Below are 57,177 nucleotides of genomic sequence, written 5' to 3'. Positions count from 1 at the left end.
CGGTGAGTTGTTCGGCGAAGTACTGCACCATGTCGTTGCGTTCCGGCTCACCGTGGACGAGGACGTCGATGCCGCTCCGCTCCTGGAAGGCGACGACCTCACGGATCTCGGTCGCGACGCACTCCTCGTACGCCGCCCGGTCGATGCGTCCGGCCCGCAGGTCGGCCCGTGCGGTGCGCAGGGCCGTGGTCTGCGGGAAGGAGCCGATGGTCGTGGTCGGCAGCATCGGCAGTCCCAGGCGGGCCCGTTGGGCGGCGGTCCGCTCGGCGTACGGTTCCGCACGGCGACCGTCGGCCTCGGTGACGGCGCCGGTGCGGGCCCGTACCGCCGTGTCGTGCACCAGCGCGGATGCCGCGCGGGACGCCAGGTCGGCCCGGTTCGCGGCCGACTCGGCGGCGATCGCGTCCGTACCGCTGGTCAGGCCACGGGCCAGGGTGACGATCTCGTCGCACTTCTGGCGGGCGAAGCTGAGCCACCGCGCGACCTGCGGGTCGATCTCGCGTTCCGCGCGGACGTCCTGTGGGACGTGCAGCAGCGAGCAGGAGGCGGCCACATCGACCCGCCCCGCGAGTCCGAGCAGTGTCCCCAGCAGCGAGAGGGACTTCTCGAAGTCGTTGATCCAGACGTTCCGCCCGTCGACCACCCCGGCGACCAGCCGCTTGCCGGGGATTCCGCCGACCGCCGCCAGCCCGTCGAGGTTGGCCGCAGCCCGACCGGTGAAGTCGAGGGCCAAGCCCTCGACCGGCGCCTTGGCCAGCACGGGCAGGGCCTCGCCCAGGCGGTCGAAGTACGACGCGACCAGCAGTTTCGGCCGGTCGGTGAGCGCGCCCAGCGTCCGGTAGGCGCGGGCCGCGGCCCCGGACTCGGCGGGGGAGCGGTCCTGCACCAGAGCGGGTTCGTCGAGCTGGACCCAGTCGGCGCCCGCTGCCCGCAGATCGGCCAGTACCTCGGCGTAGACCGGCAGCAACCGGTCCAGCAGGGTCAGGGGCTCGAAGTCCGCCGCGGCTCCGGGGGCGGGCTTCGCCAGCAGCAGGTAGGTGAGCGGGCCGAGCAGGACGGGGCGGGCGCGGTGGCCGAGGGAGAGGGCCTCGGTGAGCCCGGTGACCTGAGCGGCGGAGTCAGCGGTGAAGACGGTGTCGGGGCCCAACTCCGGCACGAGATAGTGGTAGTTCGTGTCGAACCACTTGGTCATCTCCAGTGGGGCGGACTCGGCGGTGCCGCGCGCCATCGCGAAGTAGCCGTCCAGCGGGTCGGCCTCGACGGCCGCCCGGTGGCGGTCGGGGATCGCGCCGACCATGACGCTGGTGTCCAGCACGTGGTCGTAGTACGAGAAGTCACCGGTCGGGACCTCGCCGATGCCGGCGTCGGCGAGGGCGCGCCAGTTGGCACGGCGCAGCGCGGCGGCGGTGGTCCGGAGCTCACCGGCTCCGACCCGACCCTGCCAGTAGCCCTCGACCGCCTTCTTCAGCTCCCGGTGCGGACCTTGCCGCGGGTAGCCGTGCACGGTGGATCCGGTGGCCGCTGCTGCGGACTCGACTGTCACGGAACTCTCCTTCGCGAGTGTGTCTCCGTAGAACCCGGACGACGACGGGAGGCGCGAAGGGAGCGCGCAATCGGCGGACGGCTGCGCGAGGTCACCGCGGCCGACCGCTGCTGCTCACCCGACCCGCCCACGAGGTCACCGGGATCACCGTGCGCGGCGCTCGCGCACGGGCAGCGGCAGGTCTTCGGACTCGCGGGCAGGTCTGCCGGAGGCAGACACCTAGTGGCCGTCGCTTCCCAGACCCCGGAAGGGGTCAAGTGCTCATGACGGCGGTCGTTCCCGCTCACCGCTGCGGGGCAGTCCCGGAATCCCACCGGGTTCCCTCTTGCGACGCTCCCGCCTGGCGGACGGGGCGAACCAGCTGCGCGGCCAGCCTACGCGAGCCCGGGGCGCGCCGGGGGTGCACGGGGCAGGTTCCCGGGGCGCGGGACGCCGCAGCCGGTGCCGACGGGCGCGACGCCGGGCCGTCCGCTCACCGCCGGGCGGCCTTGAGCGCCTGGCTCACAGCCGGGCTGCCTTGAGGGCCAGGTGCAGGAGCAGCCGGTCGCCGCCGCTGCCGAGGTCGAGCCCGGTGAGCTGCTCGACCCGGGACAGCCGGTAGTACAGCGTCTGACGGTGGATGCCCAGGGCGGCCGCCGTGCGTCCCGCCTGTCCGGCGCAGTCCAGGAACACCTCCGCGGTACGCGCCGTCTCCCGGTGGGCGGGTTTCAGCAGCGTCCCCACCACCGGGTCGCTGCGCGACGCGGCGGGCAGCGCGGTCAGCATCCGGTACGCGCCGATCTCCGACCAGAGCGCCACCGGCCCCAGCCCCTCCTCCGCGTGCGCGGCCGCCGCGGCGGCCAGCGCCTGCTGCCAGGCCTCCGCCAGCTCGGCCGTCCCCTGCCGGACCGCGCTGACCCCGGCCGTCCCGCCGGCGGCCCGGGGGGACCGCAGCAGCCGGTCCGCGGCGGTGCGCGCGGCGGCTCCGGCCGCCGTGTCCGCCGCCGAGCGCAGCCGCACCACGGCGGCCAGGACGGCGCCGCGCTGGCCGCTCGTCGCCCCCGCGCGCAGCACGGTGCGCACCGGTACCTGCGGCAGCCCGGCGGACGGCGGTTCCGGTCCGGGCTCGGCGTCCTCGGCGGTGTGCTCCTGCCAGGGGGAGACCGCCAGCAGTGCCAGTGGCCCGTCCGCCGCGGGCCCGAGGGCCTCGGCCAGTTCCTCGGTGGCGCTCCGACGGGCACCGGGAGTGCTCCCGGCGAGGGAACCGTGCAGCAGCTCGCCGAGCCGGGCTCCCGCCCTGGCCTCCGCGGCCAGCAGCGAGCCGATCCGGCCCGCCGTGGCGAGGGCCTCCGCCAGCCGCGGATCGGCCAGGGAGAGCGCGCCGTCGTCGAGCAGCCAGATGTAGCCATGCACCACGCCGTGGTGCCGGACGGGCAGGCACACACGGCCCTTGACCACGCCTGCGGCGGGCTCCGGAGGGATTCGCACCGGACCGGTGGCACGGGTGATCCCGAAGCCCTCGAACCAGGCGCGCACCGCCGTGCTGGACCGCCGCTGCATGATCGAGCGGGTCCGTACCGGATCCATCAGCAGTTCGGCGTCGTCGCTCTCGTGCGCGCCGAACGCGATCAGTCCGAAGTCCCGGTTCTCCAGGGTGGCCGGGGTGCCCAGCAGGGCCGACACCTCGTCGATCAGCGCCTGGTAGTCCTCCCGCATCGGTGTCCGCCGCCTTCGTGCTCCCGGGCCCGCGGCCGAACGGTTCCGGCCGCGCTGCTTGCCGAAACCATTCTCATACAGATGTCTGAGATCCGGGACACGGACCCGTGACACGTGTCCATGGCTGTCCCGCGGCGCGATCCTTAGGTTTCACGGTGGCTCATCTTGCCGTTCAACAGCCCGCCACAGTGGAGGTGCCCGTGCTGGGTCCCGTGCTTCGCGCTGCCGCCGGCAGCGACGGCATTCGCCGTATCGTCTCGGCCGCGCCGCTCACCCGTCCGGTGGTGAACCGCTTCGTCGCGGGGGAGCGGCTGGACGCCTCCGTGGCGGTCGTCCGCTCGCTCGCCGCCCGGGGGTTGTACGTGACCCTGGACCACCTCGGTGAGGACGTCACCGACCCCGCCGAGGCGCTCGCCGCCCGTGACGCCTACCTGGCCCTGACCGAGCGGCTCGCCGCCGAGGGACTCGGACCGCGTGCGGAGATGTCGGTCAAGCTCTCCGCCTTCGGCCAGGCGCTGCCCGGTGGCCACGAGCTGGCCCACCGGAACGTGCTGCCGGTGGTCGAGGCGGCGGCCGAGGCGGGCACCACCGTCACCCTGGACATGGAGGACCACACCACGGTCGACTCCACTCTGGCCATCCTCACTGACCTGCGGGCACGCTTTCCGCGGACCGGCGCCGTCGTCCAGTCCTACCTGTTCCGCACCGAGGACGACTGCCGGGCGCTGGCCTCCGAGGGGTCCCGCGTACGCTTGGTCAAGGGCGCCTACAAGGAGCCGGCCGCCGTCGCGTACCAGGACAAGCGCGAGGTCGACCGCGCGTACGTACGGTGTCTGAAGATCCTGCTCGCCGGTGACGGCTACCCGATGGTCGGCTCGCACGACCCGCGGATGGTCGCCATCACCCAGGAGCTGGCCCGCCGCTACGGCCGCAAGCCGGACGAGTACGAGTTCCAGATGCTCTACGGCATCCGCGAGGCCGAGCAGCAGCGGCTGGTCGCCGACGGGCAGCGGATGCGGGTGTACGTCCCGTACGGCACCGACTGGTACGGCTACTTCATGCGCCGGCTCGCCGAGCGTCCGGCCAACCTCGCCTTCTTCCTGCGCTCGCTCGCCACCCGCGGCTGACCGCCGTCCGGGACGCCCGCCGCGCCCCCGGGGCGCGCCCCGCCACCCACCCGATCGACAGCCCGCACCCCTCCAACCGAAGGAGACACGGCAGCCATGGACGCTGTGACCCAGGTCCCCGCCCCGTACAACGAGCCGGTCCACGGCTACGCCCCCGGTAGCCCGGAGCGCGCCCGGCTGGAGACCAGGCTCAAGGAGCTGGCCGAGAACCCGATCGACCTGCCCATGACGATCAACGGGCAGAAGCGGATGGGCGGCGGCGAGCGTTTCACCGTGGTCCAGCCCCACCACCACGCCGCGGTGCTCGGCACCTCCGCGCACGCCACCCGGGACGACGCCCAGGAGGCCGTCGACGCCGCGCTGGCGGCGGCCCCGGCGTGGCGTGCGATGTCCTTCGACGACCGTGCGGCGATCATCCTGAAGGCCGCCGAGCTGCTCTCGGGCCCGTGGCGCGAGACCATCGCGGCCTCGACCATGCTCGGGCAGTCGAAGACGGCACAGCAGGCCGAGATCGACGCGCCCTGCGAGCTGATCGACTTCTGGCGCTTCAACGTGCACTTCGCCCGTGAGCTGCTCACCGAGCAGCCGCCCATGCAGCCCAAGGGCGTGTGGAACCGGTTGGACCACCGGCCGCTGGAGGGCTTCGTCTACGCGGTCACCCCGTTCAACTTCACCGCCATCGCCGGCAACCTGCCGACCGCTCCGGCGCTGATGGGCAACGTCGTGGTGTGGAAGCCCTCGCCCACCCAGACCCACTCCGCGGTCCTGCTCATGGAGCTGCTCGAAGAGGCGGGCCTGCCCAAGGGCGTCATCAACCTCGTCACCGGGGACGGCAAGGCGGTGTCCGAGGTGGCGCTGCCGCACCCGGAGCTCGCCGGTGTCCACTTCACCGGGTCCACCGCCACCTTCCAGTACCTGTGGCAGCAGGTCGGCACCCACATCGAGCGCTACCGCTCCTACCCGCGGATCGTCGGCGAGACCGGCGGCAAGGACTTCATCGTCGCCCACCCCACGGCCGACCCGGCGATCCTGAAGACCGCCGTTGTCAGGGGCGCCTTCGAGTACCAGGGCCAGAAGTGCTCGGCCGCCTCTCGCGCCTACGTGCCGCGCTCCCTCTGGGAGGGCGGCTTCAAGGACGACCTGGTCGCCGAGGTCGAGGGCCTCACGACGGGTGACGTCAGCGATCTGTCGCACTTCATGGGCGCGGTGATCGACGACCGCGCGTTCGCCAAGAGCAAAGCCGCCATCGCGCGGGCCGCGGCGGACCCGACCTGCGAGATCGTGGCCGGTGGCACGTGCGACGACTCGGTGGGCTGGTTCGTCCGGCCGACCGTCATCACCTGCACCGACCCGGAGAACGAGGTCTTCAAGACGGAGTACTTCGGGCCGATCATCGCCGTCCACGTCTACGAGGACGCCGGGTTCGACGCGATGCTGGACCAGATGGAGTCGGCGTCGGCCTACGCGCTGACCGGCGCGGTGTTGGCCAAGGACCGGCAGGTGCTCGCCGCGGCCTCCGACAAGCTCCGGTTCGCGGCCGGCAACTTCTACCTCAACGACCGCCCCACCGGGTCGATCGTGGGCCAGCAGCCGTTCGGCGGCGGTCGGGCGTCCGGCACCAACGACAAGGCGGGGTCGAAGTTCAACCTGCTGCGCTGGATGTCCCCGCGGGCCATCAAGGAGACGCAGGTCGCCCCGACGGACTACCGCTACCCCCACATGGGCTGACTCCCACCGGCAGCCCTCGTGCTGCCCGCCGGGTGCGTGCCGCGGCGCCGTGTCCCCCTCCCCGGGGCGCGGCGCCGCTCCCGTGTGCGGGGCGCGTCCCACGCTTGCGGGGGTGAAGCCCGCCCGCCGCCCGGGGCGCACGCCCCGGTGACTCTCGGTGAGGGCCGTCTCGGATAGTAGGAAGACCGAGTAATCGGCGAGACACCACAGCGCTCGGCTCGTACCGTGGAGGAAGCCCAACGTCTCGCTCCATCCAGCGAACGGCGGACGAGGCGCGGTGCCCCTCGCAGGCGATCCCTGCCGCGCCGTGCGCCCCCGCCTCTTTGCGGCACGCAAGGATTGCGCCCTCGGGGACCCGCTGCCCGGAACCCCTCTGCTGAAGGAGCTCCGTCATGGACCAGACCGCTCGCCGCCGTGCCCGTCGCACGGTCGCCACCACCGACACGGACCGCAAGAAGGCCGCCGCCGCCCTTCAGCGCGCCCTGGACCGCCGGGACAACGGCGGCTCCACCGGCCACTGAGCCGCCGCTTCCGGGTCCGCCGGGACGACGTCCGGATCGTGGACCGCGCGTGTCACAGCATGGGACGCGGGAGTACTGTCCCCGCATGGCGCGCACCATCGATCTCGCAGTGATCCCCGGCGACGGCATCGGCCGGGAAGTCGTTTCCCAAGGACTCAAGGTCCTGTCCGCGGTCCTTCCGCCGGACGTCAAGCTGGAGACGAAGGAGTACCGGCTCGGAGCCGAACGGTGGCACGCCACCGGGGAGGCGCTCACCGACGCCGAGCTGGAACAGCTCGCGGAGCACGACGCGATCCTGCTCGGGGCCATCGGCGACCCCTCCGTCCCCTCCGGGGTGCTGGAGCGAGGGTTGCTGCTCAGACTGCGCTTCGCCTTCGATCACTATGTGAACCTCCGGCCGTCGAAGCTGTTCCCGCAGACGGAGACCCCGCTGGCGGGCCGTCCCGAGATCGACTTCGTCGTCGTGCGGGAGGGCACCGAGGGCCCCTACGTGGGCAACGGCGGCAGCCTGCGCGCCGGGACCCCGGCCGAGGTGGCGACGGAGGTCAGCCTGAATACCGCCCACGGGGTGGAGCGGGTGGTCCGGGACGCGTACGAGCGGGCCGCGGCCCGCCCGCGCAGGAAGCTCACCCTGGTGCACAAGAACAACGTGCTGGTCTACGCCGGGCACCTGTGGAAGAACATCTTCGACCGGGTGGGCCAGGAGTACCCCCGGGTCACCACGGACTACCTGCACGTGGACGCGGCGACGATCTTCCTGGTCAACGACCCGGCACGCTTCGACGTGATCGTCACCGACAACCTCTTCGGCGACATCCTCACCGACCTCGCCGCCGCGATCAGCGGCGGCATCGGGCTGGCCGCCTCCGGCAACATCAATCCCAGCGGCGCGTTCCCGTCCATGTTCGAGCCGGTGCACGGCTCGGCGCCGGACATCGCAGGCACCGGGCGGGCCGACCCGACGGCGACCGTGCTCTCGGTGGCGCTGCTGCTGCGCCACCTCGGGCTGGAGGACGCTGCGGAGCGGGTCGAGAACGCCGTGTCGGCGGACCTCGTCGAGCGCGACGCCGCCACCCCGCGGAGCACCGACGTCATCGGCGACGCCCTCGCCGCCCGGGTGGCCGGCTGACGGTCCCCGCTCCGAGGTGTCCGGCTCCCGGCCTTCCGCGGGGAGCCGGACACGGCGCACTCGCGGCGGGCCGGCCCCGGACGGGCGCGGTTTCGCAGGGCGTCACGACGCTTACTGCCCGTTTAGGCAGCACCAGTAGAGTGACCGCCCATGACTACCAAGAGCAACCGCGACGCCGAGACCACCGACACCACGCCCGAGCCCGCACGGGACGGCGGTTCCGCGCCGGCGAAGGCCGACGCGAGCCCTTTGAACAAGGCCACCACCACTCCGGAGCGTGACGAGACGACTGCCGCCGACACTGCCGGGACCGGGAAGGACGCGGGCCCCTCGGCCGGGGCCGAGAAGGACGGCGACCACGCCGGCGCCACCGACCACGCGAACGACGAGGCCGACACCACCGACGGGGCCCGCGCGGCCGGTACCGACGACGCGGACGCCGACGGCACCGACGCCGATGACGCCGATGACGCCGATGACGCCGACATCACCGACGACGCGGCCGCGCACGGTGCTGCGGCGGGTGTCCGGACGGGCGGCGGCTTCGTCGGCGGTGCCGCCGCCGTGGTCAGCGGCGGCCTCGGCCTCGTCTCGCTGACCGGAACCGGTCTCAGCGACATGCTGCGCTCCCGCCAGGAGATCATCGGGCAGATCGAGACCAGCAGCGGCGGCAGCAGCGACCAGGTGGACGCCTTCTACGGCGCGCCCTGGCACACCGCGGCGCTGGTCAACGGCATCTTCGCACTCCTCGCCATCCTGATCGGCGTGGTGCTGCTGGCGCTTCTCGCTCAGCGGGCCGAGGCGCGCTCCTGGGTGAAGGCCGTGGCGCTGGGCGGGCTGATCCTCGGCCTCGTCGGTCTGCTGGTCTCGGTGGGCATGTACTTCGACCTGTTCGCCGGGCAGCCGGAACTTCCCGCGGCGCCGCAGGCGCCCTGAGCCGGTGCCGCTGCGGCGGGTGGTACCGGACTCCGGTTCCGCCTGCCGCGCGTCATCCGTCCGTGCGACTGCTGGGCAGCGGCACGCGGAGATGCGACCATTGACCAGGGCCGCAGCCGGGCCTCCCGGCTGCCCGGTGGTGCCCCCGGGTCCCGGACGCGCCGCCCGGCGCGCGATAATCGCCGTGGGGCCGCCGTGCGAGGAGGAACTCGGACGTCCCGGAACGTGTGCGGTCCGCCACGACGATCAGTGAAGGACGCGCCCATGACGACGCCGAACATCGCTTTCGACCTGAAGCCCTCCGCGCAGCCGCTGCCCGCGGCGGAGCGTGAGGCGCGGCTCGCCGACCCGGGCTTCGGCCGCCACTTCACCGACCACATGGTCACCATCAAGTGGACCGAGGGCCGGGGCTGGCACGACGCCCGACTCCAGCCCTACGCGCCGCTCCAGCTCGACCCCGCGAACATGACGCTGCACTACGCGCAGTCGATCTTCGAAGGGCTGAAGGCCTACCGCCAGGCCGACGACTCGATCGCCGTCTTCCGGCCGGACGCCAACGCCCGTCGCTTCCAGCGGTCCGCCCGGCGGCTGGCCATGCCCGAGCTGCCGGTGGAGACCTTCATCGAGGCGTGCGAGCTGCTGGTGCGCCAGGACCGCGACTGGGTCCCCGGCGTCGGAGAGCAGTCCCTCTACCTGCGTCCCTTCCTGTTCGCCAGTGAGGTCGGGCTGGGTGTGCGGCCGGCCGACGAGTACACCTTCGTCGTCATCGCCTCGCCGGCCGGGGCGTACTTCCCCCGCGGGGTGAAGCCGCTGTCCGTCTGGCTGTCCGAGGAGTACGTGCGCGCGGCGCAGGGCGGCACCGGCGAGGCGAAGTGCGCGGGCAACTACGCCGCCTCGCTGGTGGCGCAGGCCGAGGCGGCCCAGCACGGCTGCGACCAGGTCGTGTGGCTGGACGCCGTCGAGCGCCGCTGGGTCGAGGAGATGGGCGGCATGAACCTCTACTTCGTGCACGGCCGCGGCGCGGACGCGAGGATCACGACACCCGAGCTGACCGGCACCCTGTTGCCCGGCATCACCCGCGACTCCCTGCTGCGGATCGCCTCCGACATGGGGTACGAGACGGCCGAGGGGCGCATCTCCACCGAGGACTGGCAGACGGACAGCGCGGACGGCTCGCTCACCGAGGTCTTCGCCTGCGGCACCGCGGCCGTCATCACCCCGGTCGGCTCGGTCAAGTCGGCCAAGGCCGAGTGGCGGATCGCCGACGGCGAGCCGGGCGAGATCACTGTGAAGCTCCGGGAGGCGTTGCTGGCCATCCAGACCGGCCGCGCCGTCGACCCGTACGGCTGGATGCACCGGCTCGGCTGAGGCCGCGCCCGACGGACGCGGGGCGGAAGCCCCCGTACGGCGGGCCGCCGGCCGTCCCTCCCCGCCGGGAGGCGGTCGGCGGCCCGCATGATGAGACGCCGGTCCGCCGGTCAGGGCCTCTGTGCCAGACTGCACCCGTGCTCTCATCGGCCGTGATCATTGATGACAGCGCGCCGGTCCGCAGTGACCGCTGAACGCACCCATCCCCACGCGACAGCGGACACCGTGTCCCAGACCCGCGCGCAGACCTCTCGCACCCGCGAGGGGTCTTTTCGTTTTCCGGCCCATCCCAGCCGGGAGCCGGAGCGCGCGGCATGATGGGGACAAGTGGAGCCCTTCCTCCCGGATCCACTCATTTCTCGTAGGAGTCTGACCAGCATGACCACGGACGCCCCCGACGACTCTTTCCACGTCTTCGACACGACGCTGCGCGACGGTGCCCAGCGCGAGGGAATCAACCTCACCGTCTCGGACAAGCTGACCATCGCCCGCCACCTGGACGACTTCGGGGTGGGTTTCATCGAGGGCGGCTGGCCGGGCGCCAATCCGCGCGACACCGAGTTCTTCGAGCGGGCCCGTGCCGAACTGGATCTCCGGCACGCGCGACTGGTCGCCTTCGGCGCCACCCGCAAGGCCGGGATTCGCGCGGCGGACGACCCGCAGGTGCGGGCGCTGGCCGATTCCGGCGCCCCGGTGGTGACCGTGGTCGCAAAGTCCCACGACCGGCACGTCGAGCTGGCCCTGCGTACCACGCTGGAGGAGAACCTGGCGATGATCCGCGACACCGTCGGGCATCTCCGCGAGCGCGGGTGCCGGGTGTTCGTGGACTGCGAGCACTTCTTCGACGGCTACCAGGCGAACCCGGGGTACGCGAAGCAGGTCGTCCGCACCGCCCACGACGCCGGTGCCGACGTGGTGGTGCTGTGCGACACCAACGGCGGGATGCTCCCGGCCCAGGTGCACGCCGTGGTGCGCACGGTGCTGGCCGACACCGGCGCCCGGCTGGGCATCCACGCCCAGGACGACACCGGCTGCGCCGTCGCCAACACCCTCTCCGCCGTCGACGCGGGCGCCACCCACGTCCAGTGCACGGCGAACGGGTACGGGGAGCGGGTCGGGAACGCCAACCTCTTCCCGGTGGTCGGGGCGCTCCAGCTGAAGTACGGCCGGATCGTCGTGCCGCCGACCGCGCTGCCCGAGATGACCCGGATCTCGCACGCGGTGGCCGAGGTCGTCAATCTCACGCCCTCCACGCATCAGCCGTACGTGGGGGTCTCCGCCTTCGCGCACAAGGCGGGGCTGCACGCCTCCGCGATCAAGGTGGACCCGGACCTCTACCAGCACATCGACCCGGAACTCGTCGGCAACTCGATGCGGATGCTGGTCTCCGACATGGCCGGGCGGGCCTCTGTGGAGCTCAAGGGCAAGGAACTGGGCTACGACCTCACCGGTGACCGCGACGTCGTCGGCCGCATCGTCGAGCGCGTCAAGGAGCAGGAACTCAAGGGCTACACCTACGAGGCGGCGGACGCCTCCTTCGAGCTGCTGCTGCGGGACGAGGTGCACGGCGAGGGCGGAGCGCCGCGGTTCTTCCGGCTGGAGTCCTGGCGGGCGATCGTCGAGGACCGGCACGACGGGACGCATGCCAACGAGGCCACCGTCCGTCTCTGGGCGAAGGGCGAGCGGGTGGTCGCCACCGGTGAGGGCAACGGCCCGGTGAACGCGCTGGACCGCGCGCTGCGGGTGGCGCTGGAGCGGATCTTCCCCGAGCTGGCCCGGCTGGAGCTCGTCGACTACAAGGTGCGCATCCTGGAGGGCAGGCACGGGACCGAGTCCACTACCCGGGTGCTGATCTCCACCGGCGACGGCAGCGCCGAGTGGTCCACGGTCGGGGTGGCCGACAACGTGATCGCCGCGTCCTGGCAGGCCTTGGCCGATGCCTACACCTACGGGCTGCTGCGTGCCGGGGTGCGGCCCGGGACGTGAGCGGCCGGCGCCGGCCGCCTCCCGGGTGGTCAGCCGGGCCGGGGACGCCGCCGACCTGCGCAGCGGGCGGCGGAACGCATCGCCGGGGGAGCTGTGGGACCTCCACAGATCCCCCGGCGACGACGGTAAGCCAGTCCACCCCGAATGGGTGCGACGCGGCCTGTTCTGTCCAGCGCAGCCATGATTCGGCCACGGAGACTGTGCGATTCCGACGACACAGTTTCGGGCCGGGGTTTCGTAGGGTCTGTACATGACCGATCTGCCGCAGACCTCCGCCGCCACCGACGCGCGCGGGCGCACCGCTGAGCTGCACGCGATCCGCGAGGAAGTCCTGCGCGGGCCCGGCGAGCAGGCCACCGCCGCGCAGCACGGCCGGGGCAAGCTGACGGCCCGCGAGCGGATCGACCTCCTGCTGGATCCCGGCACCTTCCGCGAGGTCGAGCCGCTGCGCCGGCACCGCGCCACCGGCTTCGGACTGGAGAACAAGAAGCCGTACACCGACGGAGTGGTCACCGGTTGGGGCGCGGTGCACGGCCGGACGGTCTTCGTCTACGCCCACGACTTCCGGATCTTCGGCGGTGCGCTGGGGGAGGCGCACGCCACCAAGATCCACAAGATCATGGACATGGCCATCGCCGCCGGTGCCCCGCTGGTCTCGCTGAACGACGGGGCCGGCGCGCGGATCCAGGAGGGCGTCTCGGCCCTTGCCGGCTACGGAGGCATCTTCCAGCGCAACACCCGGGCATCCGGCGTCATCCCGCAGATCTCGGTGATGCTCGGCCCGTGCGCCGGCGGCGCGGCCTACTCCCCGGCGCTGACGGACTTCGTGTTCATGGTGCGGGAGACCTCGCAGATGTTCATCACCGGGCCGGACGTGGTGAAGGCGGTCACCGGCGAGGAGATCACCCAGAACGGCCTCGGCGGCGCGGACGTGCACGCGGGCACCTCGGGTGTCTCGCACTTCGCCTACGACGACGAGGAGACCTGCCTGGAGGAGGTCCGCTACCTGCTGTCGCTGCTGCCGCAGAACAACCGCGAGAACCCGCCGGGCGTGGCTTCCGAGGACCCCGCCGACCGCCGCTCCGACCAGCTCCTGGAGCTGGTGCCGGCCGACGGGAACCGCCCCTACGACATGCGCAAGGTGATCGAGGAGCTCGTCGACGACGGTGACTTCCTGGAGGTCCACGAGCGCTGGGCGGGCAACATCCTCTGTGTGCTGAGCCGGCTCGACGGCCAGGTGGTCGGCATCGTCGCCAACCAGCCGCAATCACTGGCCGGGGTGTTGGACATCGAGGCCTCGGAGAAGGCCGCACGCTTCGTTCAGATGTGCGACGCCTTCAACATCCCGATCGTCACGCTGCTGGATGTGCCCGGCTTCCTGCCGGGGGTGGACCAGGAGCACGGCGGAATCATCCGACACGGTGCCAAGCTGCTGTACGCGTACTGCAACGCCACCGTTCCGCGGATCTCGGTGGTGCTGCGCAAGGCCTACGGCGGTGCGTACATCGTGATGGACTCGCAGTCCATCGGTGCCGACCTCACCTACGCGTGGCCGACGAACGAGATCGCGGTGATGGGCGCCGAGGGTGCCGCCAACGTCATCTTCCGCAAGCAGATCGCCGCCGCCGACGATCCCGAGGCGATGCGCGCCCGCATGGTCAAGGAGTACAAGTCCGAGCTGATGCACCCCTACTACGCCGCGGAACGCGGTCTGGTCGACGACGTCATCGACCCGGCCGAGACCCGGGAGGTGCTGATCCGCTCGCTGGCGATGCTCCGCTCGAAGCACGCCGACCTGCCGTCGCGCAAGCACGGGAACCCGCCGCAGTGAGCCGCACGGAGGCCCGGCCGGCAGGAGGCACCGGCGCCCTGACGCGAATCCGCCACGATTCCTAGCAGAATCCGCACCGGATCGTCGCATAGCCTCGCAGCCCGTCCGAGCAGCCCGTCCGAGCAGCCCGTCTGAGCAGCCCGTCCGAGCAGCCCGTCCGAGCAGCCCGTCCGAGCAGCCCGTCCGAGCAGCCCTCCGCGGGACCGGTGGAGAGCACCGAACCCCGGGCCGCGGTCCCATCGCAGTGAGTGGAGTCAGTTGTGAGCACCTCCGAGGACTCGTCCCCCGCCGGCAGCACCGGCCTCGTCCGTGTCGAGAAGGGAGCGGCCAGCGTCGAGGAGCTCGCGGCCGTCACCGCCCTGCTGCTGGCCCGGGCCGGCAGCGCGCAGCACGGCGCGACACCGCCGCGCCCCCGGCGCTCGACCGCCGGGTGGCGCCGTCTGGAGCGCACCCCCGGATTCCGCGCCCCGCACAGCTGGCAGGGCTGAGCCGCCGGGCCGAGCGGCGGGAGCGGGCCGGCCCGTCCGGACACAGCGGGAGGGCCCACACGCCCTGACGGCGTGCGGGCCCTCCCGCTGTGTCCGGTTCCCGCGCAACCCGCCGGTGTCAGCTGCCCGCGGGCGCCTCCATCAGGACGGTGCGCCGGGGGTTGGCGGTCGCCTGCGGGAGCGCGGCGGTGTGTTCGCGCTGCTGCGCCGACGCGGGGCCGTCCTCGGCGTCGACGAGGTCGGTCAGCGTGGTCCGCCGCGGGTTCGCTGTGCTCTGCATGCTCATGGTGGTCTTCACGGAGAGTGCGCCTCTTGTCCATTCCGTACGCGGTCTTGATCCTGAGAGTAGAAGGGCTTTCCCATCTGTTGGCTCGCACAGACAGCTGAAACCCTGTGATTTTGCTCACCCAGTACCGGACAAAAGCGACATAGTGCCGACTCGGCGTGTTTGTGAAATTCGGACATTAACGGACCGAACCCCAGGTTCCGCTCGGTGGGTACCCCGGATGGGCGGCTCGCACGAGTGGTCGAATCGCGGGCGAAAGTCCGGTATGGGGGTGGTTGGCATCCACGACCTGTGACCCGGTACCTCCGCAGCGTCACACATCTCGCGGGAGACCCCACGGCCCTTGTTGGAGATCCCGCTCTGTGCTGGAATCTCACGGACCGCCGCAGGTACATCAGCCGGCGCGTGTGGGGGCGCAGAGCAGCGCCGCGCGGCGGTGCATGTCGATCGCGCCGGTCGCTCACGACCGTTGGGGCGGTTACGAACTGTCCTGACTCAATACCGTCTCCTCGTTAGCGCGGGGAGACGCCTGGTCCAGAGGTTGCGACGCTAGTGCAGGGACGTTTCAAGAGGGATGGCAGCGCTGCGGGGGACCCGGAGCTGCGCGGGGCGACCGACCGCGGCTCCTCTCCCCAGCGCGCGCAGGAGAGCGAGCTGTCGGCGGATCGCGGCGCCACGGGAGCCGACGGGCAGCCCGACGCCGACGCGAAGGGCGGTGGCGGCGGCAAGTCGCCGAGCGCGCCGGGATCGCGGCTCGCGCTGCGCAACTGGCGCATCAGCACCCGGCTGGTCTCCCTGCTCGCGCTCCCGGTGGTGGCGGCGACCACGCTGGGCGCCTTCCGGATCGCCGACGCGACGGGCGAGGTCGAGCAGCTCGAGAACATGAAGCTGCTCACCGAGATGACCGAGCAGGCCACGGAGCTGGCCGCCGCGCTCCAGGAGGAGCGCGACCGCTCGGCCGGCCCGATGACCGCGACCGGCAACGCCAAGAACGACGCGGTCGTCGGCCCCCGTGAGGAGACCGACGAGGCCAAGGAGTCGTTCAACGAGGCGACCGGCGGTCTGACCGCGGACGGCGACGAACTGCTCATCGGCGTGCAGTCGACGATCATCGACATCGGCCGCCAGCTCAACACCATCAAGAACATCCGTGAGCGGGCGTACGAGAACCCCGACAACATCGCCGAGACGGTCGGCGACTACAACCAGCTCATCGAGTCGCTGCTCGCCCTCTCCCAGGACATGGCGCAGGCCACGAGCAACACCGACATGATCCGCAGCACCCGTGCGCTCGCGGCGTTCTCCACCGCCAAGGAGTACGCGTCCATCCAGCGCGCGGTGATCAGCGCCGGCCTGGCGCCGGAGGACGGACCGGAGCTCTCCGAGAACGACCGGCGCTACGGCAAGAACGCGAACGAGAACGAGCGCGCGTTCCTGAACCGTTTCAACGTCATCTACGGGCCGGAGCGGGCGACCGAGCTCACCGAGCCGCTGGACGGCGGCATCGTCAACATCACCTCGGCCAACGAGTACGCCTCCCGGGTCTTCAAGAGCCCCGAGGGGATCAAGGCCGAGACGCGTTCCTATCTGGACTGGTACGACCAGGACCGCACGAAGATCGACGAGATGAGCAAGATCGAGAAGACCTTGCTCACCCAGATGGAGCAGCAGGCCCAGGAGCTGCGCTCCGAGGCGCAGCAGGACGCCCTGTTCAACGGCGCGGTCATCCTGCTGGTGCTGGGCATCTCACTGGTCGGCGCGTTCGTGGTGGCCCGCTCCATGGTCAGCTCGCTGCGGCGGCTCCAGAACACCGCCCAGGACGTTGCCCGCAACCGGCTGCCCGAGCTGGTCCGCCAGCTCTCCGAGACCGACCCGCAGGAGGTCGACACCACCGTCAGGTCGGTCGGTGTGCACAGCCTGGACGAGATCGGCAAGGTCGCCTCCGCGTTCGACGACGTCCACCGTGAGGCGGTCCGCCTCGCCGGCGACCAGGCGCTGCTGCGGGGCAACGTCAACGCGATGTTCACCAACCTCTCCCGCCGCAGCCAGGGCCTGATCCAGCGCCAGCTCTCGCTCATCTCCGAACTGGAGTCCCGCGAGGCCGACCCGGACCAGCTCTCCTCGCTGTTCAAGCTGGACCACCTCGCCACCCGTATGCGCCGGAACGGCGAGAACCTCCTCGTCCTCGCGGGTGAGGAGCCGGGCCGCCGGTGGACCCGGCCGGTCCCGCTGGTCGACGTCCTGCGCGCCGCCGCCTCCGAGGTGGAGCAGTACGAGCGGATCGAACTCAGCTCGGTGCCGCCCACCGAGGTCGCCGGGCGCGTCGTCAACGACCTCGTCCACCTGCTGGCCGAGCTGCTGGAGAACGCCACCTCCTTCTCCTCGCCACAGACCAAGGTCAAGGTCACCGGCCACGCTCTGCCCGACGGTCGGGTCCTGGTCGAGATCCACGACACCGGCATCGGGCTCTCGCCCGAGGACCTGGCGGCGATCAACGACCGGTTGGCCAACCCGCCGACCGTGGACGTCTCCGTCTCCCGCCGGATGGGCCTGTTCGTGGTCGGCCGCCTGTCGCTGCGGCACGGCATCCGGATCCAGCTCCGCCCGTCCGACTCCGGCGGCACCACCGCGCTGGTCATGCTGCCGGTGGAGGTCGCCCAGGGCGCAGGCCACCCCGGCCGGCCCAAGCAGGACGCGCCGGCCGCGACGCTCAAGCGCGAGCCCAAGCCACCGGGCGCCCAGGCGTCCGCCGGCAGCCGCCTCGGCGGGTTGCCGACGCGCAGTCAGATGCCGGGCAGCGCCCCCCGGCCGGCGCTGCCCGGCAACGGGGGCCCCGGCGACAACGGCCGAGGCCCCGGCGCGGGAGCGCCCCCGCCCCCGCGCCCCGCACCGGCCGCCCCCGCCCAGCAGGGTCCGCCGCGAGGTGCTCCGCAGCCCGCGGGCTCGGGTACCGGACGTCGCCCGCAGCTGCCGCGCAACGACGCACCCGGCGGGGCGCTTCCCGGCCGCGGCAACGGCCCGCAGCCGGGCCAGGGCGGGACGTCCGACCAGGGCAGGCCCCGGCCGAGCTGGGCGGGCAGCAGGGAGGAGCGGATACCCGGCGCGAGGGACGGTGCCGACCTGCCCCGCGGGCACGAGGACCCCGAGTCCACCGGAGAGTTCGCCCGCCCCGGCTTCACCGGCGCGACCAGCGGCCCGGGACGTCCGAACCAGGGCCGGCCGGGGCGTCCCGGCGGTCCCGGGGGCTATGACACCGGCTCCTACCCCGCGCTGAACCAGTGGCAGGGGCAGAACGACCCGAACAGCTACGACACCGGCTCGTACCCGCAGCCCGGTTACCAGGGTGTTCCCGGCGACGCCGGACACTCCGGCGACCCGAACAGCTACGACACCGGTTCCTACCCCGTCCAGAACCCGCAGCAGGGGTACCAGGGCACCTACGACACGGGTTCCGACCCCGCTGCCGCCGGGCCGCCGGCTCGCCGGGACGACACGTCGGAACTCGACTACCCGGTCGCGCCCGCGTCGTCCACCGAGACCCGGACCCCCATCTTTGAGGAGATGGAGACCAGTTGGTTCTCCTCCCGGACCCAGCGCGGTCCGCAGGCACCGGCTCCCGAGCCGCCGCCCACGGCCACGCAAGCGCCCGCCGTCCCGATGCCGCGTCCCGGACGGGCCGCCTCGGCGGTCCCGCCCGCTCCACAGCGACCGGTGTCCGGCGGCGGCGAGCCCGGTGGGGCACCCGTCAGCAACGGTGCCGGGGAATGGCAGGCCTCGCCGAACGACGAGCGCTGGCGCAGGGCGGAACGGCTGCGGGAGCCCGCAGCCGGCGGGGTGACCACCTCGGGTCTGCCGCGCCGGGTCCCGCGCGCCAACCTGGTCGCGGGCACCGCCCAGACACAGGAGCCCACGCGCACCGGACCCCAGGTCTCCCGCGCACCCGCCGACGTCCGCGGTCGGCTGACCAACCTCCGGCGTGGCATCCAGCAGGGCCGACAGGCCGGCGGCGGTCCCGGCGGCAACGATCAGGGCTTCGGCCCGACCTACCAGCAGGAGCGTTAGTTGAGTCCGATGAGCCAGGCGGCGCAGAATCTGAACTGGTTGATCACCAACTTTGTGGAGAACACCCCGGGGGTGTCGCACACGGTGGTGGTTTCCGCCGACGGCCTTCTTCTGGCGATGTCGGAGGGTTTCCCGCGCGACCGTGCCGATCAGCTGGCGGCGGTCGCGTCGGGACTGACCTCGCTGACGCAGGGGGCCTCGCGCATTTTCGAGGGCGGTGCGGTGAACCAGACGGTGGTGGAGATGGAGCGCGGCTTCCTCTTCATCATGTCGGTCTCGGACGGCTCGTCTCTGGCCGTTCTCGCACACCCGGACGCCGACATCGGTCTGGTGGGTTACGAGATGGCTCTGCTGGTGGACCGGGCCGGTACGGTTCTGACCCCGGACCTCCGAGCCGAGCTGCAAGGAAGCCTCCTCGGCTGACCCTCGCTCCCCCACATGAGCACTACAGTCCGCCTCGCCGACCTCATGCCTCGTCCGGAGGAGCCATGACCACCCCGCCCGCCTCACCCGGCCCGTACGGTGCCCCGAACCACCACGCACCGTACGAGAACGAGGGCGATCAGCCGCTCGTGCGCCCGTACGCCATGACGGGCGGCCGCACCCGGCCGCGCTACCAGTTGGCGATCGAGGCGTTGGTCAGCACCAGCGCCGACCCGGGGCAGCTCCAGGGTCTGCTTCCCGAGCACCAGCGCATCTGCCACCTCTGCCGCGAGGTGAAGTCGGTCGCGGAGGTCTCCGCCCTGCTCGCCATCCCGCTCGGTGTCGCCCGGATCCTGGTCGCCGACCTCGCCGAGGCCGGGATGGTCGCCATCCACCAGCCCGGCGGCAACAGCGAGCCCGGTGGCGCGCCGGATGTGACTCTGCTCGAAAGGGTGCTCAGTGGACTTCGCAAGCTCTAGCTCCCCGTCGTCGCGGAGCGCGGACGCACCGCGGTCGGCGACCTCCGCGAAGATCGTGGTGGCAGGTGGCTTCGGTGTGGGCAAGACGACCTTTGTGGGCGCCGTCTCGGAGATCAACCCGCTGCGCACCGAGGCGGTCATGACGTCCGCGTCCGCGGGCATCGACGACCTCACGCACGCCGGGGGCAAGACCACCACCACGGTGGCGATGGACTTCGGCCGCATCACCCTTGACTATGACCTGATCCTGTACCTCTTCGGTACGCCGGGGCAGGACCGGTTCTGGTTCATGTGGGACGACCTGGTGCGTGGTGCGATCGGGGCGGTGGTCCTGGTGGACACCCGCCGGCTCGCCGACTGCTTCCCGGCCGTCGACTACTTCGAGAACAGCAGCCTGCCGTTCGTGGTGGCGCTGAACGGCTTCGACGGCCAGCAGCCGTACAAGCCCGAAGAGGTCAGGGAGGCCCTGCAGATCGGGCCCGACACCCCGATCATCGCCACCGACGCCCGGCACCGCGGTGACGCCAAGGGTGCGCTCATCACGCTGGTCGAGCACGCTCTGCTGGCCCGACTGCGCTGAACGACCTCCGGCAGGCCGCGTGCGACGCGTCCCGCCGGAGGCTTCATAACATTTCGACAGAGAATAAAGGCGAACTCCTCACGGATGGCGATCGCTCCACTGCACTCCGTGCGGTAATCGTTGTCCATTTGCCACCGCGCGGCCGCAATGTCCGTTTCGCCGGGTGCTCCCCGGAGGGTGGTGTCCCGCATTCAAGTGTTTGGAAAGCACCCGGTCGGCGTGCTGCAATCGCTGAACTCAGCAGTAATGGCGGCACGTCGACGACGAAGGTGCCCACGCCGAGAGGTCTGGTCGAGTGAGGCGAAGCAAGACGGCATCCCCGCCGCCGGAGTCGCGGGGCAATTTCACGCCGCCGCGCGCTGCGGTCGGCGGCCAGGGTTCCGCTGAACCTGTTCCTGCCGCCAAGCCGGGCAGCGACAGCAGATTCGCGGTCCGGAACTGGCGGGTCGCCACTCGGCTGAACGCGATCCTGCTCATCCCGGTGCTCGTCGCCCTCGTCTTCGGAGGCTTCAGGGTCGAGAGCTCCCTCTCCACTCTGAGCGAGGCGCAGGACGCGGAACGCACCGCCGAGGTCGTCCGCGCTGCCTCCGCCTACTCCCACGCTCTGCTGGATGAGCGTGACCGGACCGTCGGCCCCCTGCTGCGGGGGGAGGCGGACGCTTCCGAGATCACCGAGGCCCGCGCCGCCACCGACGAGGCGCAGACCGCCTTCCGCGAGGCGGCGGAACGGGCCCCGGGGACCCCGAGCCTCACCCGCCGGCTCAACTCGATCGAGAGCGTGCAGCCCAAGCTCGCCACGCTGCGGCAGGCCGCGTACACCGACCGCTTCGGCGGGGTCCAGACGGAACTCGGTTACGTCGAGCTCCAGCACCCGCTGATGAACCTCTCGAACGAACTCGGTCTGGGCACCGGCAACGTCACGTCCTACGGCCGGACCGTGTACGCGATCTCGCTGGCCAAGGCCGCCGAGTCCCTGACAAGGTCGCTCGGCACCCACCTGCTGGTCGATCCCGGGCCGAGCGAGGAGGAGCGGCAGGAGCAGCTCACCGCCTTCCAGTCCTACGCCTACCTGGAGAACATCGCGCTCAGTGAGTTCCTCTCCGCCGGCACGCAGGAGGACGCCGACCGGCTCCGCTCCGACATGCGCGAGCTGGAGGCGTCGGCCAAGGAGGAGCTGGACTCGGCGCGCTCCCAGGCCGAGGCGGCCGGTCAGGACTTCGTCGCGCCGCCGGCGATGGACGGCATGATCGAGCGGATCGGCTCCGGTATCGAGCCCGAGACGCTCGCCGCGCAGGGCATCACCGCCGACGTGTGGTTCCGGACGGCGACCGGCAAGTTCGAGACCTACCGCGGCATCGAGGAGGACCTCACCGGCCGCGCGGTCACCGAGGCCCGGGAGATCGCCGCCGATGCGAAGCGCGACGCGATCGTGAACTCCGCCGTCGTCCTGGCGGCACTGCTGATCGCCTTCGTGATCGCGGCCCTGATGGCCCGGACCATGAGCCGCAGCATGAACAGGTTGCGCACCGCCGCCTTCGACGTCGCCGAGCAGCGCCTGCCGGCCCTGGTCGACCAGCTCTCCCGTACCGAACCGGGCCGGGTGGACACCTCGGTGCGCCCCATCCCGATCGACACCCGCGACGAGATCGGCGAGGTCGCCCGCGCCTTCGACCAGGTGCACCGCGAGGCAGTCCGGCTCGCGGCCGAGCAGGCGCTCCTGCGGGGCAACGTCAACGCCATCTTCACCAACCTCTCCAGCCGTAACCAGGGCCTCATCGAGCGCCAGCTCGGACTGATCACCGGGCTGGAGAACAACGAGTCCGACCCGGACCAGTTGCAGAGCCTCTTCCAGCTCGACCACCTCGCGACGCGGATGCGGCGCAACGGCGACAACCTCCTCGTCCTCGCGGGCGAGGGGCAGGGCCGCCGCTGGAACCGGCCGATCCCGCTGGTCGACGTGCTGCGGGCCGCGACCTCCGAGGTGGAGCAGTACGAGCGCATCGCGGTCAGCGGGGTCCCGGAGAGCGAGATCCACGGCGCCGTCGTCACCGACCTGGTGCATCTGCTGGCCGAGCTGCTGGAGAACGCGACCTCTTTCTCCTCCCCGCAGACCAAGGTGCAGGTCACCGCCACCCGGTTGCCCGACGGCCGGGTGATGATCGAGATCCACGACAAGGGCATCGGGCTCACCGCCGAGGACTTCGCGGACATCAACCACAAGCTGGCCGATCCGCCCACGGTCGATGCGGCCGTCTCGCAGCGGATGGGCCTCTACGTGGTCGGCAGGCTCGCCGACCGGCACGGCATCCGGGTCCAGCTCCGCCCCTCGGGAGAGCAGGCGGGCACCACCTCCCTGGTCATGCTGCCCGAGGGCATCACCCACGGTGGCGGCGAGGACAGCGACCCCGAGGACTTCACGGTCTCGCGGATCGTCGAGGAGCCGGAAGGGCTCCGGCCCGCGGCGCCGCTGCCGCCCGGCCACGCCGGCCGTCCGACGGCCGCCGAACTGGGTTTCGACGACTCGCGCTACGGGCCCGTCGAGGTCCCGGACGACGCGTCCTCGCTGGTGCCCGGCGGCGACCCGGACCGGGGGACCGACCGGTTCGACGGCTTCGACGAGTCCGCCCGCCGGAACGCGTACGATCCGCAGATCGCCGCGCAGGAGCCGCCGGGCGGCGCGGAGAGTGCCGTCGGGCAGCCGGACCCCGGCGTCGAGGCCGGCCCGTACCAGCAGGGTGGCTACGCCGATCCCGGCTTCGAGGGGCAGGGGTCCGAGGGGCAGGGGTCCGAGCCGGACCCCTACGCCAACACCGGCTGGATCGAGGAGGCCTACCCGCGGGGAGCGGGTACCGGTCCTACCGTGCCGGAGTACCCGCAGCAGACCTATCCGGACCAGGTCCCCCCGCGGAGCGTCGGCCCGCAGGACGGCTTCCCGCAGTCCCCGCACGAGCCCGTCCAGGGCGGTCCCTGGACGGCAGGGAGCGCTGAGCAGACGCCGCCCGGTGGTCAACCGGAATCCGGACAGCAGGGTCCCGCGAGCGGCCGGGACCGCGTAGGCTTCGGTGGGCCAGGGTCCGCACCGAGCGGTCAGTCCCCGGTGGTCGGCGCGGGTCCGCCGCGACAGGACCAGTGGGACGGACTGCCCGAGCACCCGGGTACTCCGCAGCAGCAGTCGCAACCGGAATCCTCGGACTCCGGGGGCGGCGCACCCGACTGGCGCTCCGCGAACGATCAGCGCCGACTGCGGGCCGAGCAGGTCCGGGACCCCAAGGCAGGCGGGGTCACCGGTTCCGGCCTGCCCCGCCGGGTGCCCAGAGCCAATCTGGTCGAGGGCGCAGCGGAACAGACCCCACAGGGGGGTCCTCAGGTCTCCCGCTCCCCGGAAGACGTGCGGGGCAGGTTGAGCAACCTGCACCGAGGCGTCCGCCGGGGGCGCGCGGGCCGCCGGGACGCCACCCGAAATGACCGACCGGGCTTCGGCCCCAGCAGCACCTACGATCAGGAGCGTTAGTGTGAGCCCGATGAGCCAGGCGGCGCAGAACCTGAATTGGCTGATCACCAACTTTGTGGAGAACACCCCGGGGGTGTCGCACACGGTGGTGGTTTCCGCCGACGGCCTTCTTCTGGCGATGTCGGAGGGTTTCCCGCGTGACCGTGCCGATCAGTTGGCAGCGGTCGCGTCGGGACTGACCTCCTTGACGCAGGGAGCTTCGCGCATTTTCGAGGGCGGAGTGGTGAACCAGACGGTGGTGGAGATGGAGCGCGGCTTCCTCTTCATCATGTCCATCTCGGACGGCTCCTCGCTGGCCGTTCTCGCACACCCGGACGCCGACATCGGTCTGGTGGGTTACGAGATGGCTCTCCTGGTGGACCGGGCCGGTACGGTTCTCACTCCGGACCTCCGAGCCGAACTTCAAGGAAGCCTTCTCAACTAGCAAACAGACAGTGCGTTTTGCGTCCCCGCGCCATAAAGTGCGGGGACGTGGTGTCGGTCGGAGTCAACGCACGACCCAACCTGGTGGTCTCCCAAGTCGGTAGTCGGAGGAGGAATCGTGGTCACGCCCCCCGGGGGTCCGTACGGCAACGAGCAGCAGCCGCCAAGCGACCCGCCCTACCAGCGTTTCAACTTCCCCTCGGCGCCGAGCCACCAACAGCGCCGGGAACCGCCGCCCGCCCCGGAGTCACGGCACCGCGGCCGGGCCGAGGCGGGGCGCGACCGGCCAAAGGCCGAACAGGAACACGACGAGCCCCAGCAACTGGTGCGCCCGTACGCAATGACCGGCGGCCGTACGCGGCCGCGGTACCAGCTCGCCATCGAGGCACTGGTGCATACCACGGCGGCTTCCGCCCAGCTCCAGGGGCAGCTCCCGGAGCACCAGCGGATCTGCCGGCTGTGCTACGAGATCAAGTCGGTTGCCGAGATCTCCGCACTGCTTTCCATCCCCCTCGGCGTTGCCCGGATTCTCGTCGCTGATCTCGCCGAGGCCGGACTCGTCGCCATTCACCAGCCCGGCGGCGACGAGACCGCCGGCGGACAACCAGATGTGACACTGCTCGAAAGGGTGCTCAGTGGACTTCGCAAGCTCTAGCGGTGCGGCCCGCTCCACCACCTCCGCGAAGATCGTGGTGGCGGGTGGCTTCGGCGTGGGCAAGACGACCTTTGTGGGCGCCGTCTCGGAGATCAACCCGCTGCGTACCGAAGCTGTCATGACGTCCGCGTCCGCGGGCATCGATGACCTCACGCACACCGGGGGCAAGACCACCACCACGGTGGCGATGGACTTCGGCCGCATCACCCTTGACCAGGACCTGATCCTGTACCTCTTCGGTACGCCGGGGCAGGACCGGTTCTGGTTCATGTGGGACGACCTGGTGCGTGGTGCGATCGGGGCGGTGGTCCTGGTGGACACCCGCCGGCTCGCCGACTGCTTCCCGGCCGTCGACTACTTCGAGAACAGCGGATTGCCCTTCGTGATCGCCCTCAACGGGTTCGACGGCCACCAGCCGTACAACCCGGAGGAGGTCAGGGAGGCCCTGCAGATCGGGCCCGACACCCCGATCATCACGACCGACGCCCGGCACCGCGGTGACGCCAAGAGCGCGCTCATCACGCTCGTCGAGCACGCCCTCATGGCCCGTCTGAGGTAACCGGCAGGCGCCTACCGGCCCCGCCGCCCGCGGTGCTCCGGTGACGACGCCCTCCGTGTGCGCTGCCCGGCCCCTGCCACGGGGACCGGGCAGCACACATGTCCGGTGCCGTACGGGTCCCGGGCCGTCCGCCGCGGGATTCGTACCCGGGCGCCCTTGGCCTTGATCCGCCGACGTGGTCTGGAAGTGATCTTCTGATGGGTTGTGGGTGGGATCTTCGGGTGTGGGCCGGTTGCGGGTAGGGGGTATCTGCTGGTCTGTCCGGCTTTTCCGCAGGTGGTTCCGGTCGGGCCCTCGCGGGCGGGGGTGGATCAGGGCTGTCGGCGTCAGCCTGCGGGGCCGTGGGCGGTGTCGAAGAGATGCGTCCAGAAGAGATGCGTCCAGGGGTGCTGCCAGGGCCAGTTGTGCGGTAGGTGCAGGGTGGTGTGCCTGGCGGAGCGGGCGGTGCGGGCCGGGACCTGGACCAGGTGGGTGCGCGACGTGGCTGTGGTGGCTCTGGTGTGGAACGCGGAGGCCAGCGTGCGGGTGGCGCGTAGCAGGTTGTAGGTCGTCGCCCACAGGGTGGGCCAGGTGGCGTTGGCGTGGAGGTGCCCGGAGGGCAGGTGGGCCGGGGCTGAGGCTTTGCTGTCCGCGATGACCTGTTCGGCCACGGCGTGGTGGCGGTGTTCCCGCTCGGCCCGGAGTGTTTCGGCGGGCTGGTCGGTGAGGAACGGGTGGTAGCGCCAGACGGGGAACAGTTCGCCCTGCTCACCCACGACGGCGGGTTTGGCCAGGTCGCGGACGCGGCGGGCGATCAGGCGGGCGGTGACCCGCTCTGCTTTCCTGCGGCTGGCGAACGCGGTGTAGGCGGGTGTTGCGGCGACGGCGGCGTCGGAGATGGGCTCGCCGGTGTCGGGGTCGGGCACGGCGGTGGGGTAGGTGATCTGCTGCCATGCCTGGTCGGGGATGGCAAGGACGGCTCTGTTGATGGAGGGGTTCATGCCGGTGGTGAGTGAGAAATGGGCTCCGGCCCGGCGGCAGGTGGCGATCAGGTCGGCGTGGTAGAACTGCGCGTCCGCGCGCAGGATGCGGGTGCCGGTGCAGCCGGCCTCGGCGGCGGTGGCGAGGGCTTCACTGACGAATTTCGGGGCTCCGCGGAAGTCGGCGGCCTTGCCGCGGCGCATCCGTACCGTGGCGATCACCGGCCTCGATTGGGGGTGCTGATCGTGGCGAGCAGGGGGTGCAGGGTGCGGATGCCTTTGAACCGGCCGTACTCGGCGTCCTGTTTGGTCCGTCCGTAGACCCGTTTGTGGGTGGAGGCGACATCGATGAACGCCCTCTCACCGGCACCCGGGCAGCAGCGGGGTCTGCGCGGCCAGTTCCGCAAGGAATCTCCGGTGCACGGCGTGGAGTGGGAGAGCATGGCCGCGGGTGAACGCGCGCAGGAAGATGCCCTGTGTGGACGGGGTACGCACACCTCCGAACACGGCCGGCATCGCACCGTGCCGCAGGACGTCCAGGTCGTCGGTGCTGTCCGCACCCGCCGCCATCCCGGCCACGATGCTGGTGACCTTTGGGTCCGCAGCCGCACCCGCCCCGTTCGCCGCCCCGGTCAGCTTCACCCTCTCCGCCACCAGCCGCGAAAGACCGCACCGCTCGGCCAGCCGCATCAGCGGACCAGCCCTGCGTGCGCGATCAGATTCGAGTCGTCGAACGCAGCGGAGACTGCCGCTGGGGTATGGGAAACTCTCATCTACGAGGTGCCTTGCTGATCGTGTGTGCTGGAAGCGTGAGAACTCCCGTCATCGCAGGTCAGCAGGCACCTCTCTTCGATCCTCCATCCACAGGACACAACCCGGCCGGTGGATCAAGGCTTAGGCTGGAGCGTCAACTCCTCCAGCCAACCGAAGAAGGGCAACGCATCCCGTGCGCATCGCCAGATTCTCCGTCGACGGCAACGTGGCGTTCGGCGTCATCGAAGGGGGGGCCGAGGCCCCCGACAACTCGGGCAGCACCGAGGGCCTCGTCCTGGACATCATCAAGGGCCATCCGTTCGGCGACTTCGAGCGCTCCGGCCAGCGGATCCCGCTCGACAAGGTGCGGCTGCTGCCGCCCGTACTGCCGAACAAGGTGATCGGGGTCGGCCGGAACTACACCGACCACGCGAAGGAGCTGGGGAACACCGTCCCCGAGGCGCCGGTGGTCTTCTTCAAGCCCTCCACCTCGGTGATCGGCCCCGGCGACCCCATCGCGTACCCGTCCTTCTCGCAGGAGGTCCACTACGAGGCCGAGCTGGCCGTGGTTATCGGGCGGATGTGCAGCCAGGTGCCCCGGGAGCGGGCCCGGGAGGTCGTCCTCGGCTACACCTGCGCCAACGACGTCACCGCCCGGGACGTCCAGCACCGCGAGGAGCAGTGGGCCCGTGCCAAGGGCTTCGACGGGTCCTGCCCGCTCGGTCCCTGGATCGAGACCGAGGTCGACCCCGCGGACCTGGCGCTCATGTGCACCGTCAACGGCGAGCAGCGGCAGCTGGGCCGTACGGGCGAGATGGCCCGGTCCGTCGAGGACCTCATCGTGCACATCACCGAGGCCATGACGCTGCTCCCCGGCGACGTCGTCCTCACCGGCACCCCCGCGGGTGTCGGACCGCTCCATGTCGGCGACGAGGTCGCCGTCACCATCGAAGGCATCGGCTCTCTCACCAACAAGGTGATCACGCGTGGCTAGCGCAGCATCCCCCGCCGTAGTGCGGGTACGTTTCTGTCCGTCGCCGACCGGCAACCCCCATGTGGGCCTGGTGCGCACGGCACTCTTCAACTGGGCGTTCGCCCGTCACCACGGCGGCACCCTGGTGTTCCGGATCGAGGACACCGACGCGGCCCGGGACTCCGAGGAGTCCTACCAGCAGCTGCTGGACTCGCTGCGCTGGCTCGGCCTGGACTGGGACGAGGGGCCCGAGGTGGGCGGTCCGCACGCCCCCTACCGGCAGTCCGAGCGGATGGACCGCTACGCCGAGGTGGCCGCGACCCTGCTCGACGGCGGCCACGCCTACCGCTGCTACTGCACCGCCGAGGAGCTGGAGGCCCGCCGGGACGCCGCGCGGGCGGCCGGCCGCCCCTCGGGGTACGACGGCACCTGCCGCACGCTGACGCCGGAGCAGGTCGCCGCACACGAGGCGGCCGGTCGGACGTCGATCGTCCGTTTCCGGATGCCGGACGAGCCGATCACCTTCACCGACCTGGTGCGCGGCGAGATGACCTTCTCCCCCAAGGACGTGCCGGACTTCGGCATCGTCCGGGCGAACGGCGCGCCGCTGTACACGCTGGTCAACCCGGTCGACGACGCGCTCATGGAGATCACCCACGTGCTGCGCGGCGAGGACCTGCTCTCCTCTACCCCGCGGCAGATCGCGCTCTACCGCGCGCTCGCGGAGATCGGTGTGGGCAACGGCTCGGTGCCGCACTTCGGCCATCTGCCGTACGTCATGGGGGAGGGCAACAAGAAGCTCTCCAAGCGGGACCCGCAGTCCTCGCTCAACCTCTACCGGGAGCGGGGCTTCCTGCCGGAGGGTCTGCTCAACTACCTCTCGCTGCTGGGCTGGTCGATCGCCGAGGACCGGGACGTCTTCTCGCTCGCCGAGATGGCGGAGGCCTTCGACATCCACGCGGTCAACGCCAATCCGGCACGCTTCGACCTGAAGAAGGCCGAGGCGATCAACGCCACCCATCTGCGCGAGCTGCCGGTGGCGGAGTTCGCCGCCGCCTGTGCGCCGTGGCTGCGTGCCCCGCATGCGCCCTGGCGTCCGGAGGCGTTCGACCAGGCGGCCTTCGACGCGCTGGCGCCACTGGCTCAGACCCGGCTCACCGTGCTGTCGGAGATCACCGCCAACGTGGACTTCCTCTTCCTGGACGAGCCCGCGGTCGACGAGGCGTCGTGGGCCAAGGCGATGAAGCCCGGCGCCGACGCGCTGCTGCGCACGGCGCGCGCGGGGCTGGCGGACGCCGAGTGGGCGGCCGAGCCGCTGAAGGCCGCGGTACTGGCCGCGGGGGAGGCGCACGGCCTCAAGCTTGGCAAGGCCCAGGCGCCGGTGCGGGTCGCCGTGACCGGCCGCACCGTCGGACTGCCGCTGTTCGAGTCGCTGGAGACCCTGGGCCGCGACGGCACGCTGACCCGGATCGACGCGGCGCTCAAGACGCTGGAGCAGCAGGCCTGACGGTACGGGCCCCTTCCGTCCGCCGGCCGGACGGGCGGGGCCCGAGCCCGTTTTGGAGCACCGTCCCCCATCGGGTAATGTTCTTCCTGTCGCCGAACGGAACGGGCCGGAAGGCCGGATCACCGGGAAGGCGGTCACCCAGGCAGAAACCCCGTAAGGGGTTGTGTTTCGGTGGGCTATGGTGTAATTGGCAGCACGGCTGATTCTGGTTCAGTTAGTCTAGGTTCGAGTCCTGGTAGCCCAGCGCGATCTTCTCAGCGGAGTCCCGAGGGATTCCGGAGATCGATGCCCCCGTTGTGTAGCGGCCTAGCACGCCGCCCTCTCAAGGCGGTAGCGCCGGTTCGAATCCGGTCGGGGGTACGGATCCTTCACGGGATCATCTGGGAGCCCCCGTTGTGTAGCGGCCTAGCACGCCGCCCTCTCAAGGCGGTAGCGCCGGTTCGAATCCGGTCGGGGGTACTCGATCACGAGCGCCCCGTGTCCGAAGGACACGGGGCGCTCGTGATCGTGGCGTCGCTCCGCGCCCGGCCCGCGTCCGGCTCCCCGGATCGCGCGGCGTCCGCACCTCCCGGCCCGGCAGCGGGGGATGTCCGGAGTCTTCCCCGGCCGGCCTGCCGGGGCGGGGGACGGCCTCCGGGCGGGTCGAGTGCCCCTGGCGGTGCGCGGACGCGCCGTGCGTGGCAGGCCCCTCAGGTGCGCCGGAGCGACTCCGAGAGCCGGTTGGCGGCCTCCACGATGGCCTGGGCGTGCATCCGGCCCGGGTGCCGGGTCAGCCGTTCGATCGGGCCGGACACCGACACCGAGGCCACCACCCGGTTCGACGGCCCGCGCACTGGTGCCGAGACGGAGGCCACCCCCGGCTCGCGCTCGCCCACCGACTGTGCCCACCCCCGCCGGCGCACCCCGGAGAGCGCGGTCGCGGTGAACCGGGCGCCCTGGAGGCCGCGGTGCAGCCGCTCGGGTTCCTCCCAGGCCATCAGGATCTGGGCCGCCGAACCGGCCTTCATCGGGAGGGTCGAGCCGACGGGGACCGTGTCCCGGAGCCCGGAGAGCCGCTCCGCGGCAGCGACGCAGATGCGCATGTCGCCCTGCCTGCGGTAGAGCTGTGCGCTCTCGCCGGTGATGTCGCGCAGATGCGTCAGCACGGGCCCGGCGGAGGCCAGCAACCGGTCCTCGCCGGCGGCGGCCGCCAGCTCGGAGAGCCGGGGCCCCAGGATGAACCGGCCCTGCATGTCGCGGGCGACGAACCGGTGGTGCTCCAGCGCCACGGCCAGCCGGTGCGCGGTGGGGCGCGCCAGGCCCGTCGCGGCGACCAGTCCGGCGAGTGTGGCCGGACCGGACTCCAGAGCGCTCAGTACCAGAGCTGCCTTGTCGAGAACGCCCACACCACTCGAGGCGCCACTAGAGTTGTCCATGCGTCGATACTTGCGTCTCACATTACGAAACGCAAGTTCAATTTCACCGGGAACCCGCCAGGCTGGGCCGACGGCCACCACCCGAGGACCGGCGAGCGGGTGGGGCGAGGTCTCGACACATGTGGTCGGCAGAGCCGCCGACCGGAGGGAAAGCGATGGCACGGACACTCGCGGAGAAAGTCTGGGGCGACCACGTCGTCCGTCACGTGGAAGGAGAGCCCGACCTCCTCTTCATCGATCTCCACCTGCTGCACGAGGTCACCAGCCCGCAGGCGTTCGACGGGCTGCGGCAGGCCGACCGCCCGGTGCGGCGCACGGACCTCACCATCGCCACCGAGGACCACAACACGCCCACCCTCGACATCGACAAGCCGATCGCCGACCCGGTCTCACGGACCCAACTGGAGACGCTGCGCAGGAACTGCGCCGACTTCGCGGTCCGGCTGCATCCGCTCGGCGACGTGGAGCAGGGCGTCGTGCACGTCGTCGGCCCGCAGCTCGGCCTGACCCAGCCGGGCATGACGGTGGTCTGCGGGGACAGCCACACGTCCACCCACGGCGCGTTCGGGGCGCTGGCCTTCGGGATCGGCACCAGCCAGGTCGAGCACGTGCTGGCCACCCAGACGCTGCCGCTGTCCCCCTTCCGCACCATGGCGATCACCGTCAACGGCGCGCTGCCCGAAGGGGTGACCGCCAAGGACCTGATCCTCGCGATCATCGCCCGCATCGGCACCGGCGGCGGGCAGGGCTACGTCCTGGAGTACCGCGGCGAGGCCATCGAGAAGCTCTCGATGGAGGCCCGGATGACCATCTGCAACATGTCGATCGAGGCCGGGGCCAGGGCGGGCATGATCGCCCCGGACGAGACCACGTTCGCGTACCTTGAGGACCGCGTGCACGCTCCGCAGGGCGCGGACTGGGACGAGGCGGTCGCCTACTGGCGGACGCTGCGCACCGACGAGGGCGCCCGGTTCGACCACGAGGTCGTCATCGAGGGTTCCGAACTCGCCCCGTTCGTCACCTGGGGGACCAACCCCGGCCAGGGCCTGCCGCTGTCGGCCTCGGTGCCGGACCCTGCTTCCTTCGCCGACCCCAGCGCGCGGGTCGCCGCCGAGAAGGCCCTGGAGTACATGGGCCTGGAACCGGGGCGCCCGCTGCGCGAGATCACCGTGGACACCGTCTTCATCGGGTCCTGCACCAACGGCCGGATCGAGGACCTCCGGGCCGCAGCCGCGGTGCTGGAGGGCCGGCGGGTCGCCGACGGGCTGCGCGTGCTGGTGGTTCCCGGCTCGGTGCGAGTGGCGCTCCAGGCCGTCGAGGAGGGACTGGACAAGGTCTTCAGCGCCGCGGGCGCCGAATGGCGTCACGCGGGCTGCTCGATGTGCCTGGGTATGAACCCGGACCAGCTCGCCCCCGGCGAGCGCTGCGCGTCCACGTCGAACCGGAACTTCGAGGGACGGCAGGGCAAGGGCGGCCGCACCCACCTGGTCTCGCCCCAGGTCGCCGCCGCCACCGCGGTGCTGGGCCGTCTGGGCTCTCCCGCCGACCTGTCCGACCTGTCTACGCCCGTGGGGGTCTGAACAGTCATGGAAGCCTTCACCACGCACACCGGCCGGGCCGTTCCGCTGCGCCGCAGCAACGTCGACACCGACCAGATCATCCCGGCGCACTGGCTCAAGAAGGTCAGCCGCGACGGATTCGAGGACGGCCTCTTCGAGGCCTGGCGCAAGGACCCGGAGTTCGTCCTCAACCAGCCCGCCCACGCCGGGGGCAGCGTCCTGGTGGCCGGACCGGACTTCGGAACCGGCTCCTCCCGGGAGCACGCCGTCTGGGCCCTGCAGAACTACGGGTTCAGGGCGGTCGTCTCCTCGCGCTTCGCCGACATCTTCCGTGGCAACTCGCTGAAGAACGGCCTGCTCACCGTGGTGCTCCCGCAGGAGACCGTGGACGCCCTGTGGGACCTCGCCGACGCGGACCCGACCGCCGAGGTCACCGTGGACCTGTTGCGCCGCAAGGTCGTCGCCCCGGGCGTCGAGGCGGACTTCGAGCTCGACGAGAACGCACGCTGGCGCCTGCTGGAAGGGCTCGACGACATCAGCATCACGCTCCGGAACGAGGACGATATCGTCGCCTACGAGGCGCAGCGCGCGGCGTTCAAGCCGCGCACCCAGCCGGCCTGAGCGCCCCCGCCGCATCGCGCGGCACCCCGTCGCAGGATGACGGGGTGCCGCGTTTTTTCGTTCCCGGGGCAGGCCCCGCCGGTGAATCGAACTGCCCGCACAAGCAAGCCAGTTACCTGAACCGGTGGGTAGCCCGACCGGGTGAGGAGGGTGTCGCGCGGACGCGCCGTTGGCCCCTCGCGAGGCGACAACTCACCGCAGATGGCACAATCAGTGCATGGACAGCGACGGTCAACTCGATCTGTACGACCAGCTCGCCGCCCGCTTGAAGCAGGCGCACCGCAAGGTGCGCGCCATGCAAGTCCCGGAGAGCGAACGGGTGGCGTTCAACCGGAGGCTGCTCGCCGTCACCGCCTCGTCGAAGCACGATCTGGCGACGGCAGCACGCCGTCTCGACCGGCTGATGGAGGAACTCGACAGGGCCGACCCCGGCGACGGCCGCTTCCCCTCTGCGTGACCGGCAGTTCGTTGCGGCACAAGGGTGATTAGCCCGTTTCGTGTTTGATTTGCGGTATATATCTGCCTACCGTGCGAAAAAGCTTGAACGCATTCGTTCCGGCAATGCCTCCGAAGGGGAAGACGTGAACAAGGCGCAGCTCGTCGAAGCAATCCAGGACAAGCTCGGTGGCCGTCAGCAGGCCGCGGACGCGGTCGATGTGGTGCTGGACGCGATCGTCCGCGCGGTGTGCGCGGGCGACCGGGTCTCGGTCACCGGCTTCGGCTCGTTCGAGAAGGTGGAACGTCCCGCCCGGTACGCCCGGAATCCCCAGACCGGTGAACGGGTGCGGGTCAAGAAGACCTCGGTGCCGCGATTCCGAGCGGGCCAGGGCTTCAAGGACCTCGTCAGCGGGACCAAGAAGCTCCCCAAGAACGACGTCGCCGTGAAGAAGGCGCCGAAGGGCAGCCTTTCCGGGGGCGCCTCCACCAAGAAGGCCGCCACGAAGAAGGCCGCGGCGAAGAAGGCGGCGGGGAAGAAGACCGCCCCCGCCACGGCGACCAAGGCCACGGCCCGAAAGGCCGGCGGCAAGAAGGCGGCGGCGAAGAAGAGCACCACCACGGCGACCCCCGCCAAGAAGACCTCGGGCGCATCGGCCACCAAGTCGACGGCGAAGAAGAGCAGCACCAAGAAGGCCGCGTCGACCAGCGCGCCGGCCAAGAAGAGCACGGCCAAGAAGGCACCGGCCCGCAAGGCCGCGTCCCGCACCACGACGGCGAAGAAGTCGGCGACCGCCCGCAAGCGGTGACGGACGGGCCGCACACCGTGTGCCGGGCCGGGTTCCGGATGGAGCCCGGCCCGCGGTGTACGTCCGTGCCGCAGCCCGGGGCACCGCAGCCGGCGCCGTGCGCTCGCCCACCGGGAACCGCGGGAGAGCCCTTAGGCTTTCGCCATGCAGGCCACCGCGTACACATACGATCCGCAGACCCGCTCCGGCAGCGTCCTCCTCGACGACGGCACTCCGGTGCCCTTCGACGCCGCGGCCTTCGACGCCGGTGGGCTGCGGCTGCTGCGCCCCGGCCAGCGGGTGCGCATCGAGACCACCGGGGAGGCGGACGACCGCCGGGTCACCCTCGTGACGCTGCAGACGTTCTGAGCGTGTACGGGCCGACGCCCAGAGCGAGTGCCTCGGCCAGATCGGAGCCGGTGTCCACGTCCCGGCGCACGCTCGGCACTTCCGCCGCGGTGATCTCCACCGCACCGGAGGCGCGGTGCCGCCGGCGCGACCCGGCGCCGAACTCCGGCGCCAGCGGCCTGCCCGGCAGCACGGTCAGCAGCGTGGTGCCGACGCCCTCCGCGTCCGGAAGGAAGGCCCGCGGCCAGTGGCGCGCGGCGCCGAGCACCCGGGCGAGCTCACCGGGACGCAGTGCAGGCAGATCGGCGTTCAGCGCGCCCACCGCGGCGTCCGGGCGCTCGGCGCGCACCAGGTCGGCGCCGTGCGCGAGGGCCGGGTTCAGGCCCAGCCCCGGCCCGTCCGGCACCACACGGGCACCGAGCGAGCGCAGTGCGGCCCCGGCCGCGGCGTCGTCCGTGACCACCACCACACCGCGCACCGCCGGGCAGGCGAGCGCCGCCGCGACCGTGTCCTGGGCGAAGGCCAGCGCCAGTGAGCGCCGCGAGGAGGGGTCCTCCTGAGGTGCCAGCCTGCTCTTGGCCTGCGCAAGTGGCTTGAGGGGCACGACCAGCGTCCACACCCTGCCTGCTCCCTGCGGTCTCGTCGTGCGGGTCCGCCCCATTCTCCCCCGGGGCGGGTGGCGACGTTACGGTGTGCTCGACAGGGCGGCGGCCCGGGGCGACACTTGTGCGGTTGTCCCCCCCCCAGCGCACAGTGCAGCACGGAAGAGGAGATGGTGTCCGGGTGTCCCGCCGCAGAATCGGGTTCTGGTACCGCTTGGCCGCGGTATTGGTGAAACCCCCGCTCGTCCTCTTCTTCGCCCGCGACTGGCGCGGAATGGAGAATATGCCGGCCGTGGGCGGATTCATCACCGTGGTGAATCACAACTCCTACCTGGATCCGCTTTCCTACGCGCACTACCAGTACAACACCGGGCGAGTGCCGCGCTTCCTGGCCAAGGTGAGCCTCTTCAACCGCGGATTCATGGGCGCGATCATGCGCGGTACCGGCCAGATCCCGGTGTACCGGGAGACCGCCGACGCGATAGGTGCTTTCCGCGCGGCAGTGGAGGCGATCGACGCCGGGGAGTGCGTGGCGTTCTACCCGGAGGGGACCCTGACCCGGGACCCGCAACTGTGGCCGATGGAGGGCAAGACGGGCGCAGCGCGGGTGGCGCTGCTCACGCGGGCGCCGGTCGTCCCGGTCGCCCAGTGGGGTGCGAACGAGGCGGTGCCTCCCTACGCCGCGCACCGCCGGATACGCCTCTTCCCGCGCAAGACCCTCCGGGTCACGGCCGGCCCGCCGGTCGACCTCTCGGCCTTCTACGACCGGGAGCCGACCGTCGAGGTGCTGCGCGAGGTCACCGACGTACTCATGGACGCGGTGACCGAGCAGTTGGCGGAACTGCGCGGCGAAGCGGCCCCGGCGCAACGATTCGTCCACCACAGGGCACCGGACGAGAGCCCCCGACGCGTCGGGACGCCGTCCGCCGTACCGTCGGGGGCCCGGTCCGTGCCGAAGGTGTTCGGCCGCCTGGTCGGCAGCGGACGGATCTCCGCGGGACGCGGGTCCGGCGCGGACGCGGCCTCCGGGGGCAAGCCGCCCGGCGTCCCGGAGTTTGGGGCAGTGGAACGGGCGGGCACCGCAGACAACGGCCGACACCAGGCCGCCGAGGGAGAGAACGCGTGACGAAAGCAGCCGTCTTCGGTACCGGTTCCTGGGGCACCGCATTCGGGATGGTCCTCGCCGACGCCGGTTGCGAGGTGACGCTCTGGTGCCGCAGGCCGGAGCTGGCCGAGGCCGTCAACCGCACCCGCACCAACCCCGACTACCTTCCGGGCATCGAACTCCCGCCCTCGCTGAGGGCGACCGCCGACCCGGCCGAGGCCGCCCGCGACGCCCGGTTCACGGTGCTCGCCGTCCCCGCCCAGACGCTGCGCGAGAACCTGGCCCGCTGGAAGCCGCTACTGCCGGCCGACACCGTGCTGGTGTCCCTCATGAAGGGCGTGGAAGTGGGCACGGCCAAGCGGATGAGCGAGGTGATCGAAGAGGTTGCCGGTGCGGACCCCGACCGCGTCGCCGTGCTCTCCGGCCCGAACCTGGCCCGGGAGATCGCCGACCGGCAGCCCGCCGCCTCGGTCGTGGCCTGCCGGTCGGAACCGGTCGCCAGGCAGCTCCAGGCGGCCTGCCACACCCCGTACTTCCGCCCGTACACCAACACCGACGTGGTGGGCTGCGAACTCGGCGGCGCGGTGAAGAACGTCATCGGGCTGGCCGTCGGCATCGTCGACGGAATGCGGCTGGGCGACAACGCGAAGGCCTCGCTGATCACCCGGGGGCTCGCCGAGACGACGCGGCTGGGGCTGGCGATGGGCGCCGATCCCGGCACCTTCGCAGGGCTCGCCGGTCTTGGCGACCTGGTCGCCACCTGCTCCTCGCCGCTCTCCCGGAACCACACCTTCGGCACCAACCTCGGCCGCGGCATGTCGCTCGCGGAGACCAAAGCCGTCACCAAGCAGACCGCCGAAGGGGTCAAGTCCTGCCAGTCGGTGCTCGACCTCGCCACCCGGCACGGCGTGGAGATGCCGATCACCGGCACCGTGGTGGAGATCGTCCACGAGGGCAAGCCGCCGCTCGTCGCCCTCAAGGAGCTGATGTCGCGCAGCGCGAAGGCCGAGGGGCACTGAACACCCTGCCCGGCCGGTTTCCGGGGGTTCCGGATGGCTCCGGGTACCGGAGCGGGCACCGGTGGTGACGCTCTGCCGCGCGGGCGCGCCGCAGCTCCCGTGCGGCGGTCGGCAGGCGGTAATCTCTGCGCGATGAGCACGCCTTCCTCCTCCAGCCCGCAGCCCAAGCCGCGCGTGGCCGTCGTCTTCGGCGGCCGCAGCAGCGAGCACGCCATCTCGGTGGTCACGGCCGGCGCCGTCCTGCGCGCCATCGACCGCAGCAAGTACGAGGTGATGCCGATCGGCATCACCTCCGAGGGCAGCTGGGTGCTGACGGCCGACGACCCGGACCGCATGGTCATCGCGGACCGGCAGTTGCCGAGCGTCGAGGCACTGCGGGAGGGCGACGCCGGAGGGGTGCTGCTCCCGCTCGACCACGCGGGCCGCGAGGTGCTGCACGCCCGCGCGGGCGCGGTCGCGCGGGCGCTCGGAGAGGTCGACGTGGTCTTTCCGGTACTGCACGGCCCGTACGGCGAGGACGGCACGCTCCAGGGGCTTCTGGAGCTCTCCGGCGTGCCGTACGTCGGCTCCGGTGTGCTGGCCTCCGCGGTCGGCATGGACAAGGAGTACATGAAGCGGGTCCTCAGCTCTTTCGGACTGCCGGTCGGCCCGTACGAGGTGATCCGGCCACGAGAGTGGCAGCGCCACCCGGACGCGGCGCGGAAGCGGGTGGTGGAGTTCGCCGGGAAGCACGGCTGGCCGCTGTTCGTGAAACCCGCCCGCGGCGGCTCCTCGATGGGGATCACCAGGGTCGAGGACCTCACCGGCCTCGACGAGGCGGTCGAGGAGGCCCGTCGGCACGACCCCAAGATCCTCGTGGAGTCGCTGCTGAGCGGCCGGGAGATCGAGTGCGGGGTGCTGGAGTTCGGAGACGGGCCGCGGGCCAGCGCGCCGGCCGAGATCACCCCCGTCACCAGCCATGACTTCTACGACTTCGAGGCGAAGTACATCGACTCGGCCGCCGGGCTGGTGCCGGCGCCGCTCACCGAGGAGCAGACCGAGCGGGTCCGGCGGCTGGCCGTGGAGGCCTTCGAAGCGGTCTCCTGCGAGGGGCTGGTCCGGACCGACTTCTTCCTGCAGGACGACGGCGAGTTCGTGATCAACGAGATCAACACCATGCCGGGCTTCACCCCGATCTCGATGTTCCCGCAGATGTGGCAGGAGTCCGGTGTCGACTACCCGGAGCTCGTGGACCGTCTGCTCCAGGCGGCACTGCACCGCCCCGCCGGCCTGCGCTGACCCCGTCCCGCACATGCCGACTCCCCGGGCGTCGCGACGGTTCCGACCGCGGGCCCGGGGGAGCGGGCGCCCCTCAGGGGTCCTGCTCCGGGACCGCCTCGCGGACCGGCCCGGCGAGGTCGGTCAGCGGGCCGACCTCCGGGGCGTACCGGTCCGGGACCGTCATCTCGACGAAGGCGGTGCGTCCGGTGGTGGTGAACCGGTAGCCGTCCGGAAGCTCCTCCAGGAGCCACTCCACTCCGTTGACTTCCACCGCGTCGGCGGTGGGGTTGTAGTGTTCACTCCCGGGTGTGAGCACCTCCGGGCGCGGGACGCCGCAGCGCAGTTCCATCGGGGGGTCTCCCCACGCGGCGGTGTACTCGGAGACCGGCTCCCGCTCCTCCCTCCCGTTGCCCTCGATCTCCTCGGGCAGCAGGGGGTGGAGGGTGCGGCAGTCCGCCGCGGCCGGTCCCGGGGGCTCGGGCACGGCCGGGCCGGGAGGGGCCGCCGTACCGCACCCGGCCGCGGGGGCCAGCGCGGCGGCACAGAGCAGGTGGACGGTCCGGCGGGGCGGGAAGCTCACCGGTCGAGCATACGGGGGGCTTACAGGTGCACGACCGGGCAGGTCAGGGTGCGCGTGATGCCCTCCACTTGCTGGACTCTCGCGACCACCAGGCGGCCGAGGGCGTCCACCGTGTCGGCCTGCGCGCGGACGATCACGTCGTAGGGGCCGGTGACGTCCTCGGCCCGGAGCACGCCGGGGAGATCACCGATCAGGTCGGCCACGGTCGAGGCCTTGCCGACCTCGGTCTGGATCAGGATGTACGCCTGTACCACGGAACCTCCAGGGCGGCTTCGAGGATCATGTGGAGAGAAGGGACGCCACGGTACCGCGCCGCCACCACCAGCGGCGAGTCCTGCGTCACCGCCGAGCGCGGCGGATCGATCCCCAGTTGTGCACATGTGAAGGGAAGAACCGATGCTGAGTTCCGCCGGGGAGCACCCCCGGAACCCTGGAACGGTCGGCGAACTCGGCGAGTTCGGGCTGATCCGCGAGCTGACCTCGCGCATCACCGCGACCCCGTCCGTCCGGCTGGGACCAGGAGACGACGCGGCGGTGGTCAGCGCCCCGGACCGCCGGGTGGTGGCGAGCACCGACATCCTCCTGGAAGGCCGCCACTTCCGCCGGGACTGGTCGACCGCCTACGACGTCGGCCGGAAGGCCGCCGCGCAGAACCTCGCCGACATCGCGGCGATGGCGGCCGAACCCACCGCACTGCTGCTGGGCCTGGTGGTCCCCGCAGAGCTCCCGGCCACCTGGCCGGCCGAGCTGATGGACGGCCTCCGCGACGAGTGCCAGGTGGCGGGCGCCGCGGTGGTGGGCGGCGACGTGGTGCGGGGCGACACCATCATGATCTCCATCACGGCGCTGGGTGACCTGCACGGACGCGAACCGGTCACCCGTTCCGGAGCGCGCCCCGGCAACCTGGTGGCGGTAACCGGCTGGCTGGGCTGGTCCGCCGCGGGGCACGCCGTCCTCGCCCGCGGGTTCCGCTCGCCGCGTGCCTTCGTGGAGGCGCACCGGCGGCCGGAGCCCCCGTACCACGCCGGCCCGGCCGCGTCCGATCTCGGCGCCACCTCGCTGACCGACGTCAGCGACGGGTTGATCGCCGACCTCGGGCACATCGCGGAGGCGAGCAAGGTCCGTATCGACGTGCGCTCGGCCGCCTTCGACATCCCCGCGCAGATGAACGACATCGGGCAGGCCGTGGGCGTCGACCCGCTGCACTGGGTGCTCACCGGCGGCGAGGACCACGCCCTGGTGGCGACGTTCCCCGCGGAGCGCAAACTCCCCGCCCGCTGGCGGGTCGTCGGCGAGGTGCTGCACCCCTCGGCGCTGCCGCGGGTGACGGTGAACGGAGCGGGATGGGACCGCTCCGGCGGTTGGGACCACTTCGGCGGCTGACCGCGACCCGGCGCTGGCTGACCGCGCCCCACCCGGGGGCGCCGCGCCGGCGCCGACGCGGACGGGTCCTCGCGGCGCACCCCGGCCTCCGCGGCCCCCGTCGCCTCGTAGGCTGCCTCCATGCGGACACCACCCCGGGTACTCACCGTCGCCGGATCCGACTCGGGTGGCGGGGCCGGCATCCAGGCCGACCTGAAAACCATGCTGGCACTCGGCACGCACGGGATGAGCGTGCTCACCGCGGTCACCGCGCAGAACTCCCTCGGGGTGCAGGGTGCCTGGCCGCTGCCCGCCGAGGCGGTGCGCGTCCAGTTCCGCAGCGTCGCCGACGACATCGGACTCCAGGCCGTGAAGACCGGCATGCTGGCCTCGGCCGAACTCGTGGAGACGGTGGCCGCCCTCCTCGCGGACCTCCGGGTGCCGGTGGTGGTCGACCCTGTCGGGGTCTCCAAGCACGGCGATGCCCTGCTGTCCCCCGACGCGTTGGACGCCGTACGGGGCCTGCTCCTGCCGACGGCCACCGTCGCCACCCCCAACCTTGACGAGGTGGCGCAGCTCACCGGCGTCCGCGTGGCGTCCGAGGCCGATATGCGGCCCGCGGCGGCGGCCGTGCTGTCCCACGGGCCCCGGTGGGCGCTCGTCAAGGGCGGGCACCTGCCGGGCGAGGCCACCGACCTGCTCACCGACGGGGACGAGGAGCACTGGCTGCGCGCGCCGCGGCACTCCAACCGGCACACCCACGGCACCGGCTGCACCCTCGCGGCGGCCGTCGCCGCCCGGCTCGCCCTCGGCGACCCGGTCGCGGAGGCCGTCCGGGCAGCCAAGGACTACGTCACCGGAGCCATCGCCGCCGGGTTCGCGCTGGGCGCGGGCATCGGACCGGTCGACCACGGCTGGCGCCTGCGCGACACCCCGACGGAGCAGCCGGGAAGGGACTGACCGGCGGACCGGACCCGGGGTCCGGCCCGCCGCGTGAGCGCACGGAAAACCGGCCCGCCCCCTGGGGGCGGGCCGGTGCTCCGGCAACCGGCGGGGCTGCGCTGCGGCTATCGCTTCAGCGCGAGACCTTGCCGGCCTTGATGCACGAGGTGCAGACGTTGAGGCGCTTCGGCGTCCGACCGACCACGGCACGCACGCGCTGGATGTTCGGGTTCCAGCGACGCGGGGTGCGGCGGTGCGAGTGGGAAATGCTGTTGCCGAAGCCCGGCCCCTTGCCGCAGACATCGCAGTTGGCAGCCACGGGTCACTCCAAAGACTTCAGATGCGCTTACAGTGAATCCCCGGCTTCGTTGGATCGGACTCACGAAACAGGGACTCGGAGAACGACCGGCGGTGCCGGGGGTGGAAGGCCCGACTTGAGTCAGGCAACCGCAGAAGCATACAACGACTGGTTGCCAACCCTGAAATCAGCCCGTCCAAGGACGCGGTGATCCCGCGGGCTCTCCGGCCACCGCGGGCCTCCTGGCGCACCGCGACTACTCTTCGGGCATCGCTGCTGCTCAAGGAGGGCCCACCGTGCCGCACACGCTCGACGCCGCGGTGGTGCGCGCCTGGTGCGCCCGGGCGCTGGACTCCGTGGGCAGGGCCCGCGAGACCATCGACGCGCTCAACGTCTACCCGGTGGCCGACTCCGACACCGGCACCAACCTGTACCTGACGCTGGAGGCCGCCGGGTACGCGGTGGAGGCGGCGTGCGCCGGGAGCCCCACACCCGCCGAGGCGCTGCGGGCGATGGCGCACGGTGCCCTGCTCGGTGCGCACGGGAACTCCGGCACCATCCTCGCCCAACTGCTGCGCGGCATGGCCGAGGCCACCGCGGAGGGCGGCGACCTGCGGCAGGCACTCGACGGAGCGGCCCGGTCGGCGTGGATCGCCGTCGCGCACCCGGTCGAGGGCACCATCCTGACGGTGGCGAGCGCCGCCGCCGAGGCGGCGGCCGGCACGGCGGGGGCCGACGACGCGGCGGCGGCCCGTGCCGCCTGCACCGCCGCCCGTACCGCCCTGGCCCGCACCCCGGAACGGCTGGAGGTGCTGGCCGAGGCCGGGGTGGTGGACGCCGGGGGCTACGGGCTCGTCACCGTCCTCGACGCCCTGCTCGGCGCGCTCACCGGCGAACACCCGATGGGGCCGCTCGCCGAGCGTGCCGCCGGTGTCCAGGGCCGCGTCCGGGTACCCTCCGACGCCCGTGCGGAGCCCTGGGGCGGCGCACCGTCCGCGGACGGCCCCGGCGCCGCGGACGCCTTCGCGCCGAAGGACGTCGCGAGCCCTGCCGGGGGGCCCGGCTACGAGGTGATCTACCTGCTGGAGGCCGCCGACCGGGCCGTGGCGGTGCTGCGCGAGGCGCTCGACCCGCTCGGCGACTCCCTGGTGGTGGTCGGCGGGGACGGACTGTGGAACGTCCACGTGCACGTCGACGACCCCGGTGCCGCGGTCGAGGCGGGGATTGAGGCGGGCCGTCCGCACCGAATCCGGATCACCCACCTGGCAGACCGCACGGCCGCCCCGGCGCCGGCCGGCCGGGCGGTGCTCGTGCTCATGCCCGGCGACGGGCTGGCCGGGCTCTGCGTCGAGGCCGGCGCCACCGTCGTGACCGTCCACCCGGAGGAGCCCCCCGGCAGCGGGGAACTCGTCGACGCGGTCCGCCGGGCCCACGTCCGCGAGGCGGTGCTGCTGCCCGGCGCGGAGGAGTTGCGGCACACCGCCGCGGCCGCCGCCGAGCAGGTCAGGGCCGAGGGCATCCGGGTCGCGATCGTCCCCACCCGCTCCCCGGTGCAGAGTCTCGCCGCGCTGGCCGTCCACGCCCCGGACCGCCGGTTCGACGAGGACGTGATCGCCATGACCTCCGCCGCCGGGGCCACCCGCTACGGGGAACTGGCGGTGGCCGAGGCGGAGTCCTGGACGACGGCCGGCGTCTGCCAGGCGGGTGACGTCCTCGGTCTGATCGACGGCGACGTCTGCCTGATCGGCCGTGACCCCGCCGCGGTCGCGGAGCAGCTGCTGGACCGGATGCTCGCCGCGGGAGGGGAACTCGTCACGCTGGTGCCCGGCACCGCCGTGCCGGACGGCCTCGTCGCGCGGCTCCAGGAGCGGGTGCGGCGGCGGCATCTCGGCGTGGACGCACTGGTCCACGAGGGCCGGCAGCCTGCTCCGCTGCTCATCGGCGTCGAGTGACGCCCGGCCGCCCGAGCGGGTCGCAGGACGTGTCGGGCGCCGGCTGTCGGCGGGGTGCGCCAGGATGGGACCGTGTCCGCACTCGCTGAGCCCCTGAAGAACGTCGTCGGCGGCAGCACCGCGAAGGTGATGGCCGAGCACCTCGGCCTGCGTACGGTCGGCGACCTGCTGCACCACTACCCGCGCCGGTACGCCGAGCGCGGCGAGCTGACCCGGCTGGCCGACCTCCCGCTGGACGAGCACGTCACGGTCGTCGCCCGGGTCGCCGACGCCCGGATGCTGAAGTTCAACCGGGGCAGCGGCACGCGGCTGGAGGTGAACCTCACCGACGGCAGCGGCCGCCTCCAGCTGGTCTTCTTCGGACGCGGCGCCTACGCACACGAGAAGCAGTTGCTGCCCGGCGGCCGCGGCATGTTCGCCGGCAAGGTCGGCATGTTCAACCGCAAGCTCCAGCTCGCACACCCGGAGTACAAGCTCCTCGACGAGGACACCGGCCGCGGCGAGGCGGAGCGGTTCGCCGGCGAGCTGCTGCCGTTGTACCCGGCCTGCAAGCAGCTCTCCTCGTGGAAGATCGAGCAGGCCCTCGACACCGTGCTGAACTCGATGGAGGCCGTCGGCTGGGCGGGGCTCGTCGACCCACTCCCCGCCGGGCTCCGCGCGGAGCGCGGCCTCGTCCCGCTCGCCGACGCCCTGCGTCGCGTCCACCGTCCGCGCAACCGGGCGGACGTGGCCGCGGCCCGGGACCGGCTCAAGTGGGACGAGGCCTTCGTCCTGCAGGTGGCGCTGGCGAGACGCCGGTACGCCGACACCCTGCTGCCCGCGGTGCCGCGGGCAGCCCGGACGGGCGGCATCCTCGACGCCTTCGACGCCGAGCTGCCGTTCACCCTCACCGAGGGCCAGCAGCAGGTCAGCCGTGAGATCTTCGACGACCTGGGCACCGCACACCCGATGCACCGGCTGCTCCAGGGCGAGGTCGGCTCGGGCAAGACGATGGTGGCGCTGCGGGCCATGCTCGCGGTGGTCGACTCCGGTGGCCAGTCCGCCATGCTCGCGCCCACGGAGGTACTGGCCCAGCAGCACCACCGCTCGGTGGTCGAGATGATGGGCGAACTCGCCGAGGGCGGGATGCTCGGCGGCGCGGAGGCCGGCACCAAGGTCGTCCTGCTGACCGGCTCGATGGGCGCGGCGGCCCGCAGGCGGGCCCTGCTGGACCTCGCCACCGGGGAGGCCGGGATCGTCATCGGGACGCACGCCCTGATCGAGGACAAGGTGCAGTTCCACGACCTCGGGCTGGTCGTGGTCGACGAGCAGCACCGCTTCGGCGTCGAGCAGCGCGACGCGCTGCGGGCCAAGGGCAAGCAGCCGCCGCACCTGCTGGTGATGACGGCCACCCCGATTCCCCGCACGGTCGCCATGACCGTCTTCGGTGACCTGGAGACCTCGGTGCTCGCCCAGCTTCCGGCGGGCCGCTCGCCGCTCGCCAGCCACGTGGTGCCGGCGGCGGACAAGCCGCACTTCCTGGCCCGCGCCTGGGAACGGGTCCGGGAGGAGGTGGGCAACGGCCACCAGGCGTACGTGGTCTGCCCCCGGATCGGAGACGACGAGCCGCCCGCCGGGAAGAGCGGCGCCGTCGCTTCCGCGCAGGCCCCCGACGACCCGGGGGAGCCGGGAGAGGACCCACCGGGGGACGGCGAGCGGCGGCCACCGCTCGCCGTGCTGGACACCGCTGAGCACCTCGCGTCCGGGCCGCTGGCCGGACTGCGGGTGGAGCCGCTCCACGGCCGGATGCCGCCGGAGGCGAAGGACGACGTGATGCGGCGCTTCGCCGCCGGTGAGGTGGACGTCCTCGTCGCCACCACCGTCATCGAGGTCGGCGTCAACGTCCCCAACGCGACCGTCATGACCATCATGGACGCCGACCGGTTCGGTGTCTCCCAGCTGCACCAGCTCCGCGGCCGGGTCGGACGGGGGGCCGCCGCCGGCCTGTGCCTGCTGGTCACCGAGATGCCGGAGGCGGCCGCGGCCCGGGCGCGGCTGGAGGCCGTCGCCCGGACCACCGACGGTTTCGAGCTCTCCCGCCTCGACCTGGAGCAGCGCCGCGAGGGCGACGTGCTGGGACAGGCGCAGTCCGGGGTCCGCACCAGCCTGCGGATGCTGACCGTCATCGAGGACGAGGACATCATCGAGCAGGCCAGGAAGGAGGCCGGCGCGGTGGTGGCCGCCGACCCCGAACTGGCGGACCACGCCGAGCTGCGCACTGCGCTGGACGCCCTCCTGGACGCCGAGCGGGAGCGGTACCTCGACAAGGGCTGACCCACGGGCCGCCCGTGCACCGGGCCGGCTGTCCGGGCGCGCTCCCGGACGCCGCCGGTGAGCCGGCGGCCGCCGCCCGGTCCGTGTCCGTCGCCCGGTCCGCGTCCGCCGGGCGCACCAGGCGGCCGGCGGCCTATCGTGGGGGAGCGGTGACCAGGAGCGATCGCCGTTCCCCGAGTGAAGGGCGCCACTTCGATGACCCGCGTGATCGCCGGCAGCGCCGGCGGACGACGTCTGGCCGTTCCCCCGGGCCAGGGGACCCGGCCCACCTCGGACCGGGCCCGGGAAGGGCTGTTCTCCAGCTGGGAGGCCCGGCTGGGCGGCTGGCAGGGACTGCGGTTGCTGGACCTCTACGCGGGCTCGGGCGCCGTCGGGCTGGAGGCCCTCTCCCGTGGCGCCGCGCACGTCCTGCTCGTGGAGGCGGACACCCGCGCGCTGCGCGTGGTGAAGGAGAACGCCCGGGCGCTGGGCCTGCCAGGCGCGGAGGTGCGCGGCGGCCGGGCCGAGCAGGCCGTGCGCGGACCGGCCCCCGACCGCCCGTTCGATGTCGCCTTCCTCGATCCGCCGTACGCCGTCGCCGACGCCGAACTGCGGGAGATCCTGCTCACACTCCGTGCCCAGGGCTGGCTCTCCGGGGAAGCGCTGGTCACCGTTGAGCGCAGCACCAGGGGCGGGGAGTTCCACTGGCCGGCCGGTTTCGCCGCGCTCCGCTCCCGCCGGTACGGCGAGGGAACGCTTTGGTACGGTCACGCGGCCGATCCAGAAGTCAGCGATGTGCCATGAGAACACGTGCCATGGACGGACGTGTCACGACCAGCTCCGGGAGTGAGGAAGCAGTGCGCCGAGTCGTCTGTCCGGGGTCCTTCGACCCCATCACCAACGGGCATCTCGACATCATCGCCCGTGCCTCGAAGCTGTACGACGTGGTGCACGTCGCGGTGATGATCAACAAGAGCAAGCAGGGCCTGTTCACCGTCGACGAGCGCATCGAGCTGATCTCGTCGGTCACCGCGGAGTACGGCAACGTGGAGGTCGAGGCCTTCCACGGGCTGCTGGTGGACTTCTGCAAGCAGCGCGACATCCCGGCCATCGTGAAGGGCCTGCGCGCGGTGAGCGACTTCGACTACGAGCTGCAGATGGCCCAGATGAACATCGGTCTCTCCGGAGTCGAGACCCTGTTCGTACCGACCAACCCGACGTACAGCTTCCTCTCCTCCAGCCTGGTCAAGGAGGTCGCCACCTGGGGTGGCGACGTCTCCCACCTCGTGCCCCCGGCCGTGCTCGGCGCCCTCACCCGGCGGCTGGCCCGCCCCTGACGTTCGGCATCGGCTGTCGTACCGGCCGCCGGTGGCCGTACAGTCGCCTCCGTGGACGTACAGCAGAGACTCGACGACATCGTCGCGGCGATCGAGAACGCCCGTTCCATGCCCATGTCGGCCTCCTGCGTGGTGAATCGCGCTGAACTGCTCGACATGCTCGGCGAGGTGCGGGAGGCGCTGCCGGGCTCTCTGGCCCAGGCCCAGGAACTCCTCGGCGGCCGTGAGCAGATGGTCGCGGAGGCGCAGCAGGAGGCGCAGCGGATCATCCAGGCCGCCCAGCAGGAGCGCGGCTCGCTGGTGTCGGGCACCGAGATCGCCCGCCGCTCCCAGGACGAGTCCGAGCGCATCCTCGGGGAGGCGCGTCGTGAGGCCGCGGAGATCCGGGCCGAGGCCGACGACTACGTCGACAGCAAGCTGGCCAACTTCGAAGTGGTGCTGAGCAAGACCATCGGCTCGGTGGACCGCGGCCGGGAGAAGCTGCTCGGTCGCGGCTCCGACGAGTTCGACGGGGAGGGCGCGGAGGCCCCCGAGCGCTCGGCCGACCCGGCCGAGCTGCGCGAGCGGGCCGACGCCTACGTCGAGACCCAGTTCCGCGCCTTCGAGGCGGTCCTCGCCAAGACCCTCCAGGCCGTCGGCCGCGGACGCCAGAAACTCACCGGCCACCGGCCGATCGACGAACTGGCCGCGCATATGGCCGCCCAGGACGGCGACCCCGACGGCCGCAACCGTCCACAGACCAGCGACTCCGACTACCTCGCCGGGCTGGCAGCGACCGATCCGGACCCGCAGGACGGGTACGGTACGGGGCAGTACGGCGCCGGAGCCGCCGCCCCGCAGCAGTACGCCGGCCCTCCGTCCGCTCCGGACGGGCCGGTCCCCGCGGCGGCGCAGCCGGACGGATCGCCGGCATCCGGGATGTACGACCAGGCACCGCCCCCGCAGGGCGGCTACCCGCAGGCGTACGAGGGCGGCTACGGCTACCCGCAGCAGGGCGGCGCCGACGGCTACCCGCAGCCCGGCCCGGAGGGCTACCCGCAGCAGCTCCCCGGGGCCTACCCGCAGCAGGGCCAGAGCCCGTACGGCTACCCGCAGCAGTCCGACCCCTACGCGGCGGACGCCTACGCGGCGGACCTGAACGCGGCCGACCCCTACGCCGCGCCTCACTGGGCCCCCGGCGGCTACCCGGAGCAGCAGGGACAGCAGCCGTACGGAGGGCAGCAGGACGCCCCGCCCGCCTACGGCGGACCTGGCCACCCGCAGCACGCGCCGGGGCAGCAGCAGGCCGAGCTGGACGAGACCAGCCTCTTCGACACCAGCATGATCGACCTCGACCAGCTGCGTCAGTACGAGCAGGGACGCTGACCGCCTGCGGGGCCGATTGGGTCGACGGCGACCCGTCCAGTACCCTGATTGTTCGGACGCTCTGCGTCCGAGCAAGCAGGCTGCCCGCACCCCGTGCCGGCCGCCGAACGGAACGTAGAAGGCAGGACACCCTGAAAGCCCCCCTCGACCACCGCGCCCCACTCGTGTTCGACACGCGTGAGCTGGGGCGGCGTCCCGGCGCGATGCAGCGGGTCTCCCGCACGGTGGACGCTCCGGGGGATCTCGCGATCGAGGTCATCGGGGTGCCCAGGGGGGCGCCGATGGAGGTCGAGCTCCGGCTGGAAGCGGTCATGGAGGGTGTGCTCGTCACCGGCACCGTCCGTGCGCCGCTGACGGGGGAGTGCGTAAGGTGTCTGGAGCCGCTTGAGCAGAGGTGCGAAGCGGATTTCCGGGAGCTGTTCTCCTACCACGACGCCGACGACCGGAGCCGCCAGTCGGAACCCGGCGACGACGCCGAGGAAGAGGAGGACGCCTTCCTCCTTGAGGGCGACCTGTTCGACCTCGAACCTGTGCTGAGGGACGCGGTGGTGCTCACACTGCCGATGAAGCCCGTCTGCCGGGAGGACTGTCCGGGGCTGTGCTCCGTGTGCGGTGCCCGGCTCGCGGACGACCCGGACCACCAGCACGACGACGCCGTCGACATCCGTTGGGCGGCACTGCAGGGCCTCGCCGAAACCATCCGGGACGGCGAGAACGACAACGTGAACGGCGCCGCACCGGGTGCCGACGAGAAGCAGGAGAAGTAGCCGTGGCTGTTCCGAAGCGGAAGATGTCGCGCAGCAACACGCGCCACCGCCGGTCGCAGTGGAAGGCTGCGGTCCCGACCCTGGTGAAGTGCGAGAGCTGCCAGGAGCCGAAGATGCAGCACATCGCGTGCCCGATCTGCGGCACCTACAACGGGCGTCAGGTCCTCGAGGTCTGATCGGCGGGTGACAGGCTCCATGTCAGACGCCAACACGCCCCAGAAGGCCCCGGCGGACCTGGTGGACGCAGCCTCGTCGTACACGCTGCTGGAAGGGCGGCTCGAGTACAAGCTCGAGTCCGCCCTTCTGGTGCGTGCGCTGACACACCGCTCGTACGCGTACGAGAACGGCGGGCTGCCCACCAACGAGCGGCTGGAGTTCCTCGGGGACTCCGTGCTCGGCCTGGTGGTCACCGACACCCTCTACCAGACCCACCCCGAACTGCCCGAGGGGCAACTGGCCAAGCTGCGCGCGGCCGTGGTCAACTCGCGGGCCCTCGCCGAGGTGGCGCGCGGGCTCGAACTCGGTTCGTTCATCAGGCTCGGCAGGGGAGAGGAGGGGACCGGCGGCCGGAACAAGGCGTCGATCCTCGCCGACACCCTGGAAGCGGTCATCGGCGCGGTCTACCTCGACCAGGGCCTTGGCGCGGCCGATGAGCTGATCCACCGGCTCTTCGATCCGCTGATCGAGAAGTCCTCCAGCCTCGGCGCCGGCCTGGACTGGAAGACGAGCCTCCAGGAGCTGACGGCGGCCGAGGGCCTCGGTGTCCCCGAGTACCTCGTCACCGAGGAGGGCCCGGACCACGAGAAGACCTTCACGGCTGCTGCCCGCGTCGGTGGTGTCACGTACGTCACCGGCACCGGCCGCAGCAAGAAGGAAGCCGAGCAGCAGGCGGCGGAGTCCGCCTGGCGGGAGATCCGCGCCGCCGCCGACGCGAAGGCCGTCGACCCCGCGTCGGACGGGGACGGGGCACCTGCCGGCAGCGCCTCGGACGCCGAGGCGCCGGCTGCGGCGCCCGCCGAAAAGGCGGGCTCCCCCGCAACCGAGGAGGCACCGGCCGACGCCGGACGCTGAACCGCTGCGACCGCACGCCCCGGCGGGAGGACCGTACGCCCTCCCGCCGGGGCGGCGTCGCCTTCGTACCGGAAGGGCCGAGGAGAGCGTTGCCCGAACTGCCCGAGGTGGAGGTCGTCCGCCGCGGTCTGGAGCGCTGGGTCAGCGGCCGGACCGTCGCCGATGCCGCCGTGCTGCACCCGCGTGCCACCCGGCGGCACCTCGCCGGCCCCGCCGACTTCGCCACCCGGCTGGTCGGCCGCCGTATCGCCGGGGTGCGCCGGCGCGGCAAGTACCTGTGGCTGCCTCTCGGCGAGGACACCGCGGTCCTGGCCCACCTCGGGATGAGCGGCCAGTTGCTGGTCCAGCCGACCGGGACCCCGGCCGAGAAGCACCTCCGGGTCCGGTTCACCTTCGACGACCCACACGCCGGCGAGCTGCGCTTCGTCGACCAGCGCACCTTCGGCGGGCTCTCGCTGCATCCGCTGACCGGCGAGGGGCTGCCGCAGGCGATCGCGCACATCGCCCGCGATCCGCTCGACTCCGCGTTCGACGACGAGGCCTTCCACCTCGCGCTGCGCCGGCGGCGCACCACGATCAAGCGGGCGCTGCTCGACCAGTCGCTGATCAGCGGGGTCGGGAACATCTACGCGGACGAGGCGCTCTGGCGCTCCCGGCTGCACTACGAGCGTCCCACCGCCGGGCTGACCCGGCCGCGTACGGTCGAACTCCTGCGGCACGTGCGCGAGGTGATGGCCGCGGCGCTGGACGTCGGCGGTACCAGCTTCGACAGCCTCTACGTCAACGTCAACGGGGAGTCCGGGTACTTCGACCGGTCGCTCGACGCCTACGGACGCGAGGACGAGCCCTGCCGGCGCTGCGGCACGCCGATGCGCCGCCGCCCGTGGATGAACCGTTCGAGCTACTTCTGCCCGCGCTGCCAGGCTCCGCCCCGCCCGCGCTGACCGGCGGCCGGCCCGGAGGCGTCCGGCGCCGTGCCCCGCCCGCACCGGACGCGAACCGGCCCGCCTCCTCAGGAGCCGAGGCAGTGCTGAGCCGGGGCTCTGATCTGGGGCGCCTTGTTCGATCCATGCTGCTGCGACACGCGACTCAGCTGGCGGTGGGTCTTGGCGTTGGACGCCGTTGAGCGCGCTCGCACGGCGCAGACACGACACCAGCGTAGGTGTCGCGGCTGTGCTGGTCACCGCCGCGGAAGTCCGAGCCGCCGATGCTGGACGACATCAGCGGCACCGTAACGGCCGCCCGGTGACATGAGCAGTGGTCAGTCACAACTGGCCGTCGTGAGTTCTCGCACTACTTGGGATGCCCGGTTGACGATCTCGCGGCGTCCCGGGGGCAAGTCCTGTGCGAGGGCGATCAGAAAGGCCTCCAGCAGGAACTTCAGCAGTTCATCGCGAAGGGTCGCGTGGTCACGCCAGCTGGGATCAGCAACTCACGCTCGAAGAAGAGGCGGTTGTTCTCTGCCGCTCCTACTGTCACGTACCGGTCCTTGCGGGCCTCGAACAGAGGGCCCTGGAGAAGATCCAGAGGCTCGCAGTCGTCGAGGTGGTCCGCCTCGTGCTCATCGGTAGGTGCGTAAATCCACACCGAGAACCGCTCTGGGACGTAGCCCAGGGCTCGCCAGGAGATGTGGTTCGCTTCCGGCGTCTCCAGCAAGCCCAGAGTTGGTACACCGTGGAACCGGTCCAAGATCTCGACTCGTTCGACGGCGGCATGCGGGGCCCAGGCAAGATTGCCGAGAGTCGGCACCAAGGCTTCATCCACCACTGTCACAACGTACACACACCTGATGCCGAGCAGTGAGGCGCGAACGCGGGCCGCCGTGGACGGTGTCTCCAGCGTCGGTCCGGCCCCTGACGTAGACTCGTTCTCTGACCTGCGGTTATCTCAAAAGCCGAAGTTCTGGGTCCACCAGGGGCCGCCGGGCGCGAAGTGGGCGCCGACCCCGAGGGTCTTGTAGTCGCAGTTGAGGATGTTCGCCCGGTGGCCGGGGCTGTTCATCCAGGCGTCCATCACGGACTGCGCGTTGGCCTGGCCCCTGGCTATGTTCTCGCCGCCGAGGTTGGAGATTCCGGCGTCGTCGGCCCGGTCCCAGGGGCTGTTCCCGTCGGGGTCGGTGTGCGAGAAGAAGTCGCGCACGGCCATGTCCTCGCTGAAGGACTCGGCGAGCCCTGCGAGGCGGCTGTCCGCCTTCACCGGCTGGCAGCCGGCCTTGGCCCGCTCCTGGTTGACCAGCTTCAGTACCTCCGCCTCGGCGGCGGACTGGCTGTCGGGGGTCCCGGAGGGCTTCTCCACGGGAGTCGTGCCCTCGCTGCCGGGTGCCGTCCGCGAGGGGCTCGGGTCGGCGGTCGAGGGTTCGGCCGAGTCGGACGGCTTCCGGGGCGCCTCGGACGTCTCCTCGGACGGGTCCTCGGACGTCTCCTCGGACGGGTCCGTCCGCTCCTCGGGGGCCTCAGCCGACTCCTCGCCGCCGGGGTCCTCGGATGCGGAGTCCTCCTCCGACCCGGCGGGCTTCTGCGAGGGCTCGGAGGCCGGGGGATCGCCGCTCCGGTCCCCGTCGCGGCCGACCGCGCTGTCGTCCCGGTCCTCCGGACCGCCGGAGCTTCCCTGGGCGCCGAACTCGGGCGTGCCGCCCGCCTCGACGGACGTGGCCCCGTCGTCACCGCCGCCGAAGGTGTAGCCGTTGCCCGGACTGGGCACCAACCCTGAGGCGACTGCCACGGCCCCCACCGCCATGGCGGCCGAGGCGCCGAGCAGTCCGGTCCTCACGGGCGCGACGCCCCGCTTGCGATGCCCCCGGTGGCGTCCGTCGCGGGAGTCCCGAAGATCGGGAGCGCCGGCGGCGGGAACGGGGTTAGCTCGTCGGTGGCGACCCATCCGGTGCTGTCCTCACATATCGGCGAATGCTCAGATGTGCTCAACGCGGCAGGGGGTGTCACTCGTTCGGATGACACCCACTGGCGGGCGACATTACGCCATCGTGCGGGGGGCGGTAGTCGGGTGGCGAGAAATACCCGGATAGCGTGCGTCACATGAACGAGGGCTCCGCGGCAATTGATCATGTACGCATGACCGCCTGGGTGCGCGGTCGGGTGCAGGGGGTGGGTTTCCGGTGGTTCACCCGTGCCAACGCCCTGCGGATCGGGAGTCTCGTGGGATTCGCCGTCAATCTCGACGACGGGCGGGTGCAGGTGGTCGCGGAGGGACCGGAGGCCGGCTGCGTGGAGCTCCTCGGCTGGCTGCGGGCCGGCGACACGCCCGGACGGGTCGACGGCGTGACCGAGATATGGGGAGAGCCGCGCGGCGGCTACCGGACCTTCGCCATCAGGTGATTCAACGGATCTCTGAAACCGGTTGCCATTCGCCGCGCGGCGTGCAAGGCTGCCGAGTCAAGTGATCTCCCCGCACCTGCGGGCCGCCGCTCCGGCTTCCATCGCCGTCCGAGCCTCGGCCGCCCGCGTGCACGGGGTGTGATCGTGTTGACCGCCAAAAGTTTTGGTGAGACGCTGGAAGCCCCGCGCACCTTGACTGTTTGGCCCGGTGAACCCAGTGCCAGGACGGGCGTCACGGGTGCTCACGTCTCCCCGACCCACCACATCACGGTCGGTCACTCATTGTGGAGGACCATCCATCATGGCAAAGGCGCTTCTCGGTTACGTCGGCGGCTCCGACCCCCGAGTCCTCTCCGAGATGCGACGGCTTCAGCAGCGTGTCGAAGACCTGGAATCCGAGCTCGTCCGGATGCAGGCCGAGAACGACGCACTGTCGGCTGCCGCACGTCACGGCGACTCGCTGCTCGACGGCTTCGACGTGTCCAAGGGCGAGCCCGCGCTCACCTGACCGGGGGTCCGTATCCCGGAGGTGAGGCACAGCGCCCACCGCTGGCAGCACTGCGAGGGACGCTCCGGCGTCCCTCCGTCATTTCCTTGCGCGCAGCCACCGATCATCCCTGAGCGGCGGTGAGTGGACGAGTGGATCGGTGCGGTGAATCGAGCGGCTTCCGTGTCGTTACCGTCTGATGTGCCCGGCCCCTTGAGCCGCGAAACCGTGCTGCCCCGGTAAAGTCCCCAGCCGTGCACCTCAAGAGTCTGACCCTGCGCGGATTCAAGTCCTTCGCCTCCGCCACCACGCTGCGCTTCGAGCCCGGAATCACCTGCGTGGTCGGGCCGAACGGCTCCGGTAAGTCGAACGTCGTGGACGCGCTCTCCTGGGTCATGGGCGAGCAGGGGGCGAAGTCGCTGCGCGGTGGGAAGATGGAGGACGTCATCTTCGCCGGCACCACCGGCCGCCCTCCGCTGGGTCGCGCCGAGGTGTCGCTGACGATTGACAACTCCGACGGCGCGCTGCCGATCGAGTACGCCGAGGTCACCCTGACCCGGATCATGTTCCGCAACGGCGGCAGCGAGTACCAGATCAACGGGGACACCTGCCGGCTGCTCGACCTCCAGGAACTCCTCTCCGACTCGGGCATCGGCCGGGAAATGCACGTCATCGTGGGTCAGGGGCAGTTGGACTCCGTGCTGCATGCCGACCCGATGGGACGGCGTGCGTTCATCGAGGAGGCCGCCGGTGTCCTCAAGCACCGCAAGCGCAAGGAGAAGGCGCTGCGGAAGCTGGAGGCGATGCAGGCGAACCTGGCGCGGGTGCAGGACCTCACCGAGGAGCTCCGCCGGCAACTCAAGCCCCTGGGCCGCCAGGCCGCCGTGGCCCGCCGGGCGGCCGTCATCCAGGCCGACCTGCGGGACGCGCGGCTGCGGCTGCTCGCCGACGAGTTGGTGTCCGTCAGGGCGGCCCTGCACGCGGAGATCGCCGACGAGGCGGAGCTGAAGGCGCGCAGGGAGGCCGCGGACGCGGCACTCCGGGCCGCATCGGAGCGCGAGGCAGAGCTGGAGCAGCAGGTGCGCACCCTCACGCCGCGGCTCCAGCGCGTCCAGCAGACCTGGTACGAGCTCTCCCAGCTCGCGGAGCGGGTCCGCGGCACCATCGGCCTGGCCGACGCCCGGGTCCGCAGCGCCGGGGCCGAGCCCGCCGAGGAGCGGTTCGGCCGCGACCCGGACGAACTGGGGCGCGAGGCCGCCCGGGTGCGCGAGCAGGAGGCGGAACTGACCACGGCACTGGAGGCGGCGAGCCGCGCGCTGGAGGACACCGTCGAGCACCGCTCCGAGCTGGAACAGCGGCTGGCGGACGAGGAGCGGCGCCTCAAGGACGCCGCTCGGGCCCTCGCGGACCGGCGCGAGCAGCTCGGCCGGCTCGGCGGGCGGGTCGCCGCCGCACGCGGCCGGGCCAGGTCGGCGCACGCCGAGATCGACCGCCTGGTCGCCGCCCGGGACGACGCACGCCGCCGGGCCGAGGCGGCCGGGCAGGAGCACGCCCAACTCGACGCCGAGGTCGGGGGCCTTGCCGCGGAGGACTCCCTCCTCGGTGAGGAGTACGAGGAGGCGAGGGCGGCGGCGGCCCGCGCGGAGGAGGAGCTGAACGCGGCCCGTGACGGGTTGGCCGGGGCCGAGCGGGAGCGGGCCGCTGTGCACGCCCGGCACGAGGTGCTCGCGCTGGGACTGCGTCGCAAGGACGGTACCGGCGCCCTGCTCGCGGCGGGGGAGCGGTTGACCGGGCTGCTCGGCCCCGCCGCCGAGCTGCTGACCGTGGCGCCGGGCAGCGAGGTGCCGGTGGCCGCGGCCCTGGGGGCCGCCGCCGACGCGGTCGTGGTCTCCGGGCCGGACGGCGCGGCGCAGGCGCTGCGCCTGCTGCGCGAGGACGACGCGGGACGGGCCGCCCTGCTGATCGGCTGCCCTCCACCGGCGGCAAAGACGCCCCACGGACCCGCGGCGGGTCCTCCGCCGAGCGGCGACGGCCTGCGTACGGTGGCGGACATCGTCCGGGGGCCGGCCGAACTTCTGCCGTCCGTACGCCGGTTGGTCCGCGGCATGGTGGTCGTGGACACGCTCGCGGAAGCCGCGGAGCTGGTGGCCCGACGGCCCGAGCTGACGGCCGTCACGGCCGAGGGCGACCTGCTCGGGGCGCACTTCGCCCAGGGTGGCTCGGCCGGGGCGCCCAGCATGCTGGAGACGCAGGCCGCGGTGGACCGGGCGGCGTCCGAGTTGGCGGCGCTGGTGCGGCGCTGCGCGAAGCTTGCCGCGAGGAACGAACGGGTCGGGGCGGGCCGCCGGGAGGCTGTGGAGGCCGTCGAGGCGCTGGCGGAGCGGCGCACCGCAGCCGACCGGGAGCGGTCCGCGTTCGCGGGGCGGCTCGGGCGGCTCGGAGGGCAGGCGCGGGCCGCCGCCGAGGAGGCGGAACGCAGCGGAATGGCGGTCGTCAAGGCTGAGGAGGCATGGGAGGAGGCGACCCGGCAGGCGGCGGAGCTGGCCGGGCAACTGGCCGTGGTGGAGGAGGCCGCGGGCGAGGACGAGGAACCGGACACCTCGGAGCGCGACCGGCTCTGCGCCGACGGCGCCCACGCCCGGCAGACGGAGATGGAGGCCCGGCTCCAGGTCCGTACGCACGAGGAGCGGGTGAAGGCCCTCGCCGGGCGGGCGGACG

General features: G+C 72.0%; 53 protein-coding genes, 3 tRNA genes and 1 riboswitch (2 of these 57 running past the window's edge). Of the genes, 44 read left to right on the top strand and 12 right to left on the bottom strand.

What is annotated here, in order from left to right; all coding sequences use genetic code 11:
• Together metE and H300_RS0102805 are read right to left on the bottom strand one after the other, a co-directional pair.
• Positions 1–1,543 carry the 5' portion of a 5-methyltetrahydropteroyltriglutamate--homocysteine S-methyltransferase gene (metE, locus tag H300_RS0102810; RefSeq protein WP_028426210.1) on the bottom strand. It extends 785 nt beyond the left edge of the window, so 1,543 of the gene's 2,328 nt are visible here — the first part of the coding sequence; the start codon lies at positions 1,541–1,543; its stop codon lies off the left edge, out of view.
• A 158-nt stretch (positions 1,544–1,701) separates the two neighbouring features.
• Positions 1,702–1,921: riboswitch (cobalamin riboswitch) on the bottom strand.
• A 123-nt stretch (positions 1,922–2,044) separates the two neighbouring features.
• Positions 2,045–3,238, bottom strand: coding sequence for a helix-turn-helix domain-containing protein (locus tag H300_RS0102805; protein WP_028426209.1), 1,194 nt, complete (start codon positions 3,236–3,238; stop codon positions 2,045–2,047).
• 200 nt (positions 3,239–3,438) lie between these two features.
• On the opposite strand from H300_RS0102805, the gene H300_RS0102800 reads away from it, so the two are divergent.
• The 9 genes from H300_RS0102800 (at position 3,439) to H300_RS0102760 (ending at position 14,352) form a co-directional block, all read left to right on the top strand.
• Entirely contained in the window at positions 3,439–4,365 is a 927-nt protein-coding gene (locus tag H300_RS0102800; protein ID WP_028426208.1) for a proline dehydrogenase family protein, read from the top strand.
• Positions 4,366–4,461: 96 nt separating this feature from the next.
• Positions 4,462–6,093 carry an L-glutamate gamma-semialdehyde dehydrogenase gene (gene pruA / locus H300_RS0102795; protein ID WP_028426207.1) on the top strand — a complete coding sequence of 544 codons (1,632 nt, stop codon included), beginning with the start codon at positions 4,462–4,464 and terminating at the stop codon, positions 6,091–6,093.
• Between the two features lie 392 nt (positions 6,094–6,485).
• Entirely contained in the window at positions 6,486–6,614 is a 129-nt protein-coding gene (locus H300_RS32085) for a hypothetical protein (RefSeq protein ID WP_486583506.1), read from the top strand.
• An 85-nt stretch (positions 6,615–6,699) separates the two neighbouring features.
• Positions 6,700–7,743, top strand: coding sequence for a 3-isopropylmalate dehydrogenase (locus tag H300_RS0102785; protein ID WP_028426206.1), 1,044 nt, complete (start codon positions 6,700–6,702; stop codon positions 7,741–7,743).
• Between the two features lie 150 nt (positions 7,744–7,893).
• Positions 7,894–8,679, top strand: a complete 786-nt coding sequence (locus H300_RS24625; RefSeq protein WP_051269367.1) for a hypothetical protein — start codon at positions 7,894–7,896, stop codon at positions 8,677–8,679.
• 264 nt (positions 8,680–8,943) lie between these two features.
• Positions 8,944–10,047, top strand: a complete 1,104-nt coding sequence (locus tag H300_RS0102775; RefSeq protein WP_028426205.1) for a branched-chain amino acid aminotransferase — start codon at positions 8,944–8,946, stop codon at positions 10,045–10,047.
• Between the two features lie 378 nt (positions 10,048–10,425).
• Complete coding sequence (gene cimA, locus H300_RS0102770) at positions 10,426–12,033, top strand: citramalate synthase (protein ID WP_028426204.1); 1,608 nt, start codon at positions 10,426–10,428, stop codon at positions 12,031–12,033.
• Between the two features lie 250 nt (positions 12,034–12,283).
• A complete protein-coding gene (locus H300_RS0102765) occupies positions 12,284–13,864 on the top strand; it encodes an acyl-CoA carboxylase subunit beta (RefSeq protein ID WP_028426203.1) in 1,581 nt (526 codons plus the stop codon).
• Positions 13,865–14,124: 260 nt separating this feature from the next.
• Positions 14,125–14,352 (top strand): acyl-CoA carboxylase epsilon subunit, encoded by a 228-nt coding sequence (locus tag H300_RS0102760; RefSeq protein ID WP_028426202.1) that lies wholly within the window; start codon positions 14,125–14,127, stop codon positions 14,350–14,352.
• Between the two features lie 118 nt (positions 14,353–14,470).
• Here H300_RS0102760 and H300_RS0102755 read toward each other — a convergent pair whose 3' ends face one another.
• On the bottom strand, positions 14,471–14,632 hold the full coding sequence (locus H300_RS0102755) for a hypothetical protein (RefSeq protein WP_486583504.1): 162 nt from the start codon (positions 14,630–14,632) through the stop codon (positions 14,471–14,473).
• A gap of 558 nt (positions 14,633–15,190) precedes the next feature.
• Here H300_RS0102755 and H300_RS0102750 point away from each other — a divergent pair.
• From H300_RS0102750 to H300_RS0102715, 8 genes are all read left to right on the top strand, one after another.
• On the top strand, positions 15,191–18,700 hold the full coding sequence (locus H300_RS0102750) for a sensor histidine kinase (RefSeq protein WP_028426200.1): 3,510 nt from the start codon (positions 15,191–15,193) through the stop codon (positions 18,698–18,700).
• Positions 18,701–18,709: 9 nt separating this feature from the next.
• Complete coding sequence (locus H300_RS0102745) at positions 18,710–19,123, top strand: roadblock/LC7 domain-containing protein (RefSeq protein WP_037978935.1); 414 nt, start codon at positions 18,710–18,712, stop codon at positions 19,121–19,123.
• Positions 19,124–19,188: 65 nt separating this feature from the next.
• Positions 19,189–19,602 (top strand): DUF742 domain-containing protein, encoded by a 414-nt coding sequence (locus tag H300_RS0102740; protein WP_028426198.1) that lies wholly within the window; start codon positions 19,189–19,191, stop codon positions 19,600–19,602.
• A complete protein-coding gene (locus H300_RS0102735; RefSeq protein ID WP_028426197.1) occupies positions 19,583–20,182 on the top strand; it encodes a GTP-binding protein in 600 nt (199 codons plus the stop codon). Before H300_RS0102740 ends, H300_RS0102735 begins: the two co-directional genes overlap by 20 nt.
• Before the next feature lie 295 nt (positions 20,183–20,477).
• A complete protein-coding gene (locus H300_RS0102730) occupies positions 20,478–23,693 on the top strand; it encodes a nitrate- and nitrite sensing domain-containing protein (RefSeq protein WP_028426196.1) in 3,216 nt (1,071 codons plus the stop codon).
• Between the two features lie 10 nt (positions 23,694–23,703).
• On the top strand, positions 23,704–24,117 hold the full coding sequence (locus H300_RS0102725; RefSeq protein ID WP_037978995.1) for a roadblock/LC7 domain-containing protein: 414 nt from the start codon (positions 23,704–23,706) through the stop codon (positions 24,115–24,117).
• A gap of 117 nt (positions 24,118–24,234) precedes the next feature.
• Entirely contained in the window at positions 24,235–24,771 is a 537-nt protein-coding gene (locus tag H300_RS0102720) for a DUF742 domain-containing protein (protein ID WP_028426194.1), read from the top strand.
• Entirely contained in the window at positions 24,752–25,330 is a 579-nt protein-coding gene (locus tag H300_RS0102715) for an ATP/GTP-binding protein (RefSeq protein WP_028426193.1), read from the top strand. The genes H300_RS0102720 and H300_RS0102715 overlap by 20 nt, the downstream gene beginning before the upstream one ends.
• A gap of 326 nt (positions 25,331–25,656) precedes the next feature.
• Here H300_RS0102715 and H300_RS31730 read toward each other — a convergent pair whose 3' ends face one another.
• Positions 25,657–26,511, bottom strand: a complete 855-nt coding sequence (locus H300_RS31730) for a transposase (RefSeq protein ID WP_199779119.1) — start codon at positions 26,509–26,511, stop codon at positions 25,657–25,659.
• Between the two features lie 138 nt (positions 26,512–26,649).
• The gene (locus H300_RS31725) at positions 26,650–26,931 is read right to left on the bottom strand and encodes a hypothetical protein (protein WP_199779118.1); all 282 of its coding nucleotides are present in this window, start codon (positions 26,929–26,931) and stop codon (positions 26,650–26,652) included.
• A gap of 304 nt (positions 26,932–27,235) precedes the next feature.
• On the opposite strand from H300_RS31725, the gene H300_RS0102705 reads away from it, so the two are divergent.
• From H300_RS0102705 to H300_RS0102685, 5 genes are all read left to right on the top strand, one after another.
• Positions 27,236–28,036 carry a fumarylacetoacetate hydrolase family protein gene (locus tag H300_RS0102705; RefSeq protein ID WP_028426192.1) on the top strand — a complete coding sequence of 267 codons (801 nt, stop codon included), beginning with the start codon at positions 27,236–27,238 and terminating at the stop codon, positions 28,034–28,036.
• Positions 28,029–29,522 (top strand): glutamate--tRNA ligase, encoded by a 1,494-nt coding sequence (gene gltX, locus H300_RS0102700; protein WP_078515669.1) that lies wholly within the window; start codon positions 28,029–28,031, stop codon positions 29,520–29,522. The genes H300_RS0102705 and gltX overlap by 8 nt, the downstream gene beginning before the upstream one ends.
• 172 nt (positions 29,523–29,694) lie before the next feature.
• Positions 29,695–29,766, top strand: a tRNA-Gln gene (locus tag H300_RS0102695).
• A 43-nt stretch (positions 29,767–29,809) separates the two neighbouring features.
• Positions 29,810–29,882 (top strand) — tRNA-Glu (locus H300_RS0102690).
• Between the two features lie 26 nt (positions 29,883–29,908).
• Positions 29,909–29,981, top strand: a tRNA-Glu gene (locus H300_RS0102685).
• Positions 29,982–30,211: 230 nt separating this feature from the next.
• Here the strand turns inward: H300_RS0102685 and H300_RS0102680 are convergent.
• The gene (locus H300_RS0102680) at positions 30,212–30,937 is read right to left on the bottom strand and encodes an IclR family transcriptional regulator (RefSeq protein WP_028426190.1); all 726 of its coding nucleotides are present in this window, start codon (positions 30,935–30,937) and stop codon (positions 30,212–30,214) included.
• 155 nt (positions 30,938–31,092) lie between these two features.
• Here H300_RS0102680 and leuC point away from each other — a divergent pair, with 155 nt between their 5' ends.
• The 5 genes from leuC (at position 31,093) to H300_RS0102655 (ending at position 34,709) form a co-directional block, all read left to right on the top strand.
• Entirely contained in the window at positions 31,093–32,517 is a 1,425-nt protein-coding gene (gene leuC, locus H300_RS0102675; RefSeq protein WP_028426189.1) for a 3-isopropylmalate dehydratase large subunit, read from the top strand.
• Positions 32,518–32,523: 6 nt separating this feature from the next.
• A complete protein-coding gene (leuD, locus tag H300_RS0102670) occupies positions 32,524–33,117 on the top strand; it encodes a 3-isopropylmalate dehydratase small subunit (protein ID WP_028426188.1) in 594 nt (197 codons plus the stop codon).
• A gap of 217 nt (positions 33,118–33,334) precedes the next feature.
• Complete coding sequence (locus H300_RS0102665) at positions 33,335–33,574, top strand: SCO5555 family protein (RefSeq protein ID WP_028426187.1); 240 nt, start codon at positions 33,335–33,337, stop codon at positions 33,572–33,574.
• A gap of 124 nt (positions 33,575–33,698) precedes the next feature.
• Complete coding sequence (locus H300_RS0102660) at positions 33,699–34,361, top strand: HU family DNA-binding protein (RefSeq protein ID WP_028426186.1); 663 nt, start codon at positions 33,699–33,701, stop codon at positions 34,359–34,361.
• Between the two features lie 144 nt (positions 34,362–34,505).
• Positions 34,506–34,709 carry a hypothetical protein gene (locus tag H300_RS0102655; protein WP_028426185.1) on the top strand — a complete coding sequence of 68 codons (204 nt, stop codon included), beginning with the start codon at positions 34,506–34,508 and terminating at the stop codon, positions 34,707–34,709.
• On the opposite strand, the gene cofC is transcribed toward H300_RS0102655, so the two are convergent.
• Positions 34,681–35,349 carry a 2-phospho-L-lactate guanylyltransferase gene (gene cofC / locus H300_RS0102650; protein WP_051269365.1) on the bottom strand — a complete coding sequence of 223 codons (669 nt, stop codon included), beginning with the start codon at positions 35,347–35,349 and terminating at the stop codon, positions 34,681–34,683. The two genes, H300_RS0102655 and cofC, sit on opposite strands and share 29 nt — an antisense overlap.
• 122 nt (positions 35,350–35,471) lie before the next feature.
• Here cofC and H300_RS24615 point away from each other — a divergent pair, with 122 nt between their 5' ends.
• The 3 genes from H300_RS24615 to H300_RS0102635 all read left to right on the top strand — a co-directional run bounded on the left by H300_RS24615 (position 35,472) and on the right by H300_RS0102635 (position 38,692).
• Positions 35,472–36,416, top strand: coding sequence for a lysophospholipid acyltransferase family protein (locus tag H300_RS24615; protein WP_106966657.1), 945 nt, complete (start codon positions 35,472–35,474; stop codon positions 36,414–36,416).
• A complete protein-coding gene (locus H300_RS0102640) occupies positions 36,413–37,414 on the top strand; it encodes an NAD(P)H-dependent glycerol-3-phosphate dehydrogenase (protein WP_028426183.1) in 1,002 nt (333 codons plus the stop codon). The genes H300_RS24615 and H300_RS0102640 overlap by 4 nt, the downstream gene beginning before the upstream one ends.
• Positions 37,415–37,546: 132 nt before the next feature.
• Positions 37,547–38,692: a D-alanine--D-alanine ligase family protein gene (locus tag H300_RS0102635; protein WP_028426182.1), complete on the top strand. Its 1,146-nt coding sequence runs from the start codon at positions 37,547–37,549 to the stop codon at positions 38,690–38,692.
• A 73-nt stretch (positions 38,693–38,765) separates the two neighbouring features.
• On the opposite strand, the gene H300_RS0102630 is transcribed toward H300_RS0102635, so the two are convergent.
• The gene (locus tag H300_RS0102630; RefSeq protein WP_028426181.1) at positions 38,766–39,254 is read right to left on the bottom strand and encodes a DUF3515 domain-containing protein; all 489 of its coding nucleotides are present in this window, start codon (positions 39,252–39,254) and stop codon (positions 38,766–38,768) included.
• Positions 39,255–39,274: 20 nt separating this feature from the next.
• Complete coding sequence (locus H300_RS0102625; RefSeq protein ID WP_028426180.1) at positions 39,275–39,508, bottom strand: Lrp/AsnC ligand binding domain-containing protein; 234 nt, start codon at positions 39,506–39,508, stop codon at positions 39,275–39,277.
• 142 nt (positions 39,509–39,650) lie between these two features.
• On the opposite strand from H300_RS0102625, the gene H300_RS0102620 reads away from it, so the two are divergent.
• Both H300_RS0102620 and thiD read left to right on the top strand, forming a co-directional pair.
• Positions 39,651–40,637 carry a thiamine-phosphate kinase gene (locus H300_RS0102620; RefSeq protein WP_051269363.1) on the top strand — a complete coding sequence of 329 codons (987 nt, stop codon included), beginning with the start codon at positions 39,651–39,653 and terminating at the stop codon, positions 40,635–40,637.
• A gap of 120 nt (positions 40,638–40,757) precedes the next feature.
• Positions 40,758–41,576, top strand: coding sequence for a bifunctional hydroxymethylpyrimidine kinase/phosphomethylpyrimidine kinase (thiD, locus tag H300_RS0102615; RefSeq protein WP_028426178.1), 819 nt, complete (start codon positions 40,758–40,760; stop codon positions 41,574–41,576).
• 115 nt (positions 41,577–41,691) lie between these two features.
• Here thiD and rpmB read toward each other — a convergent pair whose 3' ends face one another.
• A complete protein-coding gene (gene rpmB, locus H300_RS0102610) occupies positions 41,692–41,877 on the bottom strand; it encodes a 50S ribosomal protein L28 (RefSeq protein ID WP_028426177.1) in 186 nt (61 codons plus the stop codon).
• Positions 41,878–42,152: 275 nt separating this feature from the next.
• On the opposite strand from rpmB, the gene H300_RS0102605 reads away from it, so the two are divergent.
• The 9 genes from H300_RS0102605 (at position 42,153) to mutM (ending at position 51,584) form a co-directional block, all read left to right on the top strand.
• Positions 42,153–43,808: a DAK2 domain-containing protein gene (locus tag H300_RS0102605; RefSeq protein ID WP_028426176.1), complete on the top strand. Its 1,656-nt coding sequence runs from the start codon at positions 42,153–42,155 to the stop codon at positions 43,806–43,808.
• 129 nt (positions 43,809–43,937) lie between these two features.
• The gene (recG, locus tag H300_RS0102600; RefSeq protein WP_486583539.1) at positions 43,938–46,121 is read left to right on the top strand and encodes an ATP-dependent DNA helicase RecG; all 2,184 of its coding nucleotides are present in this window, start codon (positions 43,938–43,940) and stop codon (positions 46,119–46,121) included.
• A 195-nt stretch (positions 46,122–46,316) separates the two neighbouring features.
• Positions 46,317–46,904, top strand: coding sequence for a 16S rRNA (guanine(966)-N(2))-methyltransferase RsmD (rsmD, locus tag H300_RS0102595; RefSeq protein ID WP_028426174.1), 588 nt, complete (start codon positions 46,317–46,319; stop codon positions 46,902–46,904).
• A 53-nt stretch (positions 46,905–46,957) separates the two neighbouring features.
• Positions 46,958–47,437: a pantetheine-phosphate adenylyltransferase gene (gene coaD / locus H300_RS0102590; protein WP_028426173.1), complete on the top strand. Its 480-nt coding sequence runs from the start codon at positions 46,958–46,960 to the stop codon at positions 47,435–47,437.
• Positions 47,438–47,488: 51 nt separating this feature from the next.
• A complete protein-coding gene (locus H300_RS0102585; RefSeq protein WP_028426172.1) occupies positions 47,489–48,802 on the top strand; it encodes a hypothetical protein in 1,314 nt (437 codons plus the stop codon).
• 131 nt (positions 48,803–48,933) lie between these two features.
• Entirely contained in the window at positions 48,934–49,569 is a 636-nt protein-coding gene (locus H300_RS0102580; RefSeq protein WP_028426171.1) for a DUF177 domain-containing protein, read from the top strand.
• A gap of 2 nt (positions 49,570–49,571) precedes the next feature.
• The gene (gene rpmF, locus H300_RS0102575; protein ID WP_028426170.1) at positions 49,572–49,745 is read left to right on the top strand and encodes a 50S ribosomal protein L32; all 174 of its coding nucleotides are present in this window, start codon (positions 49,572–49,574) and stop codon (positions 49,743–49,745) included.
• A 19-nt stretch (positions 49,746–49,764) separates the two neighbouring features.
• Positions 49,765–50,640 (top strand): ribonuclease III, encoded by an 876-nt coding sequence (rnc, locus tag H300_RS0102570; RefSeq protein ID WP_028426169.1) that lies wholly within the window; start codon positions 49,765–49,767, stop codon positions 50,638–50,640.
• Positions 50,641–50,729: 89 nt separating this feature from the next.
• On the top strand, positions 50,730–51,584 hold the full coding sequence (gene mutM / locus H300_RS0102565) for a bifunctional DNA-formamidopyrimidine glycosylase/DNA-(apurinic or apyrimidinic site) lyase (RefSeq protein WP_028426168.1): 855 nt from the start codon (positions 50,730–50,732) through the stop codon (positions 51,582–51,584).
• A 436-nt stretch (positions 51,585–52,020) separates the two neighbouring features.
• Here mutM and H300_RS0102560 read toward each other — a convergent pair whose 3' ends face one another.
• Positions 52,021–52,407 (bottom strand): hypothetical protein, encoded by a 387-nt coding sequence (locus H300_RS0102560; RefSeq protein ID WP_158678308.1) that lies wholly within the window; start codon positions 52,405–52,407, stop codon positions 52,021–52,023.
• A 120-nt stretch (positions 52,408–52,527) separates the two neighbouring features.
• On the bottom strand, positions 52,528–53,517 hold the full coding sequence (locus H300_RS0102555) for a CAP domain-containing protein (protein WP_028426166.1): 990 nt from the start codon (positions 53,515–53,517) through the stop codon (positions 52,528–52,530).
• A gap of 191 nt (positions 53,518–53,708) precedes the next feature.
• Between H300_RS0102555 and H300_RS0102550 the strand changes: the two genes are divergently transcribed.
• The 3 genes from H300_RS0102550 to smc form a co-directional block, all read left to right on the top strand.
• On the top strand, positions 53,709–53,972 hold the full coding sequence (locus tag H300_RS0102550; RefSeq protein WP_199779117.1) for an acylphosphatase: 264 nt from the start codon (positions 53,709–53,711) through the stop codon (positions 53,970–53,972).
• A gap of 301 nt (positions 53,973–54,273) precedes the next feature.
• A complete protein-coding gene (locus H300_RS0102545) occupies positions 54,274–54,480 on the top strand; it encodes a hypothetical protein (RefSeq protein WP_028426164.1) in 207 nt (68 codons plus the stop codon).
• A gap of 233 nt (positions 54,481–54,713) precedes the next feature.
• A protein-coding gene (smc, locus tag H300_RS0102540) for a chromosome segregation protein SMC (protein WP_028426163.1) crosses the window boundary here: on the top strand, positions 54,714–57,177 show its 5' portion. It continues 1,118 nt past the right edge of the window; 2,464 of the gene's 3,582 nt are visible here — the first part of the coding sequence; it begins with the start codon at positions 54,714–54,716; the stop codon falls past the right edge of the window.

Source organism: Streptomyces sp. TAA040 (assembly GCF_000424845.1).
The sequence above is the reverse complement of the archived record's forward strand: the minus strand, read 5'-3'. Positions and strand labels throughout refer to the sequence as shown.

Coding starts and splice junctions, on each gene's coding strand:
- H300_RS0102805 (WP_028426209.1), bottom strand. CDS start 3,238: ATGCGGGAGGACTACCAGGCGCTGATCGACGAGGTGTCGGCCCTGCTG.
- pruA (WP_028426207.1), top strand. CDS start 4,462: ATGGACGCTGTGACCCAGGTCCCCGCCCCGTACAACGAGCCGGTCCAC.
- H300_RS32085 (WP_486583506.1), top strand. CDS start 6,486: ATGGACCAGACCGCTCGCCGCCGTGCCCGTCGCACGGTCGCCACCACC.
- H300_RS0102785 (WP_028426206.1), top strand. CDS start 6,700: ATGGCGCGCACCATCGATCTCGCAGTGATCCCCGGCGACGGCATCGGC.
- H300_RS24625 (WP_051269367.1), top strand. CDS start 7,894: ATGACTACCAAGAGCAACCGCGACGCCGAGACCACCGACACCACGCCC.
- H300_RS0102775 (WP_028426205.1), top strand. CDS start 8,944: ATGACGACGCCGAACATCGCTTTCGACCTGAAGCCCTCCGCGCAGCCG.
- cimA (WP_028426204.1), top strand. CDS start 10,426: ATGACCACGGACGCCCCCGACGACTCTTTCCACGTCTTCGACACGACG.
- H300_RS0102765 (WP_028426203.1), top strand. CDS start 12,284: ATGACCGATCTGCCGCAGACCTCCGCCGCCACCGACGCGCGCGGGCGC.
- H300_RS0102755 (WP_486583504.1), bottom strand. CDS start 14,632: ATGCAGAGCACAGCGAACCCGCGGCGGACCACGCTGACCGACCTCGTC.
- H300_RS0102745 (WP_037978935.1), top strand. CDS start 18,710: ATGAGCCAGGCGGCGCAGAATCTGAACTGGTTGATCACCAACTTTGTG.
- H300_RS0102740 (WP_028426198.1), top strand. CDS start 19,189: ATGACCACCCCGCCCGCCTCACCCGGCCCGTACGGTGCCCCGAACCAC.
- H300_RS0102725 (WP_037978995.1), top strand. CDS start 23,704: ATGAGCCAGGCGGCGCAGAACCTGAATTGGCTGATCACCAACTTTGTG.
- H300_RS0102680 (WP_028426190.1), bottom strand. CDS start 30,937: ATGGACAACTCTAGTGGCGCCTCGAGTGGTGTGGGCGTTCTCGACAAG.
- leuC (WP_028426189.1), top strand. CDS start 31,093: ATGGCACGGACACTCGCGGAGAAAGTCTGGGGCGACCACGTCGTCCGT.
- leuD (WP_028426188.1), top strand. CDS start 32,524: ATGGAAGCCTTCACCACGCACACCGGCCGGGCCGTTCCGCTGCGCCGC.
- H300_RS0102665 (WP_028426187.1), top strand. CDS start 33,335: ATGGACAGCGACGGTCAACTCGATCTGTACGACCAGCTCGCCGCCCGC.
- H300_RS0102655 (WP_028426185.1), top strand. CDS start 34,506: ATGCAGGCCACCGCGTACACATACGATCCGCAGACCCGCTCCGGCAGC.
- cofC (WP_051269365.1), bottom strand. CDS start 35,349: ATGGGGCGGACCCGCACGACGAGACCGCAGGGAGCAGGCAGGGTGTGG.
- H300_RS0102635 (WP_028426182.1), top strand. CDS start 37,547: ATGAGCACGCCTTCCTCCTCCAGCCCGCAGCCCAAGCCGCGCGTGGCC.
- H300_RS0102620 (WP_051269363.1), top strand. CDS start 39,651: ATGCTGAGTTCCGCCGGGGAGCACCCCCGGAACCCTGGAACGGTCGGC.
- thiD (WP_028426178.1), top strand. CDS start 40,758: ATGCGGACACCACCCCGGGTACTCACCGTCGCCGGATCCGACTCGGGT.
- recG (WP_486583539.1), top strand. CDS start 43,938: ATGGCCGAGCACCTCGGCCTGCGTACGGTCGGCGACCTGCTGCACCAC.
- rsmD (WP_028426174.1), top strand. CDS start 46,317: ATGACCCGCGTGATCGCCGGCAGCGCCGGCGGACGACGTCTGGCCGTT.
- rnc (WP_028426169.1), top strand. CDS start 49,765: ATGTCAGACGCCAACACGCCCCAGAAGGCCCCGGCGGACCTGGTGGAC.
- H300_RS0102555 (WP_028426166.1), bottom strand. CDS start 53,517: ATGGGTCGCCACCGACGAGCTAACCCCGTTCCCGCCGCCGGCGCTCCC.
- H300_RS0102550 (WP_199779117.1), top strand. CDS start 53,709: ATGACCGCCTGGGTGCGCGGTCGGGTGCAGGGGGTGGGTTTCCGGTGG.
- H300_RS0102545 (WP_028426164.1), top strand. CDS start 54,274: ATGGCAAAGGCGCTTCTCGGTTACGTCGGCGGCTCCGACCCCCGAGTC.